A 57,671-nucleotide genomic window follows, 5' to 3' on the forward strand; every position below is an offset into this window, starting at 1 on the left:
ACCTCGCTGACCGCGGGTGCCTCCCGGATCTTCGAGGGCGGCGCCGTCAGCCAGACCGTGGTGGAGATGGAACGGGGCTTCCTGTTCCTGATGTCCATCTCCGACGGATCCTCGCTGGCCGTGCTCGCGCACCCGGAAGCCGACATCGGTCTGGTCGGCTACGAGATGGCCCTCCTGGTCGACCGCGCCGGCACCGTCCTCACCCCGGACCTCCGAGCCGAACTCCAAGGCAGCCTGCTCCAATAGGCGGCCGCGAACCGACCATCAGGAAACGCCCTCAGACCGTCGCCCGTCCGGCCGCCTAGAGCCCCCACCGGCCTTTCAGACGGCAAGCCGACACTCTGCTGTCACGCCCGGAGGATTCATGACCCCGCCACCCGCCTCATCCGAACCGTACGGCGCACTGCACCACGCGTCGTACGACGGAGAAGGCGACCAGCCGCTGGTCCGCCCGTATGCCATGACCGGTGGCCGGACCCGGCCCCGCTACCAGCTCGCCATAGAGGCGCTGGTCTCCACCACGGCCGACCCCGCGCACATGGCGACGCTGCTCCCCGAGCACCAGCGGATCTGCCACCTGTGCCGCGAGGTCAAGTCGGTGGCCGAGGTCTCGGCCCTGCTGTCGATGCCGCTCGGCGTGGCCCGGATCCTCGTCGCGGACCTGGCGGAAGCCGGCATGGTGGCCATCCACCAGCCGGGCAACGGAGAGGCCGGCGGCGCGCCGGATGTGACACTGCTCGAAAGGGTGCTCAGTGGACTTCGCAAGCTCTAGCGGCGGAGCAGCCCGGGCCACCACCTCGGCGAAGATCGTGGTGGCAGGGGGCTTCGGCGTGGGTAAGACCACGTTCGTCGGTGCCGTCTCGGAGATCAACCCGCTGCGCACCGAAGCCGTGATGACCTCGGCGTCCGCGGGCATCGACGACCTGACGCACACGGGCGGCAAGACGACGACGACCGTCGCGATGGACTTCGGCCGGATCACGCTGGACCAGGACCTGATCCTGTACCTCTTCGGTACGCCCGGACAGGACCGCTTCTGGTTCATGTGGGACGACCTCGTCCGCGGCGCCATCGGCGCCGTCGTCCTCGTCGACACCCGCCGCCTCGCCGACTGCTTCCCCGCCGTCGACTACTTCGAGAACAGCGGCCTCCCGTTCGTCATCGCCCTCAACGGCTTCGACGGACACCAGCCCTACACCCCCGACGAGGTCCGCGAAGCACTCCAGATCGGACCCGACACCCCGATCATCACGACGGACGCCCGGCACCGCGCCGACGCCAAGAGCGGACTGATCACCCTCGTCGAGCACGCGCTGATGGCACGCCTCAAGTAGGTGCAAGTCGGTAGAGCGGTACGGTAGTTGCAAGTGCGACCCGCGCGGGGGGCGGGACTGTGTCCTTAGACACGATCCGCCCCCGCCTTCATAACGTTTCGACAGAGAATTGCCGCGTATTCAGCACCCGATGCGGTCAATCGGTGCCGCTGCGCTCACATGAGCCTCGCCTTTTGGCGGGGCTCGCTCTTTATGCCCGTTTTATCCGAGGCTTGGACCACTCGGAATGGCTGATTCCGAGTGTTTGGAACGCGACCGCTCCCCGTGCTGGAATTCGACGAACTTCTGAGTAGTACGGCCCTGAACGAAATACGGCACACCGTAGTGCCGACGCCGAGAGGTTGTTGTTCGAGTGAGGCGAAGCAAGGATGGCTCCGCGGCGCAGCCTGAGCGGGGCAATTTCACCCCGCCGTCGCGTGCCGCGGCATCGCCCGCCGACGCGTCCGCACACACGGGGTCGGGCGGCAGCACCAGTCGGCTGGCCCCGCGCAACTGGCGGGTGCCCACCCGACTGAACGCCATCCTCCTCATCCCGGTGCTGGTCGGCCTGGTCATGGGCGGCTTCCAGGTGAAGGGCTCGGTCGACACCTGGCGCGAGGCCCAGGACGCCGAGAAGACCGCGCTGATCGTCCGCGCTGCCTCCGAGTACGGCCAGGCCCTCCTCGACGAACGCGACCTCACGGCGCGCCCCCTCCTGTCGAACGAGCGCGACGACGCCACGATCGACCGGGTCCGGGCCACCACCGACGCTGCCGCGGCCAAGTTCGACGAGGCCGTGAAGGGCATGCCCGCGAAGCGCGGCCTGGAACGGCGCCTGCAGCTGTTCCGGCTGGAGGAGCCCAAGCTCCCCGAGCTGCGCAAGTCCGCCTACGCCGAGGGCATGGACCCGGTGAGGACGGAAGAGGGCTACGTCCAGGTGCAGCACTCCCTGATGGAGTTCGCCAACGAACTGGGCCTGGGCACCGGCAACATCACCAGCTACGGGCGCACGGTCTACGCGATCCAGCTGGCCCAGGCCGCAGAATCGCTTCAGCGCTCCATCGGCATGCATCTCCTGGTGCGGCCGAGCCGGAAGGCCGCCACCTTCGACGCCCAGGTGAAGGCGTTCGGCTCGTACAACTACCTGGAGCGGATCGCGCTCGACGAGTTCGGCTCCGGTGGCACGGAGGCCGACTCGAAGCGGCTGAAGCAGGTCATGACCGCCCAGGCGGCCGCCGGGGCGAAGGAGCTGAAGAAGGCCGAGGAACGGGCCGAGGCGGCCGGCGCCCCCTTCACCGACCCGCCGAGCGTCGACGGCTCGGTCTTCGACGGCATGGCCCAGCAGATCGCGCGGGGCGAGTCCCCCGAGAAGCTGGCCGCGAAGGGCATCACGCCGGAGACCTGGCTGGTGGCCGCCACCGCCAAGTTCGACGGCTACGCCATGGTCGAGAAGGAACTCGTCGACAAGGCGGTGGCCGAGGCGGCGGACATCTCGTCCGGCGCCCGCAACGACGCCATCGTCGACGCCGCCGTCGTGATCGTCGCGCTGCTGGCCGCGTTCGTCCTGGCCGGGCTGATGGCACGGCAGATGAGCCGTTCGATGCGCGAGCTGCGCACGGCCGCCTTCCAGATCGCCGAGCAGCGGCTGCCGATGCTCGTCGACCAGCTGTCCAGGAACGATCCGGGGCTGGTCGACACCCGTGTCCGCCCGCTGCCGATCGACAGCCACGACGAGATCGGCGAGGTCGCCCGCGCCTTCGACCAGGTGCACCGGGAGGCGGTGCGGCTGGCGGCCGAGCAGGCCATGCTGCGGGGGAACGTCAACGCGATCTTCACCAACCTCTCGCGCCGCAACCAGTCGCTGATCGAGGGCCAGCTGACCCTCATCACCGATCTGGAGAACAACGAGGCCGACCCGGACCAGCTGGAGAACCTGTTCCGGCTGGACCACCTGGCCACCCGCATGCGCCGCAACGGCGAGAACCTCCTCGTCCTCGCCGGCGAGGAACCCGGCCGCCGCTGGAACCAGCCGGTCCCGCTGGTAGACGTGGTGCGGGCCGCCTGCTCCGAGGTGGAGTCGTACGAGCGCATCGAGGTGTCCGGCGTACCGGAGACCGAGATCCACGGCGAGTCCGTCACCGACCTGGTGCATCTGCTGGCCGAGCTGCTGGAGAACGCCACCACGTTCTCCTCGCCGCAGACCAAGGTGCGGGTCACCGCGACCCGGCTGCCCGACGGCCGCGTGATGATCGAGATCCACGACAAGGGCATCGGGCTCACCCCCGAGGACTTCGCCGACATCAACCACCGGCTGGCCAACCCGCCGACGGTGGACGCCGCGGTGTCCCAGCGGATGGGCCTGTTCGTGGTCGGCCGGCTGTCCGACCGGCACGGCATCCGGGTCCAGCTGCGCCCCTCGGGGGAACAGGCCGGGACCACTTCGCTGGTCATGCTGCCGAACGCCATCACCCACGGCGGCGGTGGCGAACCGGCCGAGGCCCAGGGCGACTTCACCGTCTCCTCGATCATTCCCGAGCAGCAGGAGACCGAACAGCCCGCGCCCCCGCCCCAGATGCGCACGGCGGCGGAGCTGGGCTTCGACGACTCCCGTTACGAGCAGCCGCCTGCCGGTGCCGCGCCGCTGGACCCGGTGGGCCGCTCGCTGCTGCGCGAGGAGCGCCGGGCGGCTCTGGGCGTCCATACGGGCGATGAGCAGCCGCAGTTCGCCCAGGAGCCGCACGCCGCAGGCCGGCCCGTCGACGGCGCGTACACGCAGAACGGATACCCGGAACACAGGTACACCGGGAACGAGCACGCCCAAAACGGCTACTCCCAGGAGCCCTACGGGCAGGCGCAGTACGGGCAGGAGCCCTACGCGCAGGACCAGTACGCGCAGGACCAGTACCGGCAGGAGCAGTACGGGCAGGAGCCCGGACAGCAGCCGTACGCCCCGGAGCAGTACGGGCAGGACCAGTACGGCCGGACCCCGTACGAGGGCGGCTACGCGCCGCGCCCCGGCGACGACGGCTCGGCTGCACAGCCCGGTGCCGTCGCCCCGGGCGGATATCCGGAACCGGCCTATCCGGAACCGCCCTATCCGGAACCGGCATATGCGTCCGGCGATTCCGCCGGTCCCGTGTCCGAGGAGACGTTCGCCACCGGCCCGCAGCAGGACGAGTGGACGGACCGGGACGGCTCCCCGCAGACGCACGAGCACTCGCCCGGAGCGGAAGCGGAATCTGCCCCGAGCACCCCCGCCGAGGCGCCGGAAAGCGTAGGCTTCAACCGTCCGGGACCCACCCCGAACTCCGGCCACGAGCTGACCGAAGCCGGTCTGCCGCGCCGGGGCGGTCAGCAGCACTGGCAGCCCACCGGCCGCGGGAACAGCCGGCCGCTCGCCGCGCAACAGCCGCGGCAGCAGGACGAGCTGCCGCCGCGACAGTCGCCCGCGCGGCAGGACGCGAACGGCTCCGACGACTGGCGTTCGAAGAACGACGAACGCTGGGAACGGGCCGAGAAGCTCCGTGAGCCGAAGGCGGGCGGGGTCACCCCGTCCGGACTCCCCCGGCGGGTGCCCAAGGCCAATCTGGTCGAGGGTACGGCGGAGCAGACACCGCAGGGCGGCCCACAGGTCTCCCGCGCACCCGAGGACGTCCGCGGCAGGTTGAGCAACCTGCGGCGGGGCGTACTGCGGGGACGTAACGCGGGTTCGGACACGAGTAACACCTACCACCAGGAGCGTTAGTGTGAGCCCGATGAGCCAGGCGGCGCAGAATCTGAACTGGTTGATCACCAACTTCGTGGACAACACCCCCGGGGTGTCGCACACGGTGGTGGTCTCCGCCGACGGACTCCTGCTGGCCATGTCCGAGGGATTTCCGCGTGACCGTGCCGATCAGCTCGCGGCCGTCGCCTCCGGTCTGACCTCGCTGACCGCGGGTGCCTCCCGGATCTTCGAGGGCGGCGCCGTGAACCAGACCGTGGTGGAGATGGAGCGCGGCTTCCTCTTCATCATGTCCATCTCCGACGGATCCTCGCTGGCCGTGCTCGCGCACCCGGAGGCCGACATCGGTCTGGTCGGCTACGAGATGGCCCTGCTCGTCGACCGTGCGGGCACCGTCCTCACGCCGGATCTCCGAGCCGAGCTGCAAGGAAGTCTTCTCAACTAGCAAAAGGAAGTCTTCTTAACTGATAAACGGACAGTGCGTTTCGCGCCACCGGGTCATAAGGTGCGGTGGCGCGGCCCCACTGGGATCGGGACCGGCAGGCGGAGGAGGAATCGTGACAACACCCCCAGACGGGCACCGGTACAACGGCGGCCAGGACGTGCCGGGTGAGCACGGGAGCAATCCCTTCAACTTCCCCTCTGCGCCCAGCGGACAGGGCACGCAGCAGCCGCACTGGCCGTTGCGGCCCCATCGGTGGCCGCAGCAGCCGGAACACCCGCAGCATCCGTCGAGCGGTCCGCAGGAGCCCGCCTGGTCCCCGCAGCGGCCGTACCGCGACGCCCCGCCCCGTATCCAGCCCGTGCCGCCGCGGCAGGCCCCCGAGCCGGCTGCCCCCGCCGCGCACAATCCGCTCGTCCGTCCGTACGCCATGACCGGCGGCCGGACCCGACCGCGCTACCAACTCGCGATTGAGGCGTTGGTCAGTACCACGGCCGATCCGTCGCGGCTGCAAGGGCAGTTGCCCGAGCATCAGCGGATCTGCCGGTTGTGCTTCGAGATCAAATCGGTCGCCGAGATTTCGGCCCTGCTCTCGATACCCCTCGGCGTTGCCCGGATCCTCGTAGCCGACCTGGCAGAGGCCGGACTCGTCGCTATTCATCAGCCCGGCGGCGACGAGTCCGCCGGTGGCCAGCCAGATGTGACACTGCTCGAAAGGGTGCTCAGTGGACTTCGCAAGCTCTAGCGGCGGAGCAGCCCGCTCCACTACCTCGGCGAAGATCGTGGTGGCAGGGGGCTTCGGCGTGGGTAAGACCACGTTCGTCGGTGCCGTCTCGGAGATCAACCCGCTGCGCACCGAAGCCGTGATGACGTCCGCGTCCGCGGGCATCGACGACCTGACGCACACCGGGGACAAGACCACCACGACGGTGGCGATGGACTTCGGCCGGATCACGCTGGACCAGGACCTGATCCTGTACCTCTTCGGTACGCCCGGACAGGACCGCTTCTGGTTCATGTGGGACGACCTCGTCCGCGGCGCCATCGGCGCCGTCGTCCTCGTCGACACCCGCCGCCTCGCCGACTGCTTCCCCGCCGTCGACTACTTCGAGAACAGCGGCCTCCCGTTCGTCATCGCCCTCAACGGCTTCGACGGACACCAGCCCTACACCCCCGACGAGGTCCGCGAAGCACTCCAGATCGGACCCGACACCCCGATCCTGACCACGGACGCCCGGCACCGCGCCGACGCCAAGAGCGCGCTGATCACGCTCGTCGAGCACGCGCTGATGGCTCGGCTGCGCTGAGGACCAGCCTCTCCCGGTGGCGCCCGCGGGTGTCACCGGGAACGAGGCGGGTGCCACCGGGAGCGAGGCCAGGGAAGAGAAGTCCGTACGACGTACTGATGCCCCGCACTCACCGGAAGACCGGGAGTGCGGGGCATCAGCGTGTCGTGGCGTCCGTCAGCACTGCCAGGAGTGCGGGGCACGGAAGCCCGGGGTGCGCTCCAGACGGCGCCACCCGGCGGTGCTGCGGCCGCGGTGGGCGGGTGTGGCGGCGGGCTGCGCGGCGGCGCGGGCGAGCAGGACGGCGGTTATCGCGGCCAGTTCCTCGGGGGCTGCGGTGCCCTTCTCGACGCGCAGCACGGATGCTGTGGCAGTGCTCATGGGAGGTCTCTCCGTCTTCTCGACAGGTCTTCTGGGCAGGTCTTCGCGGACCCGGCGGCTCGCGGTACTCCCGCGAGCGCGGCCGCGGGACTACTGCGGGGGGTTGCCGTGCTTGCGCGACGGCAGGTCGGCGTGCTTGGTGCGGAGCATGGCGAGCGAGGCGATCAGCACCTCGCGGGTCTCGGCGGGGTCGATGACGTCGTCGACCAGGCCGCGCTCCGCCGCGTAATACGGGTGCATCAGTTCGGCCTTGTACTCCTTGACCATGCGTGTCCGCATGGCCTCCGGGTCGGCGGCCTCGGCGATCTGCCGGCGGAAGATCACGTTGGCGGCGCCCTCCGCGCCCATCACGGCGATCTCGTTGGTCGGCCAGGCGTACGTCAGGTCGGCACCGATGGACTGGCTGTCCATCACGATGTAGGCACCGCCGTACGCCTTGCGCAGGATCAGCGAGATCCTCGGCACGGTGGCGTTGCAGTACGCGTAGAGCAGCTTCGCGCCGTGCCGGATGATTCCACCGTGCTCCTGGTCCACCCCCGGAAGGAAGCCGGGTACGTCCAGAAGAGTGATGATGGGGATGTTGAAGGCGTCACACATCTGGACGAAACGGGCCGCCTTCTCGGACGCCTCGATGTCCAGGACACCGGCCAGGACCTGCGGCTGGTTGGCCACGATCCCGACGACCTGGCCGTCCATGCGGGCGAGGGCGCACACGATGTTGCGGGCCCAGCGCTCGTGGATCTCCAGGTAGTCGCCGTCGTCGACGAGCTCCTCGATGACCTTGTGCATGTCGTACGGACGGTTGCCGTCGGCGGGGACCAGGTCCAGCAGGACGTCGCCGCGCCGGTCGGCCGGGTCGTCACCGGCCACGGCCGGCGGGTTCTCCCGGTTGTTGGAGGGCAGCAGACCGAGCAGGTACCGGACCTCGGCGATGCAGGTCTCCTCGTCGTCGTACGCGAAGTGGCACACGCCCGAGGTCTCGGCGTGCACGTCGGCGCCGCCGAGGCCGTTCTGGGTGATCTCCTCGCCCGTGACCGCCTTCACCACGTCCGGACCGGTGATGAACATCTGCGAGGTGTCCCGCACCATGAACACGAAGTCCGTGAGCGCCGGGGAGTAGGCTGCGCCGCCCGCGCACGGGCCGAGCATCACGCTGATCTGCGGGATGACGCCCGACGCCTTGGTGTTGCGCTGGAAGATCCCGCCGTATCCGGCGAGCGCGCTGACGCCCTCCTGGATACGGGCGCCCGCGCCGTCGTTCAGCGACACCAGCGGGGCACCCGCCGCGATCGCCATGTCCATGATCTTGTGGATCTTGGTGGCATGGGCCTCGCCCAGGGCGCCGCCGAAGATCCGGAAGTCGTGGGCGTAGACGAAGACCGTACGGCCGTCGACCGTGCCCCATCCGGTGATCACGCCGTCCGTGTGGGGCTTCTTCTGCTCCAGGCCGAAGCCAGTCGCCCGGTGCCGGCGCAGCTGCTCGACCTCCCGGAACGACCCCGGGTCCACCAACAGCTCGATGCGCTCACGCGCCGTCAGCTTGCCCTTGGCGTGCTGCGCCTCGGTCGCCCGGTCACTCGGTCCGCTACGGGCCTGCTCACGCAGCGCCAGCAGCTCGGCCACTCGGCCGCGGGTGTCGCTCGGCTCGCCCGGGGTTTCGTCCACAACGGTCATGCACCGACCCTACGAACCCCGGCAAGCAAATCCTGCCGTCGACTCCGTACAGTCTCCCGACCCGATTCCTGGTAGAGCCTTACAGTGTCAGGGCGCCATGCAGGCGAAGTACCAGCTTTCGCCGGTCCGGAGTTGTGCGGTTCCAACAAAGCGCACCTGTGGTCTGCCGCACACTCCTTTCAGCCTCGGGGTGTGCTCCGGTCGGGCGTTCCGCACGAGGGTACGCCCCTCTCGGAGGGTCCGCGGCCCCGGTGCCCGGGGACCTGCCGGGGCCTCCCGAGGAAGGCCGGGAGGTGTCCCGGTCAGGCCGGGAGGCCCCGGAAGGCCGGAAGACTCACGGAGCCCGGTGGGCCTCCCCCGTCGCGGCGTCGCCTGTCGGACCTCGCACCGCGGGGTGCGCCCGTCCGCCCCGGCCGAACCCTCGGCACCAGGCGCCGCCCGGTGCCGAGCACCTCGTTGCCCGGGTCCGCGGGGACGACCCGGTGCACCAGCCGCTCCCAGACGACGTCCACCGGGGCGCCGCTGCGGCCGGGCCCGCTGACCTCGGCGCCCGGGGCCACCGTGTCGAGGCGACGGCTCCGGCGGGCTCGGCCGTCCACCCCTCGGGGACGGTCGGGCTCCCGTCCGTGGCGTCGCCGCGCTTGCGCACCGGGCCCGTTCTTGTCGACGAACTGCTCGTCGAACTCCCTGGCCTCCGGGTACGCCTCCGTGGCGTTGACGTGGACGCCGAAGGTCGCGCCCCACTTCTTTCCCTTCCTCAGAAGGGAGTTGAGATCCTTCAGGCCTCCGGCGCGCTCTTTGCAGTCGCCGCCGCAGTCGGGGTGGGCCTAGTCGTGCCCCTCGGAGGCGTACCCCTTGAACACCCCCGGCGGCCGACGGCCCCGCGCGCCCTCGGCCTCTCCGAACGGCCGCCGACGAACCCTGCTCACCAGCGGACGGCCGTGAAGTCGACCGGCCGGGGCCGCAGCAGTGCCGTGCGTTCCGTCAGTGCGCGCAGCCGCCGGGACATCTCGTCTGCGTCCAGCCGCTGCCGGTCGCCGTGTCCCGGCAGCACCCACTCGAACCGCAGCCGCCCGGCCGTCCGGGCCAGGGAGGCGGCCAGCACCTCGATGGAGTACCAGGTCACGCTCTCCGCGACTTCGAGATCACCGGTCGTACGCGACCAGTAGAAGCTGTCGCCGCTGAAGCAGTGCCGGTCGTCCGCGAGGTAGAGCACACTGCCCCGGGTGTGGCCGGGGAGCGGATGGGCGGTGACGCCCTCACCGATCTCGACGGGGTCGAGCCCCCGGATCACCTGGTCCGCGTCCGGTACCGCGTCGAGGTCGCCTTCGTGGATCCACAGCCGGGCACCGAAGTGATCGGCGTAGCGCCGCCCGTGCGCGACGTGGTCGCGATGGGTGAGCAGTACGTCGGTGACGGGGCCCGATGCCGCGTACCGCTCGGCGAGTCCGGGGCTCCAGCGCGGGGTGTCGATCATCATGACCGTGCCCGAGGGCCGAAGGAGGAGGTAGGAGTTCGCGCCGGCGGTGCGCCGGGAGTTGTGCCCGCACACCAGTACTCCGTCGTCCAGCGCCATCGGGAACGGGTCGAGTGCCGGGTCGATCCGCCCCGACGCGGGACGGATCGAGCGGGTGTGACAGGCGAAGACGGCGGCATGTAAGCGCCTCGCCTCCGCCTCGTCGTCCGGTTGCCGCAGGATCCGCGATGTCCTGTCCTCCTCGACGATCAGGTCGGGCGCGAATTGCCGGGCGACGTCGCAGTTGGTGCAGCGATCGTCCACGTACCAGTCGTCCACGGCCGGGTTCCTTCCACTTCCACGGGAACGACCCGTCGAGGGCCGCTGTCCCAGAAATAACCGACGTACGATCGAAACCGGTAGAACCCGCCACTCTGGTATTTCCGGTTCTGTGCCCCTCTCGGAGCGGGACAACCGGAGGGAATCACCGGCCGCGCACCGCGAACTCGCACCACACCACCTTGCCGGGGTTCCGCTCCCCCACGCCCCACTTGTCCGCGAGCGCCGCCACCAGCAGCAGCCCCCGCCCGCCTTCCGCGTCGGGCTCCGGGGCCGCATCGGCCGGACCAACCTTCCCGTCACCGCTGTCGTGGACCTCGACGCGCAGGATGTCGTCCGTCGGTTCCAGCTGCATGCTCACCTGGTACCCCCGCCCGGGTGGGACGCCGTGCAGCAGGGCGTTGGTGACGAGTTCGCTCACGCAGAGCAACACGTCGTCGGCACGGGACTCGCACGCCCAGTCGACGAGCGCCTTGCGTACGAACCGCCTTACGAGCGGCACGGATCGCCGCTCACGACTCTGGAACGACGTGCAGGAATACGGGAGTTGATTTACCTCATTCACACCACCAAGGTCACACAACGTCACTAGCTTTGATCAGCGTGTGAGGCCGTACGTCGCACACGTACGGCTTCTGACGGGTCATACGGGTTTCACAACGGGGAGAGGCAATCCATGCACTCGGCAAAGAGGAACAAGCGGATCACGTCCTGGCACCTGATCGGCGCCCAGTTGGCGACGTTCCGCAAGGCGGCGGGGATGACGCAGGCGGCACTGGCGGACCGGTGCTGCGTGGGCGAGGAGACAATCGCGTCGATCGAACAGGGGCGCAGGCCACTCCAGGCAGACTTCGCGGTCCAGTTGGACGAACTGCTGGAGACGAAGGGGGTGTTGCAGGTCGCGGTGGCGAGAGTGCCGAAGAAGGAGCGATTCCCGGCGTTCGTGCAGGACTTCATCGACTACGAACAGGACGCGCTGACACTGCTGTCGTACGAGAGCCAGGCTGTACCGGGCCTGCTCCAGATCGAGGAGTACATCCGGTTCCTCTTCTCCTGCCTCTATCCACCCCTCGAAGAGGACGAACAGGAAGAGTGGGTGGCAGCCCGGCTCGACCGGCAGAGGCTCCTGCAACGCAAGCCCCGTCCCATGCTGCACTTCATCCTGGAGGAGAGCATCCTCCGCAGCGAGCTGGGGGACTCCGCCATAATGCGAGGACAGATCGAACACTTGCGCCGCTGCATGGAACTCCCCTTCCTGGGGCTTCAGATCATGCCGATGAAACTCCCGAGGCATGCCGGGCTCTCGGGGCCCATGGTGCTGTTGGAAACCCCCGACCATGACCATCTCGCTTATGTCGAAGGGCAACTGACCAGTTACCTGCACGAGGACCCCGACGACGTCAGTGTGCTCCAGCAGAAATATGGGATGCTTCGATCGCAGGCGCTCTCCGTCGAGAAGAGCGCGCGCCTACTGGACGAACTGCTTGGAGAGAAATGACCCGCGCAGCACACCCGGCTCCCCGTACCACCGCACTGGCCTGGTTCAAGTCCAGCTACAGCACCGACCAGGGCGGCAACTGCATCGAAGTCGCCTACGACTGGCGCAAGTCCAGTCACAGCGGTAGCCAGGGCGGCGACTGCGTCGAGGTGGCCGCCCACCCCGCCGCCGTTCACATCCGTGATTCCAAGGTCGTGGGTGGCCCGATCCTCACCGTCCAGCCCACCACCTGGACCACCTTCATCACCGCCACCATCTGACACCTCACCGTCCTCGGCCCGCCGTTCGGGTCGAGGTACCGGTGAATGTGCAGGAACGTCCCGTCAGTCGCTGAGCCCCAGCCGCAGCGCGAAGGCCCCGATGACGGTGCCGGTGACACGATCGAGGATCCTGCGAGCCCGCGGCTTCCGCAGCCACGTGCTCAGCGCGGTCGCGGAGACGATCAGGACACTCGACCAGATCAGTCCCAACGCAATGTGGACGGCAGTCAACAGCAGCCCCATCGAGAAGTGCCGCGCGCCCTCCGGAACGAACTGGGGCAGGACGGCGACGCTGAAGACGCCCATCTTCGGGTTGAACAGTTGGTCAGCGTTCTTTGTCGCCACCCTCCGACAAACGTGTCGGCCCCGGCACGGGCCTCGGCCGGATCGATGGTCGGACGCTCACCGCGGAAGGTGTCACGGACCATGCGGGCGGCCATCCACGGCAGGTAGGCGACACCGGCCCAGCGCAGGATCTCGTAGGCGACGTGCGAAGCGGTGAGCAGGGCGGTCACCCAGCGATCTCCGCACCGGGGCGGCCTGCCCCGTCAGTAACGACCTCGCCCACGATTGTCAGCGGAACTCGTGGACCACCTGGATCTCGCCGACGATGTGGGCGTTGAAGTCGTCCAGCTCCTCAGCCGGAATCCAGAGTTCCAGGATCGTCCGCCCTCCGGCCTGCTGGACGGGATACCGGCTCAAGAACTCCGACTCGACGTCAAATCGGGTCACGAAGCCGACACCACTGTGCTTCACGTTCCAGTCTCTCGCGATCTTGATCGCGTAGTCCTCATTGAGGACCGGGTAGAAGATCGGCTGCTCGGGGAGCCGAGGCGGCCAAGCACGCCAGTTCAGCTCGCGGATCAGGTCGAGTTCCTCGGGGCCGGTGGGGCGCCACAGGGTCGTCGTTGCTCGTCGGCTGGTCATGTGAATCGCCCTCTGAACGCGGGTGGCCCCGCTGGTGCGGATGGTCCGGGACCGGACGATACCGGCGCCGGGAGCGCGACGCCCACGCAGTTTCCGCGCCAGGTCGTCGTCGTGACCAGCAGTTGCACGGCGGCGACCGGGTTCGATGTCAGTGCCGCGTGTGAGGGTCACCGCCGTGATCAACATCCGCCTGCGGCGCTCCCTCAGTCAGGCAGGTTGCCGTCACCGCCCGCATTGGCGACCATGCGGCGCAGGACGTTGATCGTCGCCACGAAGTCGGCCGTCCCAATGTCCTCGTGCACCTGCTGCTGTACTCACAGAACGCGTTCCTTGGCCCGAACACACCTGGCCTTCCCCTCGCCCCGGTCAGCGCCATGACCCCGCGTCCTCCGTCAGCCATCCTCGGGCGACGAGGTCACATAGGGCGAGTGGAAAGACCCAGGGTACAAGGCAGAGAAGATAGGCTGCCTCGGGTATTCGTGCGGCACTCTTCGCTTTTATTCTGAGTCAGAAGAGGGCTGGCAGCAAACTATCGAGCTCCAATGCTCCTTGAGTCAAAAAGCACTGGCTGTGACGCACTCCGCCATTCACCCATCTCAACTCCCCATCCTGACCCACTCGTGCAGCCCCCTGGAACGACGGGGGAACCGGCCGCGCGAATTATGTCACGCAGCCAGCGGGACCACCGTGCTTCGAAGCTGAAATCCGCAGCGTTACGCTGATGTCGACCTGGGTGTCAACAGCAGGGCACCGACGCCCGAAGGGAAGACGCATGCCCGGTCCCGCAGAAAATCCCACCCGATAGAGATAGCTCGGTGGACGATGCTTGTGCTTTCTCCGTTGCTTTTTGGGTCAGCTCTTTCCATCCAGATCAAACTGGTTGATCGGATCGCCGGGGTAACCGTAAAAATTGCCTCCCCCGCCGTGGACGGGGTCGGCAGAGAGGAATCGACCGGTGTTGGGATTGCAGAGGCGGACGCCGATGAGGAGGAGACCTGTGAGGGTCACAGCAGAGCGCCGCTTGGCGCCAAGTCAGTTGTAGCGAGTGCTTGTCCGACTGGTGCGTACGTTGCCGAACTCATCGGAATCGAGTGCGACGGGAACCTGCGTGGAGTCAAGCGGGAGCCGGAGAGCGACATCACCGTGGACGGTGGTGAGCTGGAGGACCGTGTCACTCATGCTGCCGGGCAGAGCGGTGGTGCGGCCGAAGGCGCCGCAGACGTAACCGATGCCGACGAGTCGGTCGGCGCTGTCATAGGTCTGGTTGGTGGTGGTTACTCCGGTGGCGGTGCAGCCCAAACCCGGGGCCGCCGGGGGCGAGGTGAGGGACTCGCGGTTGGTACGGCCACGGAGAAGCCCAAGGGCCGCCGGTTTCTTCCGTGAAATCTCTTTCGAGGTGCGAGTTTCTTCCGCAGCGGCCCAGAAAGTTATCGATTCCCGTTTCTATGCAATCTCTTCACCCTGGAAGTCGTCCAAATATCCTCAATGATCAGGGTAGCCAGAATGATGGTGTAAGCCGCCGGGAGAAGGGACCACCAGGACCCCCAGGACGAGAGAGTGAAAATCACCCCCCCTATCATGAATACAATTTTCCCAGACCGATCTCCTGTCCATCTTCGCGCCATGCCGCCCACCCCGCCTATCTAAATGTGAGTAATTCAGTCGGCGGGGGTTTCGATCTCGCGAACCCCCACCAACCGGGATTCTACCTACCGTCGACCGCAGCCCTTACCTCGGGAGCCGGGTCCACATCAGACATACTTTTGAACCATTTTGCCGCTCTAGTTCGCGCCAGGGAGTCGACCGACCGCGTGTAATTTCTGTACTGCGCCTTCAGGTCAGCACTGTATCCGATCACGGAACCGGCGTAGTCGCCGAATTGCGATCGATTCTTGAAGCAGCCTTTCACTTTCCTTGCCATCTTGCGGGGGCTTTTAGCAATTCGCCGCGCTTGGCGAATATTCCTGATCCTGGAGAAGGGGGAAATGAACGATGGCCGAGGCTTGACGCTCTCGCCGGGTCGCCGGAACACTGGTGCGCACCCGCGGATGCCGCCGGGCCCCACCCCGTACGACCGGCTTCGCCCGCAACCCCCACACGTCTCGGGAGTCCTCTCGTGATCTCACGCAGAACGTTCCTGACCCGCGGCGCCGCCGCCTCCGCTACTGCTCTCGCCTCTCCCCTCTGGACCGACGCGCTGGGGTCGAGTGCCTTCGCCGCTGCCCCGGCAACCTGTGAACTCGCCCTGGAGAACCGGTCGTTGCCGGGCAGGGTCAACGCCTACGTCACCGGTCACGAACAGGGCACCGGCAGTTGGGTGCTGCTGCGGGCCGACGGTAGTGTCCACCGGCCCGACTCCCCCGCCGCGCCGCAGACGCCGTTGCCCGTCGACTGCGCGATCCCGTTGAACGCGGCGGGCGGGCCGCCCGTCGTGCTGACGCTGCCGCAGATGTACGGCTCGCGCGTATACTTCGTGCGGGACGACACCCTGGATTTCTTCCTCAACCCCGGCCCGGCCCTGGTCGAACCGGCGTTCGCGACGCCCACCGACCCCAACTACGGGAGCACCTGGTCGTTCTGTGAATTCACCTTCGACCCGCAGCAGTTGTACGCGAACATCAGCTATGTCGACCTGGTCACCGCGCTGCCGATCGGCCTGACCCTGGAGGGCGACGCCACCCACACCGTGGCCCCGCTCCCGGACGGTGCGGTCGGGCGGATCGCGGACGGGCTCACCGCCCAGGCCGCCGTCGACGGGCAGCCCTGGGACAAGCTGGTGATCCGGGGTGCGGACGGCGGGGTGCTGCGGGTGATCTCGCCGCAGAACCTCATGGCCCCGTTCTTCGACCGACCGGACGAGATGCCGTTCCGGGACGCGTTCACGGCGTACATCGACCAGGTCTGGGAGAAGTACCGCTCCACCGATCTGCGGATCGACCTCCAGGGCGGCCGGGGCGTCCGGACCGGTCGGGTCACCGGTGACGTGCTGACGTTCGACGGCGGGCACGCCTTCACCAAACCGGTCTCCAGGGACGTCTTCACCTGCGACCACGGGCCGTTCGCCAACGACCCGGGCGCCCCGGACGACAAGAAGGCGCTGCTGGCCCGGCTCGCGGCCGGGTTCAACCGTTCCCTCATGCTCACCCACCCCGACCAGCCCAACGGCATTCCCGCGGCGGACTGCTACCGGGGCCCCGTCACGAACCACTGGGCGCGCGTCGTCCACGCCAACAGTCCGATCGGCTACGCCTTCCCGTACGACGACGTGCGCCCCGACGGCCAGCCCGATGTCTCGGGCGCCGCCAACGACGGCAATCCGCGCCGCTTCACGGTGAGCGCGGGGGCCTGAGACTCCCAACCCCTCGACCGGAGCGCCGCCGTCAGGTGCTCGTGAGGACGACGAGCTGCCGGGTCGCCCGCGTCATCGCCACATAGCGGTCCACCGCTCCTTCGACGCCCTCGCCGAACGCATCCGGGTCGACGAGGACGACCAGGTCGAACTCCAGCCCCTTCGACAGCTCCGGGGTCAGCGACCGGACGCGGGGCAGCGCCCTGACCCGGGGAGTCGGCCGGAAGGCGGGATCGCCGATGACGCAGGCGATCCCGTCGACGTGCTCCGCGAGCCAGGTGTCGAGGATGGTGTGCAGGTCGGAGACCGGCCCGTGGACGACGGGGACGCCGCCGCTGCGGATGGAGGTCGGTACGTTGGCGTCGGGGAGCGCGGCCCGGACGACCGGCTCGGCCTCCGCCATGATCTCCTCGGGCGTGCGGTAGTTGATGCTCAGGGAGGCCAGGCTGATCCGGTCGAACCCGACGCGCTCCAGCCGTTCCCGCCACGACTCCGTGAACCCGTGCCTGGCCTGGGCACGGTCACCGACGATGGTGAAGCTCCGGGACGGGCAGCGCAGCAGCAGCATCTGCCACTCCGCGTCGGTCAGTTCCTGCGCCTCGTCCACGACGACGTGCGCGAACGGACCGGCCAGCAGGTCGGGTTCGATGCCGGACGGAACGGTCCCGCCGGCCAGGGTGTCCTTCATGTCCTGGCCGTGCAGCATCGTCACCGCGCCCTCGCCGTCGTCGTCCGCCTGGAGGATGGTGTCGATCACCCTGGCCATGTGCTCGCGTTCGGCGGCGAGTGCGGCCCTGTGCCGTTGCGCCCGCCGCGACGCCTCGGGGTCGCCGAGCCGTTGTCGTGCCGCGTCCAGGAACGGCAGGTCGGAGACCGTCCAGGCAGGGGCGTCCGCACGCCGCAACAGCCGGACCTCGTCCGGGGCGAGCCAGGGGGCGCACATCCTCAGGTAGGCGGGTACGGACCACAGGTCCGCGACGAGGTCGGCCGCTTCGAGCAGCGGCCACGCGCGGTCGAAGGCCGTGAGCAGGTCCCTGTTCCGCAGCAGCGAGGTGCGGAGCAGCTGCTCCGGGGCGTCGCCCTCATGCTTGTCCACGAGGATCGTGAGCAGCTCCTCCCGGACCTGGTCGCGCGCCTCGTTGTGCGGGGTGCCGGGTTCCGCCGCCTGGAACGCCGCGGCCCAGTCGTCGGCGGTCAGCGGGATGTCCGACCAGTGGGTGGTGACCGTCATCGCCTCGGTGGGCGGTTCCTCGTAGAACCGGACGGCCGTCTCGATGGCCCCCACCAGGTCCGCGGACGACTTCAGGCGGGCCACCTCCGGGTCGGTCTCGGTGCCCGCCCCGGCCCCCTCGGCGACCAGGTCCCGCAGGGTGCACGTCCGCACGCCCTCCTCCCCGAGGCTGGGCAGGACGTCGGCGACGTAGCCCAGGTACGGCTGGTGCGGGCCGACGAACAGCACCCCACCGCGGCGGTGACCGAGGCGCGGGTCGGAGTGGAGGAGGTAGGCGGAGCGGTGCAGGGCGACGACGGTCTTTCCCGTGCCCGGACCGCCGTCGACGACGAGGGCGCCGCGCGATCCCGCGCGGATGATGGCGTCCTGGTCGGCCTGGATGGTGCCGAGCACGTCCCGCATCCGCTCCGACCGGTTGCCGCCCAGGCTCGCGATGAACGCGGACTGGTCGTCGAGCGCGGCGTGACCGACGAACCCGTCCGGGGTGAACACCTCGTCCCAGTAGTCGCTGATCCGGCCGCCGGTCCAGCGATACCGGCGGCGGCTCGCCAGCCCCATCGGATTGCCGTGGGTGGCTCCGAAGAACGGTGCGGCCGCCGGGGAACGCCAGTCGACCAGCAGCCTGCGCCCCGAGTCGTCCGTCAGGCCGAGCCGTCCGACGTACACGGGCTCGGCACCGTCCGCACCGACCATGCGGCCGAGGCACAGATCCAGGCCGAAACGGCGCAGGGTGCGCAGGCGGGCGGTCAGCCGGTGGATCTCCGCGTCCCGGTCCATCGCCTGCCGTCCCGGACCACCGGGCGCCCTGCGCTCGGCGTCGAGGCGTGCGGACAGTTCGGCGATCAGTTCGTCCAAGCACTGCGCGATGGCCGCGAAGTGCCGCTCGTCTTCGGAGACCAGCGCCGGATCGGCCTTGGCGGCGAGGCGGTCGGGAAGATCGAAAGCGGTGGTGGTCAGGGGGTTCACTGCATCAACTCCGATGTGGGCCGCCGGCGGCACGGTTTCGTCGTACCGTCGCCTGCGGCCGTTGGTCGTCGGTCACGCGGAGGCGGGCTGCCTCTCCCGGGCCGCCAGGTCGAACAGCAGCCGCGCCGCCGCTCCGGCCCGGTCCAGGTACGCGGCCATCAGCTCGGCCGCGCGCCGGGGCACATCCGCCGGTGACGGGGGCGGCGTCCCGGTCATCATGGCGCGCACCGACCAGCCGACCGGCACCATCTCCACACCGACCCCTGCCAGCCGCTGCGCGAACTCCTCGTCCGGCGGCGCGCACACCCGCACCTGCGCACCCAGTTCCCGCAGCCGCACCGTCAGCCCCAGCAGCGGCTCGACGCCCCCGCGCGAGTCGAAGGCCGACAACAACGCACGCACACGCATTCCGTGCTCCCATTTCTGCAGAACCCGACCCAGGGCGGAGATTCTGCGGCACGATGGGGGCCTTGCCGCAAGGCCCCCAGTGCGCTATACGTTGAGAGTGGCAAGGAGCGGGTGCTCCCCCTTGACCATCCACCACACGGAAACCGACCGCCCTCCGGGCCAGGGGCTCCGCGCAACTCCCTTCAAACGCCGAAGCGTTGGATCAGTGTCCGCATCGTCTCGAATGCGGGCTTCGGGGCGTAGTCGTCGGTGGTGAGCCCGAAGCGGTGGAACAGCCCCGGGTTCGTGCTGTCGGCGTCGCGCAGTGCGAAGTGGGTGTAGCCACTCAGGTGGAGTTCCCTCGCGTGCGCGGCGATGACGCGGACGACGGTATCGACGACCTCGGCCTGACGCCGGGGGGAGCGTTCCGGTCCGGTGGGCCAGCCATGCTCGGTGATGTGCAGCGGCAGGTGTCCCAGGCCCGCCGGTGCCAGCACCGTGTCACGGTGGTGGCGCAGCAGCCCTTCGACGGAGGCAGCCAGATCGGCGGCGGGTACGGGACGGAACACGTCCGGGAAGAAGTCCAGCCCCACGTAGTCGAGTTCGGCGATGAACTCGGCTCCTCCGAGAGCGGTGAGGTCGGTGACGAAGGAGGCGCCGGGCCCGAAGAGCAGCCCCTCGTGAGCGGTCGTGAGCGGCCCCTCGTGAGCGGTCGGCGTCATGCGTCCTCCCTCGTTTCCGTCCCCGTCTCCCTCTCCCGGGTAGCCGCGGGCCGTGCCGCCGGGGCTCCGGGCCAGGCCAGTTTCCGGGTCCGGATGTCGTCGACGACCACGTCGATCCAGGCCAGTTCGGCGCGCGCCAGACTCGACGCGTACTCCGCCTCGATGACGTGCAGCCGGGGCACACCGGCCGTCAGCGCTTCCGCGAGGCGTTCCTCGTCCGCCGCCGTACGCCGCCCGAGGCGCCGGGCCCGTTCGGTGAGGGCCTCGACAGCCCCCTCCGGCCCCAGCGCTCCGAGGTAGCTGACGGCGCCCAGGAACTGCGAGAACTCCCTTTCCGGCGTACGGATCTGCTCGTCCAGCCGCCGTACGAGTTCGTCGCGCCCCGCGTCCGTGAGCGCGTACACGGTCCGCTCCGGGCGATTGCCCGAGCGCTGCCGGCCCTGAGCCATCACCCATCCCGCCTCCGTCAGAGCGGCGACGATGTTGTAGAGCGTGCCGCGCGTGATCGCGGCAGCGTGGTTGTCGCTGCGTCTTCGCAGCTCGGAGAGCATCTGATACGGGTGCGAGTCCTGCTCCAGGAGCAGGCCCAGCACGGCGAGCACGATCGGGTTGTCGAGTGCGCGACGAGGCATGGTCGAAATCTATCAGTCCAAATAAACCATTGAGCGGCGATCGAATGAAATCGGCCAACTCACGTGAGCGGCGGGAGTGATAGAGAGTCTGGGCATGGAGTTCTTCTGCTACCACCGCGACCGACCCGGCTCCACCGCGCTCCGATACGCGCTGCTGGAGGAGCACTTGCGCTACATGGACCCCTACGAGAAGGGGATGACCGCCCGCGGCCCCACGCTCGCGGACGACGGCTTCACACCCACGGGGAGCATGCACATCGTCGACCTGCCGGACCCCGCCGCCGCGCGGGCGTTCGCCTTCGACGAGCCCGGCTACCAGGCCGGCGCGTACCGGGACGTACTGCTGCACCGATGGCGCAATGAACTCGGGCGCAGCATGTGGGACTTCTCCGGCGGTCGCGCGGGGGGCCGCCGGTTCCTGGTGCTCGGCCTCGGCGCGGAGCCGGGCACCGGACCCGACTCACCCGCGAGCCGGGACGAGCTGATCGCGTACGGCCCGCTGCTGTCCGACGACGGCACCGCCTGGCTCGGTACGGCGGCACTGGTCCGGGCGCCGGACCAGGACACGGCCCGCGCCGTGCTGACCCCGGGCCTGTACGCCGATGTCGAGGTCCACAACTGGCGTTTCGGCGGGCGGCCCGTCACGGGCTGAGAGAGCCCCAGGGTCTCCCGCCCCCTCCCGCACTCCGAACCCCGGGTTCCTGGATGCCCGGAGCCCGGATTCCCGGGATTCCGGGCTCCGGGGCTTCACCTCTCCACAGACATCTGCCGCTCCGCAAAAGGGCGTCCACAAACGAGTGTCGGCCCCCGACCGGTCGCCGGGGGCCGACGTCACGCGCGTGCCGCGTACGGCATACCGCGCCGCGCGCGTGCGGTTCGCACGCTTGGCGCGATGTGCGGCGTACGGTCAGCAGCCGCCGCAGTTGTAGTACGTGACGTCCCAGTGGTTGCCCTCGTCGGCGTAGATGTTGCCGGAGCCCGCCTTGTACTGCGGGGCTCCGTCACCGCGCACCCCTATGTAGGTGAAGGTGTTCTTGACGTAGTTCGTCAGGCAGGTCGACTTGGCGAAGTCGAGCTTGTAGCCGTTCCAGTGCGAGTACGTGCCGCCGGCGTGCCCGGTCTCGGTGCCGCCGGTGATGTTCAGCGCGCAGCCCGTGGCGCTCTTGAGGGTCTGGGCGCCCTGGGCGGTGGCCAGGTTGAGCTGGTCGAACGAGGTGCAGGTGGAGACGTTGCGGTTGGAGCAGCCGCCGGAGGACGACCACGTGATCCCGGAGGAGCTGAACCGGGCGGTGGCCTGGGAGTGGGTGAGCTTGGTGACGGCGTGCGCCTGGGTGGCACCGCCGCCGAGGACACCGATGCCGGGTGCGAAGAGGACGCCCAGGACGAGGGCGAAGGCGGTCAGGACGGGGCGCAGTGTCATACGGGACACCATGGGGGACTCCTCCTGGTCATGACAAACAAGGGGCAGGGAGATGGTGCCCGACTTCTACGCGCGTCGCCAGGGGGCGGCAGGAACGGGCCGGCCGGATCACCGCATCCGATCCGGCACTCACACCAAGACGCATGTTGAAGCTTGAACAAGATAGCGGTACAGTCATCCTCGTTGAAGGTTAAACAACACCTCGCCGCTCGCTCACGTCCCCGAGGAGAAGTCATGGCCATGTTCAGCCGCAAGAAGAACGACACCCCGTCCGCCGCCACCGCCCCCGACGTGGACCCGGCCCTGGCCGCCCTGACCGGCGAGTACACGATCGACCCGGCCCACAGCAGCATCGGCTTCACCGTGCGGCACGCCATGGTCACCAACGTGCGCGGCACCTTCGGCGAGTACGAGGGCAAGCTGGACCTCAACGGTCACAACCCGGCGCACTCCTCCGCCTCGATCGACGTCAAGATCGCCAGCATCGACACCGGCATCGCCGACCGCGACGGCCACCTGGTGGGCGGCGACTTCTTCGACGTCGAGACGTTCCCGCTCATGACGTTCCGCTCCACGCACGCCGAGCGGCTGGGCGGCGACGCGTACCGCATCACCGGCGACCTCACGATCAAGGACGTCACGCGTCCGCTCGCCATCGACCTGGAGTTCAACGGCTCCGCCACCGACGTCTACGGCAACGAGCGCGTCGGTTTCGAGGGCAGCGCCGACATCCTGCGCTCCGACTGGGGCCTGACCTGGAACGCGGCGCTGGAGACCGGTGGCGTGATGGTCAGCGACAAGGTCAAGCTCAGCTTCGACATCTCCGCGATCAAGGCCGCCCCCCAGGGCTGACGCCTCTGCCGCGTCCTCCTCCCCTCATGCTCCCCACCCCCGGTCGGTCCGGGCCGGAGCACGAGCGCGCCCGCCTTCCCCCTACTCCCCCCGCCAGGGCCGGAAGGCGGGCGCTCAGCATGGGGCGCTCGCCTGGTACCCCCTCCCGGCTCCGGCCCGTCGCGCCTGCCTCACCCGGTTCGTCACCGGCGCCGCGGCTCGTCACCGGCACCGGGCCGGCTGCCGTCCCCGCCACCACCGCTCCCCCCGGTCCCGCCGTTCTCGGCCCTGATCTCGGAGTCGTCCCCTGCATGCTCTCCGACTGTCTGCTCCGACCAGATCACCTTGCCGGTCTCGGTGTAGCGCGTGCCCCAGCGTTCGGCGAACTGGGCGACGAGGAACAGGCCCCGGCCGCCCTCGTCGGTCGTCGCCGCGTAGCGCAGGTGCGGTGACGTGTTACTGGTGTCGGACACCTCGCAGATCAGGCTGCGGTCGTACAGGAGGCGGACCCCGATCGGTCCGGTGCCGTAGCGCAGCGCGTTGGTGACGAGTTCGCTCAGGATCAGCTCTGTGGTGAAGGCCTCCTCGTCCAGGCCGTGCTCGGTGAGCCAGCCGGCGACGTTCTTGCGGACTCCCGCGACGGCTGCCGGGTCGGTGTCCACGGACCACTGCGCGACATGGTCGGGGTCGAGAGTGCGGGTATGGGCCACCAGGAGGGCCACGTCGTCGATCGGCGGGTCGGGCAGCATCGCTTCGAGCACGTCGTCGCAGGTCTCCTCCGGTGTCCGGTCGCGACCGGCGAGGGCGCCGCGCAGCAGCTCCAGGCCGGTGTCGATGTCCCGGTCGCGGCCCTCGACGAGGCCGTCCGTGTAGAGAATCAGACGGCTCCCCTCCGGGACGTGGAACTCGGCCACCTCGAAGGGCATGCCGCCGATGCCGAGAGGCAGGCCGGCCGGGACCTCGGGGCAGTCGACGGTGCCGTCCGGAAGGACCAGCACGGGTCCGGGGTGGCCGGCGCGGGCCACCGAGCAGTTCCCGGAGACCGCGTCGTAGATGGCGTACACACAGCCGGCTCCGGCGATCTCGGCGCCGCTGCCGGATGCTTGGTCCTGATCGATCCGGCTGACCAGCTCGTCGAGGTGTCCGAGGAGTTCGTCGGGCGCGAAGTCCAGCGCGGAGAAGTTATGGATGCCGGTGCGCAGCCGCCCCATGGTGGCGGCTGCGCTCAGTCCGTGTCCGACCACGTCACCGACGACCAGCGCGACCCGGGCTCCGGACAGCGGGATCACGTCGTACCAGTCGCCGCCCACCTCGGCGCGCGCCGGAAGGTAGCGGTGGGCGATGTCGAGGGCGTTCTGTTCGGGCAGGTCGCGCGGCAGCAGGCTGCGTTGCAGCGTCACGGCCATTTCGTGCTCGCGGGTGTAACGGCGGGCGTTGTCCACGTTGACGGCCGCTCGGGCCACCAGTTCCTCGGCGAAGGACTGGTCGTCGTCGTCGAACGGCTCGGAATCGCCCACGCGCCAGAAGTTGACCAGGCCCAGGACGACGCCACGTGCGTGCAGCGGTACGGAGAGCACCGAGTGGAGTCCGTATTCGAAGCTCTTCGCGGCCTGCTCCGGGTTCCAGTACCGCCATCCCAGCTGGGTGACGACCTCGGGTTCCAGCCCGGCTTCGCTGCTGTTCACGCGCATGGCCCTGATCCGGCCGGGGACGAAGCCGACCAGTTGGCCGACCGGGTACAGGGGCTGGTTCGGGTTCGTGGACGCGATGGCGGTGCGGCGCATGTCCATCGGGACATTCGACGGCAGGGACGGCCGGTCCCCCGGCAGCACGGGATCGGCCAGGTCGACGGTCGTGATGTCGGCGAAGCCGGGGGTCGCCACATCCGCCAGCTCCTGGGCCGTCCGGGTCACGTCGAGGGTGGTGCCGATCCGGGTGCTGGCCTCGTAGAGGAGCAGCAGGCGTTCGTGGACGAGTTCGGCCCTGCCCGTGACCTTGCGGAGTTCGGTGGTGTCCCGCAGGGTCGCCACTGCGCTGGACGCCCCGCCGGGTGCTCGCGTCGGTCGGACGTTGACAGCCAGCAGCCGGTTGCCGCTGCGCAGCACCTCGTCGGCGACGGTCCTGCCGGAGGCGAGCAGCTCGGCGGTGGCGGGGGCCAGCCCCAGGTCCGTCACGTCGCGGCCCTCGGCGTCGGGGGGCAGGTCGAGGAGTCTGCGGGCCTCGTCGTTGGCGAGTGTCAGCCGGTGGTCGGGGCCGACGATGAGGACTCCCTCGCGGACCGCGTGCAGCACCGCGTCGTGGTGCTCGTACATCCGGGTCATCTCGGCGGGTCCGAGCCCATGGGTCTGGCGGCGCAGCCGCCTGCTCACCAGGGCCGCGCCGCCCGTGGTGACGGCGAACGCGGCGGCCGCGGCTCCCACGCTCCATGGGATGGACCGGTCGGCGGCGCTGTTCACCGTCTCGACGGTGATTCCGACGGAGACCAGGCCGGCGATCGAACCGTCCGGCCTGGTCACGGGCACCATGGACTGGACCGCGGGGCCCCGGCTGCCGACGAGGGTCCGGGTGATTTCGTGTCCGGCCAGTACCTCCTTGTAGGGGCCGATGACATGCTTGCCGATCAGTGCGGGGTCGGGGTGGGTGTAACGGATGCCCTGGGTGTTGCCCACGACGACGTACTCGACATCGGCGTACTTGCGGACCTCCTCCGCGCGCGGCTGGAGGACGGCCGTGGGGTTCGCGCTGTCCAGCGCCGGAGCGATCCCCGGCGAGTGGGCGAATGTCTCGGCCACGCTCAGGGTGTGGGTCCGGGCCTCGTTCACGCTGTCTCGGTGCCCCTTGACCACCATCAGGGTCGCGGCGCTGGCGACGAGCAGGAGAACGAGCGCGAGCACGAGGAGGAAGACCTGACCGGCCAGCGTGCGCACGGTGAACAGCGAGCGCAGTTGCCGGGCCTGAGAGTGGTGGGTCATGTCCCGGCCGGACGGCGCTGGGGCGGTTCGGCCCGTGCCTCCTCCGTCGTGCCGATCTGGTCGACGGGCGGAGCCTCGCAGCCACACCTTGAATCGACCTATACCAGACATGTCTTCATATCTAGCATGATTCGCTCCTGCCCAGGACATCGCCGCTCAGCGACTCAGAACCCGCCGCCGTCGAAGCCACCGCCTCCCCCGAAGTCGCCGCCCCCGCCGAAACCTCCGCCGTCGAACCCGGACGGATCGAAGTCGGAGCCGGAGAAGTCCCCGCCGGCCCAGCCGCCGTCGGAGCCGAAGTCACCGCCGCCGTACTCCGCGGCGTACGCCGGGCTCGACAGCATGGAGCCGAGCACGGTGCCGAACAGCAGCCCGGGGAGCAGCCCGCTGCCGAAGTAGCCGCCCGCCCAGGGGCCGTAGGCGGGGCCCGCCTCCCAGTACGGGCGGTGGCGGCCGTCGTCCGTCTCGACGGTGCGGCTCAGCGGCTCCTCGCCCGCGCGCAGCCGGGCCCCGTCCGCCGCGCAGACCGGGACCTCGCGGGCCGTCCCCCCGGAGGGGGACCACCGGACATCGGTGACCGAGGGGCCGTGGCGCGGGTCGAAGAAGCACGGCGGGCGCCGGACCGGCGGTTCGCGGCCGGTGCGACGGGCCTCCAGCACGGCGAGGGAGAAGCGGCCGTCCTCCAGCGCCCGCGTCACCGCGCGCACGTCGGAAGGGTGGCGGGACCGGGCCATGAGGACCTTCGCGGTCTCGTAGGAGTCGAGGGCCCGTTCGTAGTCGGCGCGCATGGCGTCGTCGGCACCCGGCTCGGCGGGGTGGAAGTCGAGGCGCTCCAGGGCCTCGCCGTACGCGGTGATGTCCTCGTCGACGACCACCCGGAGCCTGTCGAGGGCGGCCCGCTCCTCCTCCGCCCTGCGCCTGCGGCCCCGCCGGGCGACCAGGTAGGCCGTGCCGCCGCCCAGCACCAGGATCGCGCCGAGCGCGATCAGTCCGGCGGCGGGGGGCCCGCCCCGCGCGGTGGAACCGCCCCAGGAGGCGGGGGCGCTGCCCCTGGCCTGCTCGACGACCCGGTCGACGAAGGCGTTCAGCTGGGTCGCGGCGTCGATGTCCGTCCCGGGCGTCTTCACGGCGGCGGTAAGATTCCGGACCGCCTGTGTGGGCATGACCTGCGGGTCGGCGCCCGCGGCGAACCCGTCGCCGAGACGGACCGCGTAGACACCGGTGATGCCGGTGTCGGTGCGCAGGGTGGGCAGCACGGTCTGTTCCGGGAAGGCCGCGGTCCGCGGCAGGACCGCCACGAACACGGGTTTGCCGGCGTCCTTGATCTTCCGCGCCAGGGACGCCGCCTGGCTCGGGGAGAGCTGATCGGCGGCGGCCGGGTCGACGTACACCGGGCTCTTGCGCAGCGCCCGCGCGACATCCTCGACGGTCGACGCGCCGACGGCCGCCCCGCGGCCCCGGTCCGACACGGCTGAGAAGGGCGGGACAGCCGGGACGGGCACGAGGGCCGGGGCGTGCGCGACGGGCGCGACGGGCGCGACGGGCGGAACATCCGGCACGGCTGAGCCGGCCGGGACAATCGGGGCCGCCCGGGCGGCCGGGACGACCGGGGCCGGTGGGGCGGTCGGGGCGTGCGCCGTGGCGGGCAGGGCCGACGACAGCACCAGCAGGAGCAGCCCGGCCAGCCAGATCAGGAACGTCCTGTTCCGCATACTTCGACGCTAACCCGGGCGGGCGAACCGCGCCCCGCCGGCCACCGGCCGCCGCCCGCCGCCTCGCCGACGCTGCCGCCCCACCGGCCGTCACCTCGCCGAGGCGCCGCCGTGCCACCCGCCACCGGCCGCCCCGTCGGGCTGCGTCCCACCGGTGGATGCCCCGCCGGGACGCCGCCGCGCCGCCGTGCTTACGACCTGGGGAGCCATGGGGAGCGGGCTCCCCATGGCTCCCCAGGTGGTTACTCCGTGGGCTCGATCCCGGCCCGCAGCAGCCCGTACGTGTACGCGTCCTCCAGCGCCTGCCAGGACGCCGCGATGACGTTCTCCGCCACGCCGACCGTCGCCCACTCGCCGTTGCCGTCGCTCGTGGTGATGAGGACGCGCGTGGTGGACTCCGTGCCGGTGCGGCCTTCGAGGATGCGGACCTTGTAGTCGACCAGTTCCAGCTTGGCCAGCTGCGGGTGGATCCGCTCCAGCGCCACGCGCAGCGCCCGGTCGAGGGCGTTGACCGGGCCGTTGCCCTCGGCGGTGGCGACGATCCGCTCGCCCTTGGCCCAGAGCTTCACGGTCGCCTCGTTGGCGTGCGTGCCGTCGGGGCGGTTCTCGACGATGGCCCGCCAGGACTCGGTGCGGAAGTAGCATCGGCGGCGGCCCTCGGCCTCGGCGCGCAGCAGCAGTTCGAAGGACGCGTCGGCCGCCTCGTAGGTGTAGCCCCTCAGCTCGCGCTCCTTGACGCGCTCGACGACCCGGCCGACGAGTTCGCGGTCGCCGCCGAGGTCGATGCCGAGCTCCTTGCCCTTGAGCTCGATGGAGGCGCGGCCCGCCATGTCGGAGACCAGCATCCGCATGGTGTTGCCGACCAGCGCGGGATCGATGTGCTGGTAGAGGTCCGGGTCGACCTTGATCGCGGAGGCGTGCAGCCCGGCCTTGTGGGCGAAGGCGGAGACGCCGACGTAGGGCTGGTGGGTGGACGGGGTGAGGTTGACGACCTCGGCGATCGCGTGCGAGACGCGGGTCATGTCGGCCAGCGCGCCCTCGGGCAGGACGGTCTTGCCGTACTTGAGCTCCAGGGCGGCGACGACGGGGAAGAGGTTGGCGTTGCCGACGCGCTCGCCGTAGCCGTTGGCGGTGCACTGGACGTGGGTGGCGCCCGCGTCGACGGCGGCCAGGGTGTTGGCGACGGCGCAGCCGGTGTCGTCCTGGGCGTGGATGCCGAGCCGGGCGCCGGTGTCGGCGAGCACGGTGGAGACGGTGGCCTGGACCTGGGCGGGGAGCATGCCGCCGTTGGTGTCGCAGAGGATGACGACGTCCGCGCCGGCCTCGGCGGCGGCGCGGACCACGGACTTGGCGTACTCGGGGTTGGCGCGGTAGCCGTCGAAGAAGTGCTCGCAGTCCACGAAGACCCGGCGGCCCTGTTCGCGCAGGTGGGAGACGGTGTCGCGGACCATCTCCAGGTTCTCTTCGAGGGTGGTGCGCAGGGCGAGTTCCACATGGCGGTCGTGGGACTTGGCGACCAGGGTGATCACTTGGGCGCCTGAGTCCAGCAGCGCCTTGACCTGGGGGTCCTCCGCGGCCTTGCCGCCCGGCCTGCGGGTCGCGCCGAAGGCGACCAGCTGGGCGTTCCTGAACTCGATCTCCTGCCGGGCGCGGGCGAAGAACTCGGTGTCACGGGGGTTGGCGCCGGGCCAGCCGCCCTCGATGAAGCCCACGCCGAAGTCGTCCAGGTACCGGGCGATCGTGAGCTTGTCAGCGACCGTCAGATTGATGCCTTCACGCTGGGCCCCGTCGCGCAGCGTGGTGTCGAAGACATGGAAGCCGTCGTCGGTGGCCTGGGCCGTGGCCTTGGTGGTCATGCTGGTCTGACTCCTGTCGGATGAGTGGATCCGGACGATCTGGCTCCACTTGCCCCCATCATCCCGCGTGCCTCGCCCCGGCCGTGGTGAGGGCCGGAAAACGAAAAAACCCCTCGCGGGTGCGAGAGGTCTGCGCGCGGGTCTGGGGCACGGTGGCCGTGCCGCACGGGGTGGTGCGGGACGGTCACTGCGGACCGGCGCGCCTGTTGCCAATAATCATGACGAACGAGGGCACGGAAGCAGTGTCGCACAGGGTCGCCTCCGTGCCGTGACATGTCTCAGGATGCGGGCGTGACGCTCGTGGTCCCGGCGGCGCCGGAGGGCTCCGCCCGTTCCGCCCCCGGCCTTCCGGTGCCGACCCTCCCGAGGTCGATGTCCCGGGTCTCCCGCATCGTGAGATAGACGACCAGGGAGACCGCGGCGCAGCCGGCCACGTACCAGTAGAAGCCGGACTCCGCCCCCGCCTTCTTGAACCAGAGGGCCACGTACTCGGCGGTGCCGCCGAAGAGCGCGTTGGCGAGGGCGTAGGGGAGCGCGACGCCGAGGGCGCGGATGCCCGTCGGGAAGAGTTCGGCCTTCACACAGGCGTTGATGGAGGTGTAGCCGGTGACGACGACCAGGGCGAGGAGCGCCAGCCCGAAGGCGGGCCAGAAGGTTCCGGCGTGCCGGAGCAGCGTCATGATCGGCACGGTCAGGAAGGTGGAGCCGATCGCGAAGGTGATCAGCAGCGGGCGGCGGCCGATCCGGTCGGAGAGCAGTCCGGCGAGCGGCTGGAGGCACATGAAGACGAAGAGGGCGCAGAAGCTGACGAGCGAGGCGGTGGACTTCTCCATCCCGGCGCTCCTGGAGAGGAACTTGGTCAGATAGGTCGTGTACGTGTAGTACGCGACGGTGCCGCCCATGGTCAGGGCCATCACCAGGAACGCCTCGCGCCTGTGCCGCCACAGCGCCCTCAGCGTGCCCCGGTCGCGCTGCTCGGCGGCGCCCGACTCGGCGTACACCTCGGTCTCCAGCATCGAGCGGCGCAGGTAGAAGACGACCGCGGCACCGAGCGCGCCGATGATGAAGGGAATCCGCCAGCCCCAGCTGTGCAGGGCCGCCTCGGACATGGTGCGCTGCATGACGATCTGGAGGCCGAGGCCGACGAGTTGGCCGGCGGTCATGGACACGTACTGGAAGCTGGAGGCGAAGCCGCGCCGGCCGGGGGCGGACGCCTCGGTGAGGTAGGTGGCGCTGGCGGCGTATTCGCCGCCGACGGAGAGGCCCTGGAGGAGCCGGGCCAGCAGGAGCACGGCGACCCCGCCGTATCCCGCGGTGTCGTACGTCGGCGCGGCGGCGATGAGGACCGCGGAGGCCGACATGAGGGTGACGGTCAGGGTGAGCGCGGCCTTGCGGCCTCTGCGGTCACCGATCCGGCCGAGCAGCCAGCCGCCGACCGGTCTCATGAAGAAGCCCACGGCGAAGATGCCCATGGTGTTCATGAGGTTGGCGGTCTCGTTGCCCTCGGGGAAGAACGAATCCGCGAAGTAGACGGCGAAGGTCGCGTACACGAACCAGTCGAACCACTCGACCATGTTGCCCGCGGAGCCGATCCAGATCTTCTTCCACTGCTCTCGTCCCATGGTCCGCCACCGTGCCCGAACGGCCGGGAGCGCGACAAGGGCGCAACGGGCAACGATCACACGTACTCAGAGGTCGGCGGCTGCGGGGCGATGAGTGATTCTTCGATGAACTCCCGCACCTGGTCGAGGACTTGAGTCCGTCCGGTACCGGGCAGACCGACCGCGACATGGACGCTGAACCCGTCGAGCAGGGCCCGCAGCCGGGTGGCGAACCGTTCGGCGTCGACGGCACGGAACTCCCCGCGCGAGGCCCCCTCCGCGAGCAGCGCCACCAGGTCCCGGTGCCAGGCGTCCTCGATCGCGGACTGCCGGGCGCGGGCGTTGTCGTCGGCGTTCTGCGAGCGGTTCCAGACCTCCAGCCAGAGCGTCCAGTGCGGGTCGCGGGGGCCGTCGGGGAGATACAGGCCCAGGTACGCGTCGAGCCGTTCGCACACCGTCCCGGGCCCGGCCAGCAGAGTGCGCCGCCGCTCGCCGAGCCGGCCCTCGCTCCACTCCAGGGTGCGAAGCAGCAGTTCGTCCTTGGTGCGGAAGTAGTAGAGGAGGTGGCCGCTGCTCATGCCGACCTCACGGCCCAGCCCGGCCATGGTGAGGCCGTCGAGGCCCCGTTCGGCGATGGTGGCCATGGCGGCGGCCAGCACCTCCTCGCGGGGCGGGGCGGTGTTGCGACGGCGTGGGGCGGAGGGCACGGTTCGGACCTTCGGCTGCTGTTGGCGGGTGGCCTCGGTCGTCGGGACCCTCGGCCGCGGTGGTGGGCCTGCCTCGGTCTCGGACCTTCGGCCGCTGCTGGACGGTTCAGACCCTCGGCTGCTGCTGGGTGATGCAGTGGATGCCTCCACCGCCCGCGAAGATCGTACGCGCGTCGACGAGGGTGACCGTGCGGTCGGGGAACAGTTCCCGGAAGATCGCCGCCGCCTCCTCGTCGCGCGGGTCGTCGAAGGCGCACAGGACCACGCCGCCGTTGCAGAGGTAGTGGTTGATGTAGGAGTAGTCGACCCACTCCCCCTCGGCCTCCAGCACGGTGGGGGCGGGGACCTCCACGACGTCCAGGGAGCGGCCCCGGGCGTCGGTGGCGGCGCGCAGGATGCGGACGGTCTCGCGGGTGATCTCGTGGTCGGGGTGGGCCGGGTCCGGCTGGACGTGGACGACGACGGTGCCCGGGCGGGCGAAGGCGGCGACGATGTCGACGTGCCCGAGGGTGCCGTACGTGCCGTAGTCGCCGGACAGTCCGCGCGGCAGCCAGATGGCCTTCTCGGTGCCGAGCCGGGCGTGGATCTCGGCCTCGACCTGCTCGCGGGTCCAGCCGGGGTTGCGCTCCGGGCCGAGCTGGACGGTCTCGGTGAGCAGCACGGTGCCCTCGCCGTCGACGTGGAGGGCGCCGCCCTCGTTGACGAGCGGCGAGCCGTGCACGGGGACGTCGGCGAGTCCGGCGACGGCGCGCGCGATGTGCTGGTCGTGCTCCCAGCGGGCCCAGTCCTGGGCGCCCCAGCCGTTGAACGTCCAGTCGACGGCGGCCAGTCGGTGCCCGTCGGTGACGAAGGTGGGGCCGATGTCGCGCATCCAGGCGTCGTCGAGCGGGCGGACCGCCAGGTCGATGTCCGGGCCGAGGAGCTCGCGGGCGCCGTCCTGCTGACCGGGGCCGACGACCATCGTGACGGGTTCGAAGCGGCGGACGGCGCGGGCGACGGCGGCCCAGGCGTGCCGGGCCTCGTCCAGTTCGGCCTCGGTGGCGAAGGTGGGGTTGGGGCCCGGCCAGGCCATCCAGGTGCGCTCGTGCGGGGCCCACTCGGGGGGCATGCGGAAGGTCATGGAGTGTCCTTGAGTGATTCTCGGGTGTTCGGGGAGACGGGTCACCGGGAGGCGCCCGGCCGCCGAACGGCGCCGAACGCCGGGGAGCGCCGGGCGTGGAGGGAACGCCGGGTACCGGGGAGCTTGGGGAGTCAGAGGAAGTAGAGGCGGTTGAGGGAGACGGACTCGGCGGGCTCGGAACGCAGCGGGTCGCCGTCCAGCGTGACCAGGCCGCTGCGGGTGTTCACGTCGACCGCTCCGGTACGGGAGTTGTGGACGAGGTCGCCGGGGCCGATGCCGCGGGTGCCGCGTACGCCGACGCGGCACCGCCGGGTGGGCATCAGGTCCGCGCCCAGCTCGGTCGCCGCCTGCGAGACGAAGGCCACGGAGAGGTCGGCGGCGGTCGCCCCGTACGCCCCGAACTGCGGTCCGAGGACGAGGGGTTCGCAGGTGTCGGTGGCGGCGTTCGGGTCGCCCGTGACCCCGTACGCCGGGAATCCGGCCTTCAGCACGAGCTGCGGTTTGGCGCCGAAGAACTCGGGCCGCCACAGCACGATGTCGGCGAGCTTGCCGGTCTCGATGGAGCCGACCTCGTGCGCGAGGCCATGGGCGATGGCGGGGTTGATGGTGAGCTTGGCGATGTAGCGCAGCACCCGGGCGTTGTCGTCCGCCGGTCCGTCGCCGTCCAGAGGCCCGCGCTCCGCCTTCATCTTCCCGGCCATCGCGAAGGTGCGGCGCACCGTCTCCCCGGCACGTCCCATGCCCTGCGCGTCGGAGGAGGTGATGCCGATGGCGCCCAGGTCGTGCAGCACGTCCTCGGCGCCCATCGTCCCGGCCCGGATCCGGTCCCGGGCCATGGCGGCGTCGCCCGGCAGGTCGGTCTTGAGGTCGTGCACGGAGACGATCATCCCGTAGTGCTCGGCGACGGCGTCCCGGCCGAAGGGCAGCGTCGGGTTGGTGGACGAGCCGATGACGTTCTCGACGCCCGCCATCCTGAGGACGTTGGGGACGTGTCCGCCGCCGCAGCCCTCGATGTGGAAGGCGTGGACGGTACGGCCTTCGAGGACGCGCAGGGTGTCCTCGACCGACAGGCACTCGTTCAGCCCGTCGCTGTGCAGGGCGACCTGTACGTCGTGCTCCTCGGCCACGCGCAGCGCGGTGTCCAGGGCGCGGGCATGGGCGCCCATGTCCTCGTGGACCTTGAAGCCGCAGGCCCCGCCCTCGGCGAGCGCCTCGACCAGGGGGGCGCTTCCGGAGGACGAACCCCGGCCCAGGAAGCCGATGTTGACCGGCCAGGCGTCGAAGGCGTTGAACGCGTGGCGCAGCGCCCAGGGCGAGTTGACGCCGACGCCCCAGACCGGGCCGAACTCCTGGCCGATGATCGTGGTGACGCCCGAGGCGAGCGATGCCTCCATGATCCGCGGCGAGAGCAGGTGGACGTGCGTGTCGACGGCGCCCGCCGTGGCGATCATCCCCTCCCCGGAGACGATGGTGGTGCCGGTGCCCACGACGACGTCGACGCCGTCGAGGGTGTCCGGGTTGCCCGCCCGCCCGATGGCCGCGATGCGTCCCTCGCGGATGCCGACCGAGACCTTGCGGACGCCCTGCACGGCGTCGATGACCAGGACGTTGCTGATGACGACGTCACAGGTGTCGCGAACGGCCGCCGCCTTGAGGTGCAGCCCGTCGCGGGCGGTCTTGCCGAACCCGGCGAGGAACTCGTCGCCGTACGCCTGGGCGTCGGACTCGACACGCACGGTCAGCCCGGAGTCGCCGAGCCGGACCAGGTCCCCGGCGCGCGGGCCGTGCACGGAGGCGTACTCGTGTCCGTCGATTCCGTCGATGCTCATCGCCGCCCTCCTCGTTCGGTGCCGTGTCCGGATTCCGCCGCGCCGTCCGGCTCCGGCGCCGGTACGTCCTCCCGTTCGGGCGCCGGGCCGGCGCCCAGGTAGCCGCAGGCCGCCGCGCGCCTCAGGGCCTCCTCGCGCGCTCCGGGCGCGTCGAGCGGGCCGTCGACGAGCCCGGCGAATCCGATGGCGATCCGGTCCCCGCCGATGGGCACCAGCCCCACCTCGACGCTCTCCCCCGGCCCGAACCGGACGGAGGACCCGGCTGGGACGCACAGCCGCGTCCCGTACGCGGCGGACCGGTCGAAGTCGAGCCGGGGGTTCGCCTCGAAGAAGTGGAAGTGCGAGGTCACGGAGACCGGGACGGTCGCGGTGTTGCGGACGGTCAGTCGCGTTGCGGGCTCGGGCCCGGGGGTGACGGGACCGGGGACGACGGCCCCGGGAGCGTCCTCACCGAGTCCGGCGCCGTCGCCCAGCGGGCTGGGCACCACGGCGAGCCGCGAACCGTCGTCGAAGACGGCCTCCACGTGGACCTCGGTGACGACGTCCGCGACGCCCGGCAGCACGTCGTCGGGCCCGAGCACGGAGCGCCCCGCCTCGATGGCCTCGGCGAGCCTGCGCCCGTCGCGGGCCGCCTCGCAGACCGTGTCCGCGATCAGTGCCGTCGCCTCGGGGACATTGAGCCGCAGCCCTCGGGCGCGGCGGGCCCGGGCCAGTTCGGCGGCGCCGAACAGCAGCAGCCGGTCCCGTTCCGTCGGGGTCAGTCGCACGCCTGCACACCTCCTGTTTAGAGCAGCACTCTAACCATGAGGGGAGGGAATTGGGAAAGATGCCTTCACCACATTCGAGTGCTGCTCGACAGCTCTCGGCGACGGGCGGAGCTGCGGTCGGCGCGACGGGCGGACACGACGAAGGCCGCGCCCGGCATGGAGCCGGGCGCGACCTTGGGGTCGTACGCACCAGACGCCGCACGGCCCGGCCTTCGGCCGAACGACGCCACTTCGAAGGCAGGACCTAGCCGAGCGGGTGCATCCAGCCGTGGGTGTCCTCGGCGACCCCGCGCTGGATGTCCAGCAGCCGTTCACGCAGCTTCAGCGTGACCTCGCCGGGACCGCCGTCGCCCTGGGCCCACTCGCCGCCCTCGCACTTGACGGTGCCGACGGGGGTGATGACGGCGGCGGTTCCGCAGGCGAAGACCTCCGTGAGGGTGCCCTTCTCGGTGTCCTCGCGCCACTGGCCGATGGAGACCCGGCCCTCCTCGGACTCGTAGCCGAGGTCGCGGGCGACCGTGAGCAGCGAGTCACGGGTGACGCCGGCCAGCAGCGAACCGGTCAGGGTCGGGGTGACGATCTTGTTCCCGTACACGAAGTACAGGTTCATGCCACCGAGCTCCTCGACCCACTTGTGCTCGACCGCGTCGAGGTAGGCGACCTGGTCGCAGCCCTTCTCGCTCGCCTCGGCCTGGGCGAGGAGGGAGGCGGCGTAGTTGCCGCCGGTCTTGGCGTCGCCCATGCCGCCGGGGACGGCTCGCACCCGGTTCTCGGAGAGCCAGATGGAGACCGGCTTGACGCCGCCGGGGAAGTAGGCACCGGCCGGGGATGCGATGACGACGAAGAGGTACTCGTTGGCGGGCTTCACCCCGAGACCGACCTCGCTCGCGATCATGAACGGGCGCAGGTAGAGCGACTCCTCGCCGCCGTGCGCCGGAACCCATGCCTTGTCCTGCTGGACCAGCAGGTCGCACGCCTCGATGAATGTCTCGACCGGCAGCTCCGGCATGGCCAGCCGGCGCGCCGACGCCTGGAACCGCCGGGCGTTCGCGTCGGGGCGGAACGTGGCGACGGAGCCGTCGGGCCGGCGGTACGCCTTGAGCCCCTCGAAGATCTCCTGGGCGTAGTGGAGCACGGTGGTCGCGGGGTCGAGGGAGAGCGGACCGTAGGGGACGAGCTGGCCGTCGTGCCAGCCCCGGCCCTCGGTCCACCGGATCGTCACCATGTGGTCGGTGAAGTACCGGCCGAATCCCGGCTTGGCGAGAATGGCCTCGCGCTCCGCGTCGGACAGCGGGTTCGAGGAGGGCTTGAGCTCGATCGTGGGCGTCGTCATGAGTGCGTGTCCTTCACCTGTCGTGATGTGTGGGACCGCACACGCGCCGCTCCTGCCGGGCGGGCGCCGGGACGTCCGGATCCGGACCGGCCCGCACACGAAGGGTGGGCGTCACGGGTCCTGGCGCGCCTCTCCGCCGCGGTGTCGCCCCTCAGCATGGTCGTGAATCGGCCATGTGCGGTCCGTCACCCGGCAGCCGCGCGCCCCGGTTCCCGCTTCGCTTTCCACCCTTCATGCGCCGGTCTGTCCGGCCGCGAGTCGCGGCCCCGTTCGATTATCGCCCCCGGGAGGCCGCGCACGAAATGACGCGAATGCGGTCCTGTGCTCGGTGGTGACACCCGGGACCGCACAGAAGAAGCCGCCGGGTGCTGTCTGCGACCCGGCGGCCTCGATACACGGAGTCGTCGGGTCAGCTCGCTACGCGTACCGCGAGCGCGTCGCCGATCTGGTCGGTGGTACGGGGCGATCCGCCTCCCCCGGAGCCTTCAGGGCCCGGGAGGTGCCCCCCTCGCTCCGCCAGGTCGGCGGAGACGGCGTCCTCGATACGGGCGGCCTCGGCCTCGTGTCCGAGGTGGCGCAGCAGGAGGGCGACGGAGAGGATCGTGGCCGTCGGGTCGGCCTTGCCCCGGCCCGCGATGTCGGGCGCGGAGCCGTGGACCGGTTCGAACATCGACGGGAAGTCGCCCGTCGGGTTGATGTTGCCGGAGGCGGCCAGGCCGATGCCACCGGTCACGGCGGCGGCGAGGTCGGTGAGGATGTCACCGAAGAGGTTGTCGGTGACGATGACGTCGAAGCGCTCCGGCTGGGTGACGAAGAAGATCGTCGCGGCGTCGACGTGCAGGTAGTCGGTGGTGACCTCGGGGTACTCGGCCGCGACCTTGTCGAAGATGTTCTTCCACATGTGGCCCGCGTACACGAGGACGTTGTTCTTGTGAACGAGCGTCAGCTTCTTGCGCGGGCGGGCGGCGGCCCGCTCGAACGCGTCACGGACGACGCGCTCGACGCCGTAGGCGGTGTTGACACTGACCTCGGTGGCGACCTCGTGCTCCGTACCGGTGCGCAGCGAGCCGCCGTTGCCGGTGTACGGGCCCTCGGTGCCCTCGCGGACCACGACGAAGTCGATGTCCGGACGGCCCGCCAGCGGGGTCGCGGTGTTCGGGAACAGCTTCGACGGACGCAGGTTGACGAAGTGGTCGAAGGCGAACCGCAGCTTCAGCAGGAGCCCGCGCTCCAGGACGCCGGACGGCACGGAGGGGTCCCCGATCGCGCCGAGCAGGATGGCGTCGTGGCCCTTGAGGGCTTCGAGTTCCGCGTCCGGCAGGGTTTCGCCGGTGCGGTGCCAGCGCCGGGCGCCGAGGTCGTACTCCTTGGTCTCCAGCTTCACATCCTGCGGGAGAACGGCCCTGAGGACCTTGAGGCCCTGGGCCACGACCTCCTGGCCGATGCCGTCACCGGGGATCACTGCGAGATTGATGCTGCGAGACATGTCCGCACCTTACTGCGCGTCCCACCCCATGACACGACGCGTCCATCATGTGGACGCGTCGGCAGCTGTCACGCGGTCGGGGACCCCGCTGCTGTCAGTGCCCCGTGGAGCCGCCGTTGTCCCTGCGGTCGAGGGCGCGCTGGAGGGCGGCGGCGGCGTTCCGGCGCTCCGACTCGGTCGGGCGGTGGGTGTGACGGACGCGGCGGGCGGTCGTCTCGGCCATGATGGATCGACTCCTTGAGATCGCGAGGACTTCGAGATCGAAAAACCGTGAACGTGATGTCGAGATCGGGATTTCGAGGCGCCGGAAGGGGCGGGGAGTCGGCGCCGCAGGGGTTGCCTGCGCGGGGCGCGCGCACTCACGACCGCCGGTCGCTGGATCGAGCGAGACGTTCGGCTCCTACAAAGCTAGGACAGCCCGGCCGGTCTGTCTCCACAATTACTCGGACTTCCTACTATCTGAGACGGAGAACACTCCGCCCGCCCGCGTGCCCCGCCGGCCCGCGTGCCTCACCGGCCTTTCCGCCCCACCGGCCCGCCCCGGCTCACAGCACGTCGCCGTCGCGCCAGTCGAAGACCAGCGCCCCGGGATCGGCGGACAGATCCTCGGGACCGGCGGGCACGGCCTCGGGGCGGCCGGCGGTCAGGTCCCCGGAGGGAACGGGCAGTGCCCCGCCCGCCACACCCCTGACGTACGTGGAGCCCTCCTCCTCCGGCAGCCGCTCGATCCCGTGCGGCCCCTGCACGGCGATCCGTCCGGGCCACACCCACCAGCCGCGCCCGGCGTACATCGCGGCGCCCTCCTCCGAGGCGGAGAGGGCCGCGAAGGCGTACGCCCTGTCCACGACCTGTTCCAGAGCGGCCATCACCCGCCCGCCGAGCCCCTCCCGGCGCCGGTCGGCGCGGACCGCCACGGCCTCCACATAGCCGATCCGGTACGAGCGGCCCGCCAGGACCACCCGGCGCTGGCCCACGCTGCCGTGGGCGAGGATTCCGCTGTCGTCACGGATGTACGCGTGGATGCCGCCGAGGGTGTGGTCCCAGTCCTCGTCGCTGAAGTCGCCCTCGAAGGCGGTGTCCAGGAAGGCCCGGATCTCGTCGAGGGCGGCCGGGGCGAGCTGATGGGTGTGCGCGGTACGCAGGGCGGGGGCGGTCGGCTCGGTCATGGCCGTCAGCCTGCCACGCGGAGAACACGACGGGCACCGAACAAGCCACCCGCCCCGCGAGAGCCGCAACATGGAAACCGCCTCCCGGCCGGCAGGGGAACCGGTCGGGAGGCGGAGTTCTGGCGGGGCGCCGGTGGGGCGGCGCCCCGCGAGGGCGTCGGCCCCCGGGCGGGGGCCGATGCGAGGGATATCAGCCCTGGTGGGGGTAGGTGTACTCGGTCGGCGGGACCAGCGTCTCCTTGATGGCCCGGGTCAGGGTCCAGCGCTGGAGGTTCTGCGGGGCGCCCGCCTTGTCGTTGGTGCCGGAGGCCCGGCCGCCGCCGAAGGGCTGCTGGCCGACCACGGCACCGGTCGACTTGTCGTTGATGTAGAAGTTGCCCGCGGCGTACCGCAGCTTCTCCATCGTGTACGCGGCCGCGGTGCGGTCGCCCGCGATGACGGAACCGGTCAGCGCGTAGTCGGAGACCGACTCCATCTGCTCCAGCATCGCGTCGTACCGGTCGTCCTCGTAGACGTGCACGGCGAGGATCGGGCCGAAGTACTCGGTCGTGAAGACCTCGTTCGAAGGGTCGGTGCACTCGATGACGGTCGGGCGGACGAAGTAGCCGACCGAGTCGTCGTACGTGCCGCCCGCGATGACCGTGCAGGACGGGTCGGCCGCGGCACGGTCGATGGCCGCCTTGTTCTTGGCGAACGAGCGCTCGTCGATGACGGCGCCGATGAAGTTCGACAGGTCGGTGACGTCGCCCATGGTGATGGAGTCGACCTCGGCGGCGAACTTCTCCTTGAAACCGGAGTTCCAGATGGAGGCCGGGATGTACGCGCGGGAGGAGGCCGAGCACTTCTGGCCCTGGAACTCGAAGGAGCCCCGGGTCAGCGCGGTCTTCAGGACGGCGTGGTCGGCCGACGGGTGGGCGACGACGAAGTCCTTGCCACCGGTCTCGCCGACGAGCCGCGGGTAGGTGCGGTAGTTGGCGATGTTGTTGCCGACCGTCCGCCACAGGTGCTGGAAGGTGGCGGTCGAGCCGGTGAAGTGGATACCGGCCAGGTCACGGTGGTTGAGGGCCACCTCGGAGACGGCGAGGCCGTCGCCCGTCACCAGGTTGATGACGCCCTTGGGCAGGCCCGCCTCCTCCAGGAGCCGCATCAGCAGCACGGCGGCGTGGGTCTGCGTCGGGGACGGCTTCCACACCACGACGTTGCCCATGAGGGCCGGGGCGGTGGGCAGGTTGCCCGCGATGGCCGTGAAGTTGAACGGCGTGATCGCGTAGACGAAGCCCTCCAGCGGACGGTGGTCCATGCGGTTCCACACGCCCGGGGAGTTGGCCGGGGGCTGCTCGGCGAGGATCTGGCGCGCGTAGTGCACGTTGAAGCGCCAGAAGTCGACGAGCTCACAGGGGGTGTCGATCTCCGCCTGCTGGGCGGTCTTGGACTGGCCGAGCATCGTGGAGGCGGCCATCGTCTCGCGCCAGGGACCGGCGAGCAGTTCGGCGGCGCGCAGGATGATCGCGGCACGGTCGTCGAAGGAGGTCGCCCGCCAGGCCGGGGCGGCGGCCAGCGCGGCGTCGATCGCCTCCTGCGCGTCCTGCTCCGTGGCATTGGCGTACGTGCCGATGACGGCCTTGTGGTTGTGGGGCTGCACGACGTCGAAGCGCTCACCGCCACCCATCCGCTTCTCGCCGCCGATCGTCATCGGAAGCTCGATCGGGTTCTGGCCGAGCTCCTTGAGCTTCGTCTCCAGGCGGGCGCGCTCCGGGGAGCCCGGGGCGTAGGTGTGGACCGGCTCGTTGACCGGCGCGGGGACCTGAGTCACAGCGTCCATGAGTGCCTTGTCTCCTCGTGTCGGGGTTCGGGGTCGGGGGTCGGCCGAGCGGGTCAGCTCTTGGTGAGGACGGAGCGGCCGAAGAACAGGAGGTTCGCCGGCTTCTCCGCGAGACGGCGCATGAAGTAGCCGTACCAGTCGGTTCCGTACGCGGTGTACACACGCATGCGGTGGCCCTCGGCGGCGAGCCGGATGTGCTCCTCGCTGCGGATGCCGTACAGCATCTGGAACTCGTACTCGTCCAGTTTGCGCCCTGCCTTGCGGCCCAGCTCCTGGGCGATGGCGATCAGCCGGGGGTCGTGCGACCCGATCATCGGGTAGCCCTCGCCCTCCATCAGGGTCTTCAGGATGCGGACGTACGCCTTGTCGATCTCGGCCTTGTCCTGGTAGGCGACGGAGGCGGGCTCCTTGTAGGCACCCTTCACGAGGCGGACGCGGCTGCCGGCGGCGGCCAGGCGGCGGGCGTCCTCCTCGGTGCGGAACAGGTACGCCTGGATCACGCAGCCGGTCTGCGGGAAGTCCTTCCGCAGCTCCTCGTGGATGGCGAACATGGAGTCGAGGGTGGTGTGGTCCTCCGCGTCCAGGGTGACCGTGGTGCCGATCGCGGCGGCGGCCTCGACGACCGGGCGGACGTTGGCGAGCGCCAGCTCGTGGCCGCTGTGGAATCGGGCGGCGGGCCCGGAGGGCTCTCCCCCGAGGGCGGTGGAGGGCGACGGGAGGGACTGCCCGAACATGGACAGCTTCACGGACATCTCGGCCCGGGCGCCCAGCTCCAGGCCCTTGAGACGGTCGATCAGCTCCAGGTAGGCGTCACGGGCGGCGGCGGCCTGCTCGGGGGTGGTGATGTCCTCGCCCACCACGTCGAGGGTGACTTCGAGGCCCTTGTCGGCGGCGTCCCTGATGACCGGGACGACCTGGTCGACGGTCTCACCGGCGATGAACCGGTCGACGACCTGCTTCGTGCCGGGCGCGGCCGAGACGAATCGGCGCATCTTGTCGCTGCGGGACGCGGCGAGAATCACGGGACCCAGCACGGGGCACCTCCACGGAAAGTACGAACGAAGGCCGTACCGGTGCGGGGGAAACGCGGCGGTACAGCACGGAGAACCACCGTGAAATCTAAGGATCTCTCCGATCCTGGGCCATCGACAGCTGTCACGCATCCGTTGCCCAGATCTCAGACATATGTCTGAAGGGGTGCGAGAATGGCCTTGTGAAGCGCGATTACCAGGAGCTGGTCGACGAGATCTCCGGACTGCTCGGCGCCCCCGCCACGCTGGAGAACCGCGATTTCGGCCTGGTCGCCTTCGGGGCCCACGACAGCGACGACGACACGGCGATGGACCCGGTCCGCACCCGCTCGATCCTGACCAGGCGCTCCACACCCGCCGTCCGTGCCTGGTTCGAGGGCTTCGGCATCACCCGCGCCACCGGCCCGGTCCGCATTCCGCCCGCCCCGGAGGCCGGGGTGTTCCGTGGCCGGATCTGTCTGCCGGTACGCCACCGGGGGGTGGTCCTCGGTTACGTGTGGCTGCTCGACGCGGACCCCGGTCCGACCGAGGAGCGGCTGGAGGCGGCGATGGAGGTGGCGGCCCGGATCGGGGTGCTGCTCTCGGAGGAGGCGCGGGCCGGTACGGACCTGTCGCGCGAGTTCGGCGCGGTCCTCACCGCCGGGCCGGGCTGGCAGCGCGACATGGCGGTGGCCGCGCTCCGCGAGTCGCTGGGCCGGGACGCGGAGGGGCCGCAGACGGTGGTGTGCGTGTCCCCGTGGCCGGACGAGGCGCCGTCGGTCCGTACGGTGCCGTCGGCGGCGGCGCTCTCCTCGGTCGCGGCACCCGGACCGGCCGGTCCGCCCTCGCTGGCCGCGCTGGTCCGGCTGCGTTCCGCCGACTCCCTCGACCCGGCACGCACCGCAGCCGGGCGGCTGTGCTCGACCGCCGGACGGGGCGCCACCGCCGGGATCGCGGCGGCCCGCCGGGGTCTGGCGGATCTCCCGACGGCCTGGCACGAGGCGTCGGCGGCGGCCCGCGCGGCGGCGGCCGAGTCCCGCTTCGGAACGGTCACCGAGTGGTCGGCGATCGGCCCGTACCGGATGCTGACGGCGCTCCCCGCGGAGTCTGCGGCGGACCCGGCGGTCCGCGCCCTGCTGGACCCCGCGCACGCGGACCTCGCCCGCACCGCCGAGGTGTTCCTCGACTGCGCGGGCCAGGCGTCGCGGACGGCCGCCGCGCTCGGCATCCACCGCCAGACGCTCTACTACCGGCTCTCCCGCGTCCGCCAGCTCACCGGCCTCGACCTGAACGACGGCGAGGACCGGCTGCTGCTGCACATGGCCCTCAAGGGCGCCCGGCTCTGAGCAGCCAGGAGCGGGACACGAAGCGGGGCACGAAAAGGGCAGGGGACGGAGCGCGAAGGCGGTCGGCGGCACGGGGACGCCGAGCCGCCGTCGCGCGAACCCGGCCGAGCACGGGTCACCGGGCCGCGGGGACGCGAGGTGGGCCCTCGCCGCCCGTCAGCGGTCGTCGTCCGGAGCCGTGACCGGGCGGTCGCTGACGAGGGCCGCGAGCACCAGCGGGGCGTCCCCGTCGCTGTGGCCCACGGTCACCCCGGCCCAGCGGCCCGTACCGCCCACCGGGCCCCACACCACCAGGTCGCCGTAGAGGTCCTGCCGGAACAGCGCCTCGAACAGCGGATCCACCCGGGCGCCCTCCTGCCGTCGCAGCAGCGGCACATGGAGCACAACCGCGTGATGCGGGCCCCAAAGACGGTCCAATTCCGCGGCCAGGGCGGCGAGATGGGCCTCCGCCGCCTCCTGCGCGTCGTTCCACTCGGGGGCGTACACCCCGGTCAGTGCATCGCCCTCCCACAGCGGGACGACGCGGAAGCCGTCGCCGTCGGTGCCGGTCCACTCCCCCGTCTCCGGATCGCCCTCGGCCACCACGGGCCCGGACCCCGGCAGCGGGGCCGTCAGCAGCGCCTCGACGTCGGCCAGCGCCCGGGCGAGGGCGAAGGGCTCCCCGGCGCGGCAGGTCACAGCACCGCCCGGTCCATCGGACGGGGCAGCGGATCCAGCGCACCGGCGTCGCGCAGCCGCTCGTAGGCCGCCACCACCTCGGCGGTCACGTCCGCGCCCGCGTCCGCGATGCGCAACAGCACGCCGCCTCCGGGCATTTCCTCCCGGACGGCCTTCAGGTCGCCGGGCACGAGGGCGGCGCGCCCCGGGGAGAGGTAGCCGGCCCGGCCCACCACGGGGTCGCCGACGGAGTACCCGGCGTCGTCCTCCAGCGCGTCGAGCACGTCGTCGTCGCTCACGTCACCGAAGTCCGGCTCCCACTCCCGGGCGAGGACGGCGAGGAGTTCCGCCCCCGGGACCTCGGCACCGTCCGGCACATGGAGCGTCATCACGAACGACTGGAGCAGGAACTCCGGTGCGCCCCCGGCCAGTCCGCTCAGCTCGGTCCGCAGACCGGGCGCGTCCGTGCGGTGCAGCCGCAGCGCCGTGCCCGTGAGATCGGACCAGCCCTCGGCCGCCTGCGCCACGCGCAGGGCGCCGAGCAGCGCCCCCTCGTCCGCGGGCAGTTCGGTCTCCGGGCCGGTCCCGTGCACCTGCCGCCACGGGCCCGCCCCGGTGGCGCCGCCCGGTGGCACCGCCCCGGGGAGCAGTGCCGTGATCCCGTCCAGCGTCCGCTTCCAGCGTCCGGCGAGCGCCTCGGCCGACTCGGGCCGGGGCCCCCAGAAGGCCCGCACTACACGTCGCATGCACTTTCCTCCGTCGAGCTTCGTCCTCGGGCGCGGCGGGCGGTCCCGGCCGATCGCGGCCGGACCGCCACCGCGTGCAGGCTACTCGTCGAAGGCCCCCGGTTTCCTGGTGCTGTCGTTCGGCTTCGGCTTCGTGTGCACCACCTTGATCGGCAGGCCCTCGTCCCGGAACGCCTGACGGGCCGCCTTCGCCACGTCGGGGTCGGAGAAGTGCCACTCCACGGCCCGGCCGCCGGACGCCTCCACCTGGGCCCTCGCCTCGGCGACGAACTTGTCCTTGCCGGACTTGGTGAGCGTGCCCGGTTCGGTCTGGGACAGGTAGCTCTGGTAGCCGTTCTTGGCCTCCAGGAAGGTCTGCCTGCCGGAGTCCCAGCCGTCGTACTCCACGGCCGGCTTGCCCTCCTTGGGGTGCGGCACGACGTACTCCTGGCCCCGGTTGGTTCCGGTGACCTGCTCCTGGTAGCGAAGCCAGGACTCGTTCTTCCAGTTGGGCGCGGGGTTGCGGTCGCGGCTGGCCCAGTAGCCGTCGCCCAGGTCCGCGTCACCGAGCTTGCGGTCCTTGAGGTCCTCGGCCCAGGACGGCGGGTTGTAGTTGCGCGGGTCGGAGGTGTCGTTGCGGGTCGGCTCCGAGTACTTCTTCTTGTCCAGCTCGGCCTTCCGGGCCCGCTCCGGCTCCTCCAGCCGCTTCTGCTCCAGGTGGGCGGCCCGCTCCTCGGCGCGCGCCTTCTCCGCCGCGGCCTTGGCCGCCTCGTCGCAGCCGCCGTCCGCGAGGACGACCCGGCCGGTGGAACCGGACGCCAGCACACCGGTGCCGGACCCCGCGACCCCCATGGTCCCGCCGCCGTGGCGCACCAGGGCCGGGCCGGACGCGATGACGCAGCCCGTGCGGCGCGCCGCGTCCTCCGCCGCGTCGGCGGCGTCGTCGGCCTCCTTGGCCGCCTTGCGCACGCCGTCGAGGTCGCCGAGTTCGGCGGCCTTGCGGGCGCGGCGAGCCGCGCCTCCCGCGTCGTCGACGGCCTTCGCCACCGTCTCGGCGATCTTGCCCAGCTTGCCGAGTTTGCCGACCTTGCCGACGACCTTCGCCACGTCGTAGCCGGGGATGAAGAGGGAGCCGACGTTCCAGATCACGTCGGTGACGGCCCGGGTCTTCTCCCCGTTGTTCCAGCGGTCACGGACCTCGTCGCCGACGAAGACGTCGTCACCGACCTTGACGACGGTGTTGACCGACGCCGAGCCCCAGTCCCAGAGCGCCCCGAGGTAGTCGCCCTTGTCCCACTTGTCGGCGGCGTCCTCGGAGTCCTTCGACCACTGGTCGCCGAGCTGCTTGCCGTAGTCCGCGATGCCGGACCAGGTCTCGGGCTTGAACAGGTCGATGATCCCGGTGATGTCGCCCCAGACGCCGTCGACCGCCACGCCCTTGACGACCTGCGTCGTACGGTCCCAGGCACAGCCGAAGAAGCCCCAGCCGCTGCAGTCCTCCTCGTCGTCCTTGCCGCCGCCGTCGTTCTTCCCTTCGCCGTCCTCGTCGGACGCGGGCGTGTCGTAGGCGGCCTCGGGCTCGTCGTTGTCCTCCGGGTACGTGTCCACGCCGCTGCCCGGCCGGCCGTCGTCGGGACCGCCCGTGCCGCCGCTGCCGCCCGTGGAGCCGGACGAACCCGAGGAACCGCCGTTCGCCCCACCGCTGCCGCCGTCGACGTTCCCGCCGCTCGCGTTCCCCCCGCTCGCGTTCCCGCCGCTCGCGTCGCCGCCGCCGTCGCCCGTGCCGGAGGGGCCGCCGTTCGTGCCGCCGGTGACCGTCGCGCCGCTGTCCGCGCCCGCGTCGCCTCCGCCGCTCGTGGCACCGCCGTCCTTCCCGGGACCGGCCTCCACATGACCCGGGCCGTCCCCCGACGCCGGGCAGGAATAGCCGCTCAACGAGCAGATCGCGGCCTGGAGTTCCGCGGTGATCCGGCCGCCGAGGCCGCTCAGCGTCATGGCCGCGATCAGCGCGACGACGATCAGCACCAGGCCCAGGTACTCCAGGGCCGACTGCCCCCGGTCCCGGCGCCAGGTGATCATGTGGGAGAGCGAGAACCGGCGCTTCGCGCCGCGTTCCCCGACAGGCTTCGCGCCCCGCTCCACCGGCGGCAGCAGGAACCAGGAACGGCTCTGCGCCCGCGTCAGGAGGACCAGGATCAGGATGGGCAGGAGCAGCTGCACGAAGCCGCGCGCCGAGCCGTCCCCGATGTTGGCCACGCCGCCCAGGACCAGCCACGCCTGTACGGCGACCAGCCCCCACCAGACCCGTTTGCCGCCGGTGCGCAGACGCCGGGCCAGCAGCAGGCCCAGCACGCCGGGCGCGGCGGCGTACAGCAGGATGCCGAGGACCTGGGCCCCCATCGCGTCCACCGCGAACGCCGAGCCCAGCAGGCCGAGCCCGCCCAGGACCGTCGCGCCGAACAGCACGAACAGCAGCAGCCGTGCCGTGTTGAGCGGACGCGGAAGCTCCCGGTGCCCCGGTCTCACCGGGACCGGTCCCCCGGGAACCGGCACGCCACCGACAACAGACATACGTGTCCCCCGACCCCCGATGTCAGCAAGTCACATGACAGCGACTCACCCTAGGGTCGGGGCCGTCCCCGCGTCATGGGTCTCAGGACCCAACTCCGGGCCCACACCGAGCGAGTGAGCCCGCGTCACCGCCCGGAGGGACCGTGGCCCGTACGGACGAGCCCGCGCGGGCGGGGTGCCGCGCGGGCGGGGAGTGCGGTCGGCGGGGGTGGCAGGGGCGCGGGGAAAGGGGTACGGGGGGCAGGGGGCACGCGCCGGGAGATACACGGACGTTCCGGTGCCGCGGGACGCACGCCGCGCGAGGAACGCGACGCGAGCGGTGCCGTCAGGACGCGCACCCTTCGAGGACCGCCTTCAGTCCGTCCGTCAGGTCCTGGGCGGACGGCGCCGAATCACTGTCCATCAGCCACTGCACCATCACGCCGGCGAGCAGTGCCTGGCAGAACAGCCCGGCCACCCGCGCCTTCTCGGGGTCCTTCTCGGGGTCGATGCCGAGCATGCTCTCGGCCAGCCCGTCCCGCCCCTCGCGCTGCGGGCCGATCAGCGCCTTCCGCAGCTCCGGGTCCTGGTCGATCCGGGAGGTCACCTCCATCTGGAGCTGCCAGACCGAACGGGTCCGCTCGTAGCTGCCGATCACCCGCTCCCAGGTGTCGCGGAACTGGTCGAGCGGCGCCCGGGGGATCCCGCCGTCCTCGTCCGTGTCCTCGCCCCGCCGTTTCGTGAGCACATCGCCCCACTCCTCGGTCAGCTTGAGGAAGGCCAGGTTGAGCAGGGCTTCCTTGGAACCGTAGTGGTAGCCGATGGAGGCGAGGTTCGTGCCGGAGGCGGCCACGATGTCGCGTGCCGTCGTCCGTGCGTACCCCTTTTCCAGCAGGCAGCGCTTGGCACCTTCGAGCAGATCCGCACGGTGTCCCATGACAGCAGCGTACCCGGCGTCTAGACGTCCGTGTAAGACGTACGTCTAGATGTCGGGCGGGCCGGGTACGCGGGGCGCCGTGAGGGCGCGGCCGTCAGTCGGTCAGGTTCACCGTACGGGCGGAGGTGGCACCGATCTCCGTGGAGATCTCGGCGAGCACCGAGGCCGGGACGTCGTCGTCGACGGTGAGAACGACCAGCGCCTCACCGCCCGCGCCCGTCCGCGACACCTGCATGCCCGCGATGTTCAGACCGGCCTCGCCGAGGATCCGGCCGACCGTGCCGACGACGCCGGGGCGGTCCTCGTAGCGCAGCACCAGCATGTGGTCGGCGAGCGCCAGGTCCACGTCGTACTCGCCGACGGCGACGATCTTCTGGAGGTGCTTGGGCCCGGCCAGCGTGCCGGAGACCGCGACCTCGTCGCCGTCCGCGAGCGTGCCGCGGACGGTCACGAGGTTGCGGTGGTCGGGCGACTCGGAGCTGGTGGTGAGGCGGACCTCGACGCCGCGTTCCTGCGCGAACAGGGGGGCGTTCACGTACGACACGGTCTCGTCGACGACATCCTCGAACACGCCCTTCAGCGCGGAGAGTTCGAGCACCTTGACGTCGTGCTGGGTGATCTCGCCGTACACCTCGACATCGAGCCGGACCGCGACCTCGCCCGCCAGCGCGGTGAAGATCCGGCCGAGCTTCTCGGCGAGCGGCAGACCCGGGCGCACGTCCTGGGCGATGACGCCGCCCTGGACGTTGACCGCGTCCGGCACCAGCTCGCCGGCGAGGGCCAGGCGCACGGACTTGGCGACCGCGATGCCGGCCTTCTCCTGCGCCTCGTCCGTGGAAGCGCCCAGGTGCGGGGTGCAGACGACCTGGTCGAACTCGAACAGCGGGGAGTCCGTGCAGGGCTCCTTCGCGTACACGTCGAGACCGGCGCCGGCGACCCGGCCCTCCTTGAGGGCGGAGGCGAGCGCCGCCTCGTCGACGATGCCGCCGCGCGCGGCGTTGACGAGACGCACGGTGGGCTTCACCTTGTGCAGTGCCTCGTCGCCGATCAGGCCGACCGTCTCGGAGGTCTTGGGCAGGTGCACGGTGATGAAGTCCGACACCTCCAGCAGCTCGTCGAGCGAGAGGAGCTTGACGCCCATCTGGGCGGCACGCGCGGGCTGCACATAGGGGTCGTACGCGACGATCTTCATGCCGAAGGCCGACATGCGCTGGGCGACCAGCACACCGATGCGGCCGAGGCCGACGACGCCGAGGGTCTTCTCGCTCAGCTCCACGCCGGTGTACTTGGAGCGCTTCCACTCGCCGTTCTTGAGCGCGGTGTTGGCCTGCGGGATGTTGCGCGCGGTGGCGATCAGCAGACCGCAGGCCAGCTCGGCCGCGGTGACGATGTTGGAGGTCGGGGCGTTGACGACCATCACGCCGGCCTTGGTGGCGGCGGAGACGTCGACGTTGTCGAGGCCGACGCCCGCGCGGGCCACGACCTTCAGCTTCGTGGCGGCGGTGATGGCCTCGGCGTCGACCTTGGTGGCGGAGCGCACCAGGATGGCGTCGACGTCGACGATCGCGGCGAGGAGTTCGCCGCGGTCCGCGCCGTTGCAGTGCCGGATCTCGAAGTCCGGGCCCAGGGCGTCGACCGTGGCGGGCGACAGCTCTTCAGCGATGAGTACGACGGGTTTCGAGCTCACGTGAGTCCTCACAAGTCCAGTGCGGACGGCCGTCCCGACGGCCGCAGGCGGTGGAGGGGCTTGCCGCGTGGAAGACGCACGACACTGTGGGCCTGACGCGTGTATGTGTGGAGCAGTGTAGTCATGCGCCGGGGCACGCACTGCGCCCCGTTGGAAGGATCACCCACACGGAGTGGACGACTTGTACACACGTGCGCGCAGCCTCTTCCGGCGGTGAACGCGGCGGGGCGGACCGGCGCTCCGGTCCGCCCCCCGGGCGTGCTTACGCGTCCTCGTCGTTGACCCAGCTCATGAGCTTGCGCAGCTCACGGCCCGTGGTCTCCAGGAGGTGGTCGCTGTCCGCCTTCTTGTACTCGCTGTACCGGGGCAGACCGTTGTGGTACTCGTCCATCCAGTTCTTGGCGAAGGAGCCGTCCTGGATCTCCGCGAGGACCTTCTTCATCTCGGCCTTGGTGGCGTCGGTGATGATCCGCGGGCCGGTCACGTAGTCGCCCCACTCGGCGGTCTCCGAGATGGACCAGCGCATCTTCTCCAGGCCGCCCTCGTACATGAGGTCCACGATGAGCTTCAGCTCGTGCAGGCACTCGAAGTACGCGATCTCCGGCTGGTAACCGGCCTCGACCAGGGTCTCGAAACCGGCCTTGACCAGGGCGGCGGTGCCGCCGCAGAGAACGGCCTGCTCACCGAACAGGTCGGTCTCGGTCTCCTCGGTGAAGGTCGTCTTGATGACGCCGGCGCGGGTGCCGCCGATGCCCTTGGCGTACGACAGCGCCAGCGCGAAGGCGTTGCCCGTGGCGTCCTGCTCGACGGCCACGATGCAGGGGACGCCGCGGCCCTCCTCGTACTGGCGGCGGACCAGGTGGCCCGGGCCCTTCGGGGCGACCATGCAGACGTCGACACCGGCCGGCGGCTTGATGAAGCCGTAGCGGATGTTCAGGCCGTGACCGAAGAACAGCGCGTCGCCGTCCTTGAGGTTGTCCTTGATGGACTCCTCGTAGACCTTGGCCTGGATCGGGTCCGGGACGAGGATCATGATGACGTCGGCCTCGGCGGCGGCCTCGGCCGGGGTCACCACGCGCAGGCCCTGCTCCTCGGCCTTGGTCTTGGACTTGGAGCCCTCGTGCAGACCGACACGGACGTCGACACCCGAGTCGCGCAGCGACAGCGCGTGGGCGTGGCCCTGGCTGCCGTAGCCGATGACCGCGACCTTGCGGCCCTGGATGATGGACAGGTCGGCGTCGTCGTCGTAGAACAGCTCGGCCACTGGGTCTCTCCTTGGTGTGCGGGTGGTGCGTCCCACCGTACGGCGGGATACGTCGGAAACGTTTACTGATCTCGCCATACGGGCGGCGAGGGGGCGACGTCCCGGTGCCGCCGCGACGACGGCACCGGGACCGGCACCAGGCCGTGTCTTCGAACTGCCGCCTGCCGTGCGACGCCCGGCCTGCGGCCGGACGACGGCACTTTCGACGACATGGCCTAGGCCGTACGGTCGAGGGCGCGCAGCGACCGGTCGGTGATCGAGCGCGCGCCGCGCCCTATGGCGATGGTGCCGGACTGGACCAGCTCCTTGATGCCGTACTGCTCCAGCATCCTGAGCATGGCCTCCAGCTTGTCGGCGCCGCCGGTGGCCTCGATCGTGACCGCCTCCGGGGAGACGTCCACGGTCTTGGCGCGGAACAGCTGGACGATCTCGACGATCTGGGAGCGGGTCTCGTTGTCGGCGCGGACCTTCACCAGGACGAGCTCCCGCTGGATCGCAGCGGAGGGCTCCAGTTCGACGATCTTGAGGACGTTCACGAGCTTGTTGAGCTGCTTGGTCACCTGCTCGAGGGGCAGGCCCTCGACATTCACGACGATGGTGATGCGCGAGATGTCGGGGTGTTCGGTGGTTCCGACCGCGAGCGAGTCGATGTTGAAGCCGCGGCGGGAGAACAGGGCGGTGATCCGGGCGAGGACACCGGGCTTGTTCTCGACCAGGACGGAGAGCGTGTGCTTGGTGGACATGGCGTCGGTCTCTCTCGGTCTCTCAGTCGTCTTCGTTGTCGCCGAAGTCGGGGCGGACCCCGCGGGCGGCCATGACCTCGTCGTTCGAGGTGCCGGCGGCGACCATCGGCCAGACCATGGCGTCCTCGTGGACGATGAAGTCGATGACGACGGGACGGTCGTTGATGGAGTTGGCCTCTTCGATGACCTTGTCCAGGTCGGCCGGGTCCTCGCAGCGGATGGCGTGGCAGCCCATGGCCTCGGACAGCTTGACGAAGTCCGGGACGCGGGTGCCCTTCGCCGGGACGCCCTCGGTGTCGGCACCGGAGTGCAGCACCGTGTTGGAGTAGCGCTGGTTGTAGAACAGGGTCTGCCACTGGCGGACCATGCCGAGCGCGCCGTTGTTGATGATCGCGACCTTGATCGGGATGTTGTTGAGCGCGCAGGTGGTGAGTTCCTGGTTGGTCATCTGGAAGCAGCCGTCGCCGTCGATGGCCCAGACGGTACGGTCCGGCGCGCCGGCCTTGGCGCCCATCGCGGCCGGGACCGCGTACCCCATCGTTCCGGCACCGCCGGAGTTCAGCCAGGTGGCGGGCCGCTCGTGGTCGATGAAGTGGGCGGCCCACATCTGGTGCTGGCCGACGCCCGAGGCGTAGATCGTTCCCTCGGGGGCCAGCTCGCCGATGCGCTGGATGACCTGCTGCGGGGACAGGCTGCCGTCCTCGGGGAGGTCGTAGCCGAGCGGGTAGGTCTCGCGCCAGCGGTCGAGGTCCTTCCACCAGGACGCGTAGTCACCGACGTGGCCCTCGGTGTGCTCGGCCTGGACGGCCTGGACGAGGTCGGCCAGGACCTCGCGTGCGTCGCCCACGATCGGCACGTCGGCCGCGCGGTTCTTGCCGATCTCGGCCGGGTCGATGTCGGCGTGGACGATCTTGGCGTACGGGGCGAAGCTGTCCAGCCTGCCCGTGACACGGTCGTCGAAGCGGGCGCCGAGGGCGACGATCAGGTCGGCCTTCTGCAGCGCGGTGACGGCGGTGACCGAACCGTGCATGCCCGGCATTCCGACGTGCAGCGGGTGGCTGTCGGGGAATGCGCCGAGCGCCATCAGTGTGGTGGTGACGGGCGCTCCGGTGAGCTCGGCGAGGACCTTCAGTTCGGCGGTGGCCCCCGCCTTGATGACGCCGCCGCCGACGTACAGCACCGGGCGCCTGGCCTGGGTGATCAGCTTGGCGGCCTCGCGGATCTGCTTGGCGTGCGGCTTGGTGACCGGACGGTAGCCGGGCAGGTCCTGGGTGGGCGGCCAGCTGAACGTGGTCTGCGCCTGGAGGGCGTCCTTGGCGATGTCGACGAGGACGGGGCCCGGACGGCCGGTCGAGGCGATGTGGAACGCCTCGGCGATGGTGTGCGGGATGTCCTCGGCCTTGGTGACGAGGAAGTTGTGCTTGGTGACCGGCATGGTGATGCCGCAGATGTCCGCCTCCTGGAAGGCGTCCGTGCCGATCGCCCTGGAGGCGACCTGGCCCGTGATCGCGACCAGCGGGACGGAGTCCATGTGGGCGTCCGCGATCGGCGTGACCAGGTTGGTGGCACCGGGGCCCGAGGTGGCCATGCAGACGCCGACCTTGCCGGTGGCCTGCGCGTAGCCGGTGGCGGCGTGTCCGGCGCCCTGCTCGTGACGGACCAGCACGTGACGGACCCGGGTGGAGTCCATCATCGGGTCGTAGGCCGGAAGGATGGCGCCGCCGGGAATGCCGAATACCGTGTCGGCCCCCACCTCCTCGAGGGAGCGGATGAGGGACTGCGCGCCCGTGACGTGCTCAACGGTGGCGGCGGGCGATCCGCCGTTACGGGCCCGCGGCTGGGGATGGTGGGCCCCTGTGGCCTGCTCGGTCATCGGCATTCTCTTCTCGAAGCTGAGGGTTCGTGCGGGGTGTTCTGCGGCGTTTGCGTGGTTCCGGTGCAACAAAAAACCCCTCGTGCCATGAGGCAAGCGAGGGGAGCGCGTCGGTGTGGTCTGCAGAGTGCCTTCGAGGGACTCTGCTTCAGCCGACGCGCTGTCCAAGTACGAGAATTCGGGTGCGCATGGCATCGACCCTCTCTCCGACGCACACGACGTGTCAAGTGGGTGGGACGGGAGTCTCAGCATGTGAGCCACGAAGGAGTGGGATCGAGCCGCCCGTCAGGACGGGTTCCGCGGTGGCGGTGCCGGGCATCGGGAACGTGCCCCGGGTCAGGGCGCGGCGCAGCCGGTACTCGTCGAGCGGCCCGGAGAACGCCATCCCCTGTCCGTGTGTACAGCCCATGGCGCGCAGGGCCAGGACCTGTTCCGGCACGTCGACCCCGTCGGCCACGGACTGCATGCCCAGGTCGCAGGCGATTCGCAGCAGGCCGCTGGTGATCTTGTGGAGGCGGGCGGACGCCACGACGCCCTCGACGAGACCGCGGTCCAGTTTGAGCACGTCGATGGGGAGCCGGCGAAGCGCGTTTATGGCCGCGTATCCGCTGCCGAATCCGTCGAGCGCGATGCGCACGCCGAGGCGGCGCAGCGTGACGAGGCGTTGTTCGAGTTCGTCGAAGGGGATCCGGGGGTCGCTCTCGGCGACCTCGATCATCAGGGTGCCGGAGGGCAGGCGATGCCGGGTGAGCAGGGCCTCGATGGAGCCGGACGGCGTCCCCTTGTCGAGCAGTCTGCGGGCGGGGAGCCGTACCGCGACGGAGACCCGGTGTCCGGCCCTGGCCCGGTCGGCGGCCTGCTCGATGGCCTCTTCGAGGAGCCAGCGGCCGAGTTCGGCGGTGCGGTCGCCGTCCTCGGCCACGCGGAGGAATTCGGCGGGGGTGAACAGGATGCCCTGGGCGGACCGCCAGCGCGCCTGGGCGGCGACGGCCGACACGGTGCCGCTGGCCAGGTGCACCACCGGCTGGTGGAGCAGGGCGAACTCGCCGTCGCGCAGCGCGTTGCGGAGCCGGGCGGCCAGCTCCGAGCGGCGGACGACCTCGGCCTGCATCTGCGGGGCGTACAGCTCGACGCGGTTCTTGCCGCCCGCCTTGGCCCGGTACATGGCGAGGTCGGCGTTGCGCATGAGGTCGCTGGGGGTGATGCCGGGCTCGGCGAACGCGACCCCGATGGACGCGGCGACCCTGACCTCGCCGGGGCCGACGCCGACGTGGTAGGGCCGGGAGAGGGTGAGACGGAGCCGGTCGGCGATCTCGTGGACCTGGCACTCCCGGGCGGACTGGTCGCCCGCGCCGTCGCCGAGGATGATCGCCGCGAACTCGTCGCCGCCGAGGCGGGCCGCGGTGTCCCCGGCCCGGACGGACTCCTGGAGACGGCGGGCGGCCTGGACGAGGAGTTCGTCGCCCGCCTGGTGACCCAGACGGTCGTTGACCGCCTTGAAGCCGTCGAGGTCGATGAAGAGCACGGCGGTGCCCGCGTCGCCGGTGCGACGGCCGCCGAGGGCCTGCCGTACCCGCTCGGTGAACAGGGCGCGGTTGGGCAGGCCGGTGAGCGGGTCGTGCTCGGCATTGTGCTGCAACTGGGCCTGGAGCCGCACACGTTCGGTCACGTCGCGGCTGTTGAGGATCAGCCCGCCCTGATGGCGGTTGACCGTGGACTCGACGTTGAGCCAGTCGCCCGTGCCCGATCTGAAGCGGCACTCGATCCGGGTGGTCGGTTCCTCGCTCTGCGGGGCGGCGAGGAACCGGCGCAGCTCGTGGACCACGCCGCCCAGGTCCTCGGGGTGGATGACCGAGGCGAGCTGGGTGCCGACCAGATCCTCGGCGTCCCGCCCGTACACCCCCGCGGCGGCGGGGCTGACGTAGCGCAGGACGCCGGTGGGGGCGGCGATCATGATGACGTCGCTGGAACCCTGCACCAGCGAGCGGAAGTGGTTCTCCTTCTGCGCCAGCTCCTGGGTGAGGGCGATGTTGTCGACGAGCATGATGGCCTGCCGCACCACGAGGGCGAGCGCCACCGTGCAGCCGGTGAAGACCACGACGCGGTCGACGGTGCGGCCCTCGACGACGTTGTAGAGGATGCCGAGGGTGCAGACGGCGGCGGCGAAGTACGGCGCGAGAGCGGCCAGCGAACCGGCGATGGGCCGACTGGCCTGGCGCGGCGCTTCGCGCGACGCGAGGACCTCGCCGGAGGCGGCGCGCACGCCCCAGGGGGCATAGGCGAGGAGCAGCGAACCCGCGAACCAGCCGGCGTCCAGCAACTGACCGGAGTGGTACGCCTGCCGCAGCAGCGGCGAGGTGAACAGGGCGTCGGACAGGACCGTCACGGCGAGTGCGGCGATGGCCGTGTTCACCGCGGAGCGGTTGACGTTGGCGCGGCGGAAGTGCAGGGCCAGCACCATGGAGACCAGCACGATGTCGAGCAGCGGATAGGCCAGCGAGAGCGCCGCGCGGGCCACGCTCGTCCCCCCGGCGTCCGTGAGGTGCGCGGTGTGGGCGAGGGCGAGGCTCCAGGAGATGGTGAGGAGCGAGCCGCCGATCAGCCAGGAGTCGAGCACGAGGCAGAGCCATCCGGCCCGCGTGACGGGACGTTTGGCGAGGACGAGCAGCCCGATGACGGCGGGCGGCGCGAAGCACAGGAAGAAGACGTCGGCGAGGGAAGGACTGGGCACCCGCACCCCCCGCACGACCTCGTACCAGCCCCAGACGGCGTTTCCCCCGGCTGCCATGAGCGAGGAGAACGAGAACAGCAGCCAGGCCGGGCGGCACCGGTCGCCGTCGGCGCGCGCGTAGAGGAAGCAGGAGACGGCGGCGATCAGCGCGGCGGCGCTGAGGCCGAAATCCCCCATGAAGAGCGCCACTTCCGGCGAGCCCCAGCCGACGGCCGCCCCGACCGCGTAACCCCCGCAGACGAGACCGAGCAGGATCTGCGAGACCACCGCGCCGGTCCCGCCGACGGCCGACCGCCGGGCCAGAAACGCCCCGAAGGCATCGCTCGGCGCGCTCATCGGCGCACACCCGGCGCCGACCGGCGCACGCGCGCCCGGCGCACCGCCGGGCCCCGTCCGCGGTCGGCCGCCCCCGCCGACGCGCGGGCGGGCGTCCGGCACCCGCCGTCGGGGCACGGCAGCCGTCGGCCGCCGTGCCGTGTCGGATCGTTCGCCCCTCGGCCGTACATCACCCATCGCCCCCTCGCGTGTTGCGTCCTCCCCGGCACCGTCCCTCCTCGGCGCAGCGCCCCTTTCGGGACGATACACCAGACCGGTCACTCAGGGACATAGTCCCCCTACGCTGCGTAACGATCAAGGTCGCGATCGGGACGGTGCGCAGTCATACCGGCCCGTAGCGTGGTCGGTTCATGGGTATCCCGTGATCATCCTGTGGTTCACGCCCTGGCCGTCCCGTGGTGCGCAACATGATCAACCGGTGGTGTGCACGACGTTCCGCAACGGCTCCCCCGCGGCGAAGCGGCTCAGTTGAGCGGTCAACAGGCGCTTGGCGCGCGGCAGGAAAGCGGAGCTGGTGCCGCCCACGTGCGGGGAGACGAGGACGTGGGGAGCGTGCCAGAGGGGGTGTCCGGCAGGCAGGGGTTCCGGGTCGGTGACGTCGAG

Annotated in this window: 48 protein-coding genes and 3 pseudogenes (2 of these 51 running past the window's edge); 13 read left to right on the top strand and 38 right to left on the bottom strand. The window is 70.6% G+C overall.

Going from position 1 to position 57,671, the window contains the following annotated elements:
• The 7 genes from ACFYXM_RS09800 to ACFYXM_RS09830 form a co-directional block, all read left to right on the top strand.
• Positions 1 to 246, top strand: the 3' portion of a protein-coding gene (locus ACFYXM_RS09800; protein ID WP_362021331.1) for a roadblock/LC7 domain-containing protein. It extends 168 nt beyond the left edge of the window; only the last 246 of its 414 coding nucleotides appear in the window; the start codon falls outside the window, past its left edge; it ends in the stop codon at positions 244 to 246.
• 118 nt (positions 247 to 364) lie between these two features.
• Positions 365 to 772, top strand: a complete 408-nt coding sequence (locus ACFYXM_RS09805) for a DUF742 domain-containing protein (protein WP_389288454.1) — start codon at positions 365 to 367, stop codon at positions 770 to 772.
• Entirely contained in the window at positions 753 to 1,334 is a 582-nt protein-coding gene (locus ACFYXM_RS09810) for an ATP/GTP-binding protein (protein WP_072487286.1), read from the top strand. The genes ACFYXM_RS09805 and ACFYXM_RS09810 overlap by 20 nt, the downstream gene beginning before the upstream one ends.
• A gap of 352 nt (positions 1,335 to 1,686) precedes the next feature.
• The gene (locus ACFYXM_RS09815) at positions 1,687 to 5,058 is read left to right on the top strand and encodes a nitrate- and nitrite sensing domain-containing protein (RefSeq protein ID WP_389288455.1); all 3,372 of its coding nucleotides are present in this window, start codon (positions 1,687 to 1,689) and stop codon (positions 5,056 to 5,058) included.
• Positions 5,059 to 5,068: 10 nt separating this feature from the next.
• Entirely contained in the window at positions 5,069 to 5,482 is a 414-nt protein-coding gene (locus ACFYXM_RS09820) for a roadblock/LC7 domain-containing protein (RefSeq protein WP_026057603.1), read from the top strand.
• 112 nt (positions 5,483 to 5,594) lie between these two features.
• A complete protein-coding gene (locus tag ACFYXM_RS09825) occupies positions 5,595 to 6,224 on the top strand; it encodes a DUF742 domain-containing protein (protein WP_389288456.1) in 630 nt (209 codons plus the stop codon).
• Entirely contained in the window at positions 6,205 to 6,786 is a 582-nt protein-coding gene (locus ACFYXM_RS09830; RefSeq protein WP_014048542.1) for an ATP/GTP-binding protein, read from the top strand. The genes ACFYXM_RS09825 and ACFYXM_RS09830 overlap by 20 nt, the downstream gene beginning before the upstream one ends.
• Positions 6,787 to 6,942: 156 nt before the next feature.
• Here the strand turns inward: ACFYXM_RS09830 and ACFYXM_RS09835 are convergent, their stop codons facing one another.
• The 5 genes and pseudogenes from ACFYXM_RS09835 to ACFYXM_RS09855 form a co-directional block, all read right to left on the bottom strand.
• Positions 6,943 to 7,146, bottom strand: a complete 204-nt coding sequence (locus tag ACFYXM_RS09835) for an acyl-CoA carboxylase subunit epsilon (RefSeq protein WP_389288457.1) — start codon at positions 7,144 to 7,146, stop codon at positions 6,943 to 6,945.
• A 90-nt stretch (positions 7,147 to 7,236) separates the two neighbouring features.
• Positions 7,237 to 8,820 carry an acyl-CoA carboxylase subunit beta gene (locus ACFYXM_RS09840; RefSeq protein WP_389288458.1) on the bottom strand — a complete coding sequence of 528 codons (1,584 nt, stop codon included), beginning with the start codon at positions 8,818 to 8,820 and terminating at the stop codon, positions 7,237 to 7,239.
• Positions 8,821 to 9,467: 647 nt separating this feature from the next.
• Positions 9,468 to 9,683, bottom strand: a pseudogene (locus tag ACFYXM_RS09845) (endo-alpha-N-acetylgalactosaminidase family protein); the annotation flags it as partial.
• A gap of 62 nt (positions 9,684 to 9,745) precedes the next feature.
• Positions 9,746 to 10,615, bottom strand: coding sequence for an MBL fold metallo-hydrolase (locus ACFYXM_RS09850; RefSeq protein WP_389288459.1), 870 nt, complete (start codon positions 10,613 to 10,615; stop codon positions 9,746 to 9,748).
• 145 nt (positions 10,616 to 10,760) lie between these two features.
• Positions 10,761 to 11,180, bottom strand: coding sequence for an ATP-binding protein (locus ACFYXM_RS09855; RefSeq protein WP_389288460.1), 420 nt, complete (start codon positions 11,178 to 11,180; stop codon positions 10,761 to 10,763).
• A gap of 111 nt (positions 11,181 to 11,291) precedes the next feature.
• Between ACFYXM_RS09855 and ACFYXM_RS09860 the strand changes: the two genes are divergently transcribed.
• Both ACFYXM_RS09860 and ACFYXM_RS09865 read left to right on the top strand, forming a co-directional pair.
• Positions 11,292 to 12,113, top strand: a complete 822-nt coding sequence (locus tag ACFYXM_RS09860; RefSeq protein ID WP_389288461.1) for a helix-turn-helix domain-containing protein — start codon at positions 11,292 to 11,294, stop codon at positions 12,111 to 12,113.
• On the top strand, positions 12,110 to 12,373 hold the full coding sequence (locus ACFYXM_RS09865) for a DUF397 domain-containing protein (protein WP_389288462.1): 264 nt from the start codon (positions 12,110 to 12,112) through the stop codon (positions 12,371 to 12,373). The genes ACFYXM_RS09860 and ACFYXM_RS09865 overlap by 4 nt, the downstream gene beginning before the upstream one ends.
• Positions 12,374 to 12,436: 63 nt before the next feature.
• Here ACFYXM_RS09865 and ACFYXM_RS09870 read toward each other — a convergent pair whose 3' ends face one another.
• The 4 genes and pseudogenes from ACFYXM_RS09870 to ACFYXM_RS09885 form a co-directional block, all read right to left on the bottom strand.
• On the bottom strand, positions 12,437 to 12,718 hold the full coding sequence (locus tag ACFYXM_RS09870; RefSeq protein WP_389288463.1) for a LysE family translocator: 282 nt from the start codon (positions 12,716 to 12,718) through the stop codon (positions 12,437 to 12,439).
• Complete coding sequence (locus tag ACFYXM_RS09875; RefSeq protein WP_389288464.1) at positions 12,601 to 12,888, bottom strand: LysE family transporter; 288 nt, start codon at positions 12,886 to 12,888, stop codon at positions 12,601 to 12,603. Before ACFYXM_RS09875 ends, ACFYXM_RS09870 begins: the two co-directional genes overlap by 118 nt.
• 58 nt (positions 12,889 to 12,946) lie before the next feature.
• On the bottom strand, positions 12,947 to 13,300 hold the full coding sequence (locus ACFYXM_RS09880) for a hypothetical protein (RefSeq protein WP_389288465.1): 354 nt from the start codon (positions 13,298 to 13,300) through the stop codon (positions 12,947 to 12,949).
• Positions 13,301 to 14,158: 858 nt separating this feature from the next.
• Positions 14,159 to 14,644, bottom strand: a pseudogene (locus tag ACFYXM_RS09885) (RHS repeat-associated core domain-containing protein); the annotation flags it as partial.
• A 772-nt stretch (positions 14,645 to 15,416) separates the two neighbouring features.
• On the opposite strand from ACFYXM_RS09885, the gene ACFYXM_RS09890 reads away from it, so the two are divergent.
• The gene (locus ACFYXM_RS09890) at positions 15,417 to 16,649 is read left to right on the top strand and encodes a glycoside hydrolase family 64 protein (RefSeq protein ID WP_389288466.1); all 1,233 of its coding nucleotides are present in this window, start codon (positions 15,417 to 15,419) and stop codon (positions 16,647 to 16,649) included.
• Positions 16,650 to 16,680: 31 nt separating this feature from the next.
• Here the strand turns inward: ACFYXM_RS09890 and helR are convergent, their stop codons facing one another.
• The 4 genes and pseudogenes from helR to ACFYXM_RS09910 all read right to left on the bottom strand — a co-directional run bounded on the left by helR (position 16,681) and on the right by ACFYXM_RS09910 (position 20,587).
• Positions 16,681 to 18,846 carry an RNA polymerase recycling motor ATPase HelR gene (helR, locus tag ACFYXM_RS09895; protein ID WP_389288467.1) on the bottom strand — a complete coding sequence of 722 codons (2,166 nt, stop codon included), beginning with the start codon at positions 18,844 to 18,846 and terminating at the stop codon, positions 16,681 to 16,683.
• A gap of 72 nt (positions 18,847 to 18,918) precedes the next feature.
• Complete coding sequence (locus tag ACFYXM_RS09900) at positions 18,919 to 19,248, bottom strand: hypothetical protein (protein ID WP_389288468.1); 330 nt, start codon at positions 19,246 to 19,248, stop codon at positions 18,919 to 18,921.
• Positions 19,249 to 19,436: 188 nt separating this feature from the next.
• Positions 19,437 to 19,904: pseudogene (locus ACFYXM_RS09905) on the bottom strand (hypothetical protein); the annotation flags it as partial.
• A gap of 47 nt (positions 19,905 to 19,951) precedes the next feature.
• A complete protein-coding gene (locus ACFYXM_RS09910) occupies positions 19,952 to 20,587 on the bottom strand; it encodes a PadR family transcriptional regulator (protein ID WP_389288469.1) in 636 nt (211 codons plus the stop codon).
• Between the two features lie 94 nt (positions 20,588 to 20,681).
• On the opposite strand from ACFYXM_RS09910, the gene ACFYXM_RS09915 reads away from it, so the two are divergent.
• Positions 20,682 to 21,239 carry a YciI family protein gene (locus ACFYXM_RS09915; RefSeq protein ID WP_389288557.1) on the top strand — a complete coding sequence of 186 codons (558 nt, stop codon included), beginning with the start codon at positions 20,682 to 20,684 and terminating at the stop codon, positions 21,237 to 21,239.
• A 255-nt stretch (positions 21,240 to 21,494) separates the two neighbouring features.
• Here the strand turns inward: ACFYXM_RS09915 and ACFYXM_RS09920 are convergent, their stop codons facing one another.
• Complete coding sequence (locus tag ACFYXM_RS09920) at positions 21,495 to 22,019, bottom strand: hypothetical protein (RefSeq protein ID WP_362707910.1); 525 nt, start codon at positions 22,017 to 22,019, stop codon at positions 21,495 to 21,497.
• A gap of 222 nt (positions 22,020 to 22,241) precedes the next feature.
• On the opposite strand from ACFYXM_RS09920, the gene ACFYXM_RS09925 reads away from it, so the two are divergent.
• Positions 22,242 to 22,859 (top strand): YceI family protein, encoded by a 618-nt coding sequence (locus ACFYXM_RS09925; protein ID WP_389288470.1) that lies wholly within the window; start codon positions 22,242 to 22,244, stop codon positions 22,857 to 22,859.
• A 182-nt stretch (positions 22,860 to 23,041) separates the two neighbouring features.
• Here ACFYXM_RS09925 and ACFYXM_RS09930 read toward each other — a convergent pair whose 3' ends face one another.
• From ACFYXM_RS09930 to ACFYXM_RS09995, 14 genes are all read right to left on the bottom strand, one after another.
• Positions 23,042 to 25,810: a SpoIIE family protein phosphatase gene (locus ACFYXM_RS09930; protein WP_389288471.1), complete on the bottom strand. Its 2,769-nt coding sequence runs from the start codon at positions 25,808 to 25,810 to the stop codon at positions 23,042 to 23,044.
• A 164-nt stretch (positions 25,811 to 25,974) separates the two neighbouring features.
• Positions 25,975 to 27,522 carry a hypothetical protein gene (locus ACFYXM_RS09935; protein WP_389288472.1) on the bottom strand — a complete coding sequence of 516 codons (1,548 nt, stop codon included), beginning with the start codon at positions 27,520 to 27,522 and terminating at the stop codon, positions 25,975 to 25,977.
• A gap of 242 nt (positions 27,523 to 27,764) precedes the next feature.
• The gene (cimA, locus tag ACFYXM_RS09940; RefSeq protein ID WP_389288473.1) at positions 27,765 to 29,378 is read right to left on the bottom strand and encodes a citramalate synthase; all 1,614 of its coding nucleotides are present in this window, start codon (positions 29,376 to 29,378) and stop codon (positions 27,765 to 27,767) included.
• Positions 29,379 to 29,656: 278 nt separating this feature from the next.
• Positions 29,657 to 31,000 carry an MFS transporter gene (locus tag ACFYXM_RS09945; RefSeq protein ID WP_389288474.1) on the bottom strand — a complete coding sequence of 448 codons (1,344 nt, stop codon included), beginning with the start codon at positions 30,998 to 31,000 and terminating at the stop codon, positions 29,657 to 29,659.
• A gap of 56 nt (positions 31,001 to 31,056) precedes the next feature.
• Positions 31,057 to 31,686, bottom strand: coding sequence for a TetR/AcrR family transcriptional regulator (locus ACFYXM_RS09950; protein ID WP_389288475.1), 630 nt, complete (start codon positions 31,684 to 31,686; stop codon positions 31,057 to 31,059).
• A gap of 106 nt (positions 31,687 to 31,792) precedes the next feature.
• Positions 31,793 to 32,806, bottom strand: a complete 1,014-nt coding sequence (locus tag ACFYXM_RS09955; RefSeq protein WP_389288476.1) for an agmatine/peptidylarginine deiminase — start codon at positions 32,804 to 32,806, stop codon at positions 31,793 to 31,795.
• 131 nt (positions 32,807 to 32,937) lie between these two features.
• On the bottom strand, positions 32,938 to 34,635 hold the full coding sequence (locus ACFYXM_RS09960) for an urease subunit alpha (protein WP_389288477.1): 1,698 nt from the start codon (positions 34,633 to 34,635) through the stop codon (positions 32,938 to 32,940).
• Positions 34,632 to 35,402 carry an urease subunit gamma gene (gene ureA, locus ACFYXM_RS09965; RefSeq protein WP_389288478.1) on the bottom strand — a complete coding sequence of 257 codons (771 nt, stop codon included), beginning with the start codon at positions 35,400 to 35,402 and terminating at the stop codon, positions 34,632 to 34,634. Before ureA ends, ACFYXM_RS09960 begins: the two co-directional genes overlap by 4 nt.
• 244 nt (positions 35,403 to 35,646) lie before the next feature.
• A complete protein-coding gene (locus tag ACFYXM_RS09970; RefSeq protein ID WP_389288479.1) occupies positions 35,647 to 36,735 on the bottom strand; it encodes a branched-chain amino acid aminotransferase in 1,089 nt (362 codons plus the stop codon).
• 409 nt (positions 36,736 to 37,144) lie between these two features.
• Positions 37,145 to 38,221, bottom strand: a complete 1,077-nt coding sequence (locus tag ACFYXM_RS09975) for a 3-isopropylmalate dehydrogenase (RefSeq protein WP_389288480.1) — start codon at positions 38,219 to 38,221, stop codon at positions 37,145 to 37,147.
• Between the two features lie 94 nt (positions 38,222 to 38,315).
• Positions 38,316 to 38,444, bottom strand: coding sequence for a hypothetical protein (locus ACFYXM_RS09980; protein ID WP_274535421.1), 129 nt, complete (start codon positions 38,442 to 38,444; stop codon positions 38,316 to 38,318).
• A gap of 322 nt (positions 38,445 to 38,766) precedes the next feature.
• On the bottom strand, positions 38,767 to 39,387 hold the full coding sequence (locus tag ACFYXM_RS09985) for a GNAT family N-acetyltransferase (protein ID WP_389288481.1): 621 nt from the start codon (positions 39,385 to 39,387) through the stop codon (positions 38,767 to 38,769).
• A 190-nt stretch (positions 39,388 to 39,577) separates the two neighbouring features.
• The gene (pruA, locus tag ACFYXM_RS09990; RefSeq protein ID WP_389288482.1) at positions 39,578 to 41,209 is read right to left on the bottom strand and encodes an L-glutamate gamma-semialdehyde dehydrogenase; all 1,632 of its coding nucleotides are present in this window, start codon (positions 41,207 to 41,209) and stop codon (positions 39,578 to 39,580) included.
• Positions 41,210 to 41,262: 53 nt separating this feature from the next.
• The gene (locus ACFYXM_RS09995) at positions 41,263 to 42,243 is read right to left on the bottom strand and encodes a proline dehydrogenase family protein (protein WP_389288483.1); all 981 of its coding nucleotides are present in this window, start codon (positions 42,241 to 42,243) and stop codon (positions 41,263 to 41,265) included.
• A gap of 179 nt (positions 42,244 to 42,422) precedes the next feature.
• Between ACFYXM_RS09995 and ACFYXM_RS10000 the strand changes: the two genes are divergently transcribed.
• Positions 42,423 to 43,565 carry a PucR family transcriptional regulator gene (locus tag ACFYXM_RS10000; RefSeq protein WP_389288484.1) on the top strand — a complete coding sequence of 381 codons (1,143 nt, stop codon included), beginning with the start codon at positions 42,423 to 42,425 and terminating at the stop codon, positions 43,563 to 43,565.
• Between the two features lie 156 nt (positions 43,566 to 43,721).
• Here ACFYXM_RS10000 and ACFYXM_RS10005 read toward each other — a convergent pair whose 3' ends face one another.
• From ACFYXM_RS10005 to ACFYXM_RS10050, 10 genes are all read right to left on the bottom strand, one after another.
• Complete coding sequence (locus ACFYXM_RS10005) at positions 43,722 to 44,243, bottom strand: hypothetical protein (RefSeq protein ID WP_389288485.1); 522 nt, start codon at positions 44,241 to 44,243, stop codon at positions 43,722 to 43,724.
• The gene (locus ACFYXM_RS10010; protein WP_389288486.1) at positions 44,240 to 44,968 is read right to left on the bottom strand and encodes a hypothetical protein; all 729 of its coding nucleotides are present in this window, start codon (positions 44,966 to 44,968) and stop codon (positions 44,240 to 44,242) included. The genes ACFYXM_RS10005 and ACFYXM_RS10010 overlap by 4 nt, the downstream gene beginning before the upstream one ends.
• A gap of 81 nt (positions 44,969 to 45,049) precedes the next feature.
• The gene (locus ACFYXM_RS10015; protein ID WP_389288487.1) at positions 45,050 to 47,518 is read right to left on the bottom strand and encodes a Tox-REase-5 domain-containing protein; all 2,469 of its coding nucleotides are present in this window, start codon (positions 47,516 to 47,518) and stop codon (positions 45,050 to 45,052) included.
• A gap of 325 nt (positions 47,519 to 47,843) precedes the next feature.
• A complete protein-coding gene (locus ACFYXM_RS10020) occupies positions 47,844 to 48,434 on the bottom strand; it encodes a TetR/AcrR family transcriptional regulator (protein WP_389288488.1) in 591 nt (196 codons plus the stop codon).
• Between the two features lie 94 nt (positions 48,435 to 48,528).
• The gene (gene serA, locus ACFYXM_RS10025; protein WP_389288489.1) at positions 48,529 to 50,121 is read right to left on the bottom strand and encodes a phosphoglycerate dehydrogenase; all 1,593 of its coding nucleotides are present in this window, start codon (positions 50,119 to 50,121) and stop codon (positions 48,529 to 48,531) included.
• 262 nt (positions 50,122 to 50,383) lie between these two features.
• Positions 50,384 to 51,385 carry a ketol-acid reductoisomerase gene (gene ilvC, locus ACFYXM_RS10030; RefSeq protein WP_389288490.1) on the bottom strand — a complete coding sequence of 334 codons (1,002 nt, stop codon included), beginning with the start codon at positions 51,383 to 51,385 and terminating at the stop codon, positions 50,384 to 50,386.
• A gap of 215 nt (positions 51,386 to 51,600) precedes the next feature.
• Positions 51,601 to 52,128: an acetolactate synthase small subunit gene (gene ilvN / locus ACFYXM_RS10035; protein WP_073784708.1), complete on the bottom strand. Its 528-nt coding sequence runs from the start codon at positions 52,126 to 52,128 to the stop codon at positions 51,601 to 51,603.
• Between the two features lie 22 nt (positions 52,129 to 52,150).
• On the bottom strand, positions 52,151 to 54,007 hold the full coding sequence (locus ACFYXM_RS10040; protein WP_389288491.1) for an acetolactate synthase large subunit: 1,857 nt from the start codon (positions 54,005 to 54,007) through the stop codon (positions 52,151 to 52,153).
• 217 nt (positions 54,008 to 54,224) lie between these two features.
• Positions 54,225 to 57,068: a putative bifunctional diguanylate cyclase/phosphodiesterase gene (locus ACFYXM_RS10045; protein ID WP_389288492.1), complete on the bottom strand. Its 2,844-nt coding sequence runs from the start codon at positions 57,066 to 57,068 to the stop codon at positions 54,225 to 54,227.
• A 411-nt stretch (positions 57,069 to 57,479) separates the two neighbouring features.
• Positions 57,480 to 57,671 carry the 3' end of a 2-hydroxyacid dehydrogenase gene (locus ACFYXM_RS10050; RefSeq protein WP_389288493.1) on the bottom strand. Its footprint extends 831 nt past the window's final position, so only the last 192 of its 1,023 coding nucleotides appear in the window; its start codon lies beyond the right edge, outside the window — the gene reads right to left on this strand; its stop codon occupies positions 57,480 to 57,482.

The organism is Streptomyces sp. NPDC002476 (assembly GCF_042889785.1).
Classification (GTDB): Bacteria; Actinomycetota; Actinomycetes; order Streptomycetales; family Streptomycetaceae; genus Streptomyces.

Coding starts and splice junctions, on each gene's coding strand:
- ACFYXM_RS09805 (WP_389288454.1), top strand. CDS start 365: ATGACCCCGCCACCCGCCTCATCCGAACCGTACGGCGCACTGCACCAC.
- ACFYXM_RS09820 (WP_026057603.1), top strand. CDS start 5,069: ATGAGCCAGGCGGCGCAGAATCTGAACTGGTTGATCACCAACTTCGTG.
- ACFYXM_RS09835 (WP_389288457.1), bottom strand. CDS start 7,146: ATGAGCACTGCCACAGCATCCGTGCTGCGCGTCGAGAAGGGCACCGCA.
- ACFYXM_RS09840 (WP_389288458.1), bottom strand. CDS start 8,820: ATGACCGTTGTGGACGAAACCCCGGGCGAGCCGAGCGACACCCGCGGC.
- ACFYXM_RS09860 (WP_389288461.1), top strand. CDS start 11,292: ATGCACTCGGCAAAGAGGAACAAGCGGATCACGTCCTGGCACCTGATC.
- ACFYXM_RS09865 (WP_389288462.1), top strand. CDS start 12,110: ATGACCCGCGCAGCACACCCGGCTCCCCGTACCACCGCACTGGCCTGG.
- ACFYXM_RS09880 (WP_389288465.1), bottom strand. CDS start 13,300: ATGACCAGCCGACGAGCAACGACGACCCTGTGGCGCCCCACCGGCCCC.
- ACFYXM_RS09910 (WP_389288469.1), bottom strand. CDS start 20,587: ATGCCTCGTCGCGCACTCGACAACCCGATCGTGCTCGCCGTGCTGGGC.
- ACFYXM_RS09915 (WP_389288557.1), top strand. CDS start 20,682: ATGGAGTTCTTCTGCTACCACCGCGACCGACCCGGCTCCACCGCGCTC.
- ACFYXM_RS09920 (WP_362707910.1), bottom strand. CDS start 22,019: ATGGTGTCCCGTATGACACTGCGCCCCGTCCTGACCGCCTTCGCCCTC.
- ACFYXM_RS09925 (WP_389288470.1), top strand. CDS start 22,242: ATGGCCATGTTCAGCCGCAAGAAGAACGACACCCCGTCCGCCGCCACC.
- ACFYXM_RS09930 (WP_389288471.1), bottom strand. CDS start 25,810: ATGACCCACCACTCTCAGGCCCGGCAACTGCGCTCGCTGTTCACCGTG.
- ACFYXM_RS09935 (WP_389288472.1), bottom strand. CDS start 27,522: ATGCGGAACAGGACGTTCCTGATCTGGCTGGCCGGGCTGCTCCTGCTG.
- cimA (WP_389288473.1), bottom strand. CDS start 29,378: ATGACCACCAAGGCCACGGCCCAGGCCACCGACGACGGCTTCCATGTC.
- ACFYXM_RS09945 (WP_389288474.1), bottom strand. CDS start 31,000: ATGGGACGAGAGCAGTGGAAGAAGATCTGGATCGGCTCCGCGGGCAAC.
- ACFYXM_RS09955 (WP_389288476.1), bottom strand. CDS start 32,806: ATGACCTTCCGCATGCCCCCCGAGTGGGCCCCGCACGAGCGCACCTGG.
- ACFYXM_RS09960 (WP_389288477.1), bottom strand. CDS start 34,635: ATGAGCATCGACGGAATCGACGGACACGAGTACGCCTCCGTGCACGGC.
- ACFYXM_RS09970 (WP_389288479.1), bottom strand. CDS start 36,735: ATGACGACGCCCACGATCGAGCTCAAGCCCTCCTCGAACCCGCTGTCC.
- ACFYXM_RS09975 (WP_389288480.1), bottom strand. CDS start 38,221: ATGTCTCGCAGCATCAATCTCGCAGTGATCCCCGGTGACGGCATCGGC.
- ACFYXM_RS09980 (WP_274535421.1), bottom strand. CDS start 38,444: ATGGCCGAGACGACCGCCCGCCGCGTCCGTCACACCCACCGCCCGACC.
- ACFYXM_RS09985 (WP_389288481.1), bottom strand. CDS start 39,387: ATGACCGAGCCGACCGCCCCCGCCCTGCGTACCGCGCACACCCATCAG.
- pruA (WP_389288482.1), bottom strand. CDS start 41,209: ATGGACGCTGTGACTCAGGTCCCCGCGCCGGTCAACGAGCCGGTCCAC.
- ACFYXM_RS10010 (WP_389288486.1), bottom strand. CDS start 44,968: ATGCGACGTGTAGTGCGGGCCTTCTGGGGGCCCCGGCCCGAGTCGGCC.
- ACFYXM_RS10015 (WP_389288487.1), bottom strand. CDS start 47,518: ATGTCTGTTGTCGGTGGCGTGCCGGTTCCCGGGGGACCGGTCCCGGTG.
- ACFYXM_RS10020 (WP_389288488.1), bottom strand. CDS start 48,434: ATGGGACACCGTGCGGATCTGCTCGAAGGTGCCAAGCGCTGCCTGCTG.
- ilvN (WP_073784708.1), bottom strand. CDS start 52,128: ATGTCCACCAAGCACACGCTCTCCGTCCTGGTCGAGAACAAGCCCGGT.
- ACFYXM_RS10040 (WP_389288491.1), bottom strand. CDS start 54,007: ATGCCGATGACCGAGCAGGCCACAGGGGCCCACCATCCCCAGCCGCGG.
- ACFYXM_RS10045 (WP_389288492.1), bottom strand. CDS start 57,068: ATGAGCGCGCCGAGCGATGCCTTCGGGGCGTTTCTGGCCCGGCGGTCG.